Source organism: Niallia sp. Sow4_A1, from assembly GCF_052116745.1.
Taxonomy (GTDB): Bacteria; Bacillota; Bacilli; order Bacillales; family Cytobacillaceae; genus Niallia; species Niallia hominis.
The window spans coordinates 57672-115342 of sequence record NZ_JBQKKM010000006.1; the positions used below are offsets into that span (position 1 = coordinate 57672).

Sequence of the window (57671 nt, forward strand, 5' to 3'; positions counted from 1 at the left end):
TTTTTCCCGGTAAAACGATGCAGACCAGGTAGCCAGCTTCCATTAAAATCAAATATATCTACTAATTTAACAATCAGGCTATCACTTTTGCCAATCTCATTTAATATCTTTAAAAAGTCATCATCTGTTAATGAAACATCCTGTACTTCATTATAATGTTTTAAACGGAAACATCTTTGGCAAATTACCTCTTCTTTCTCCAGTGAAGAAGAAGGGGCATATCCTAATTCATTTTTATTATCCGTTTGAATGGCAACTCCACAGCCAATACAATGTATTCTTTCTGTCACTTATTAATCCTCCCAAGTCAATTTTCCGTTTCTACGAAACCAATTTAAAATTCTTCTTTCAATTTTCCGATTGATTCTTGTCATAAAACCATCTGTTTGTGCAACAGGAACTACTAAAATAGTATGAAACCCACTTCTATTTCCACCAAGAACATCTGTTAATAATTGGTCTCCGATTACTACTGTCTCTTCTTTTTTTACATTCATTTGCATTACTGCTCTTTTAAATGCTCGACCAAGTGGTTTGCGCGCAGCAAAAATAAAAGGAATATGCAATGGATCTGAAAATGACTTAACCCTCGTCTCCTTATTATTAGAAACAATTGTTACTTTAATATTATTTCTTTTCATTTCTGCAAACCATTCAATAATTTGCGGTGTTGCAAGCGGGCGATCCCATTCTACTAACGTATTATCTAAATCAGTGATAATCCCTTTAATTCCTTTTTCTTTTAAGCTTTCGGGTGAAATCTCAAATATATTTTTTACAAACTGATCAGGTAAAAATTGATTAAACACTTAAAATACACCTCTTGTCTCTTTTATATCTATGTTTTTACCAATATATATGCTTCTCTTTTTATGGTAACCATTTTTCACGGTAGAAGAAAGTAATATTATACCGTTTTTCTTCTTAAAGAAGATACAATATCTATTCTTTTTTTGATAATAATAAAATAATTTTCGACAAAAATCGCATTTTTCAACATATGTGGATAACATTATGCACATAATACCCATTGATTTACACGCCGTCTACATACTTCTCAACAAATTAATCACAGGTTATCCACTTATGATTGTGGATAACCGAACAGTTGTTCTCTATGTTTATTTTTGTTAAAGTAAGGATACAGAATAATATCCAGTAAACTTCCAAGGCTAACTTCCCGGAAATGACAAAATGTATCTTAAATGACTATTGTTGGACAAGCAATTATTACTATCAAAAAAAACTATGTCAAATTTATACGCACAGTATGTATGGTGCCCATTTTCAAAGCACTACTTTCATCTTAATAGAATAACAAAAAAAATTTTTTCGGCATCACAGGTAATACATATTTATATGTTACTAGAAAGAAGTACTTATTTTTGATTTGAATGGAGGTGTTTCTGGCATGCGTAAATTGTCAGATGAATTATTGATCGAGTCTTACCATAAAGCTAGGGAACTTAATTTAAGCCCTGAATTTATTCGTCTCATCGAAACTGAAATTCACCGACGTTCTTTAAACAACAAGATAAAAGTTTCCTCTTGATTATGTGACAAAGAATAATGATAAAACTATATATACACTTTAAAGCAGCCCTTTCAATTAGGCTGTTTTTTTATTTACGCTACATAAAAGTTACTATATCTATATAAAATACAAAATGGCAGCAGAAAACACCTTGCTTTGGTAAACAAAGAAAAAGCAAAGTGACTCATACTTAGCCATTAATTTTGAAAGATTAGTCTATACTTCTTTTCTCATTTCCCCAATAATCTCTCCTATTTTAACCGGATATGGCATAGAAGGAAAGTCTTTCTGTATAAAAGTATTTTTTTCAAATAGTAAAACAACTGTAGAACCGAAAGAAAAATAAGCCATTTCCTCTCCCTGTACTAAGTGCTCTTTATGATGACTTAATATAATCGAGTTAATAAACATCGCCCCAACTTTCACCATACAAATGCCATTTCCTTCTTCGGTCTTAATTTCAGTTATAGACCGATAATTCCGAGATAGAGTTGATTTCCCCCACTTTAAGCCATATTTATTAACAGGATACGATTTATTTCCAAGAGTCCAACGTTTTATCACTATACCTGTTGCAGGACAATGAATTCGATGATAATGACTTGGACTTAAATAAAAAATAAGATAAGTTCCTCCAACATATTTTTTAACTATTTTTTCGTCTCCAAGCATATCATAAACAGAATACGTTTTTCCTTTCACGATAATGGATTGATCGCTCTTTACTTTTCCGATATCTTCAATGACTGCATCAACAGGACTAATGATCTCTCCTGCAACGGCATCTATTTTTCGACTATTAGCTTTTAATTTTCTAATAAAGAATTCATGTAATGAACGGTATTCATTTAACTGTTTTTCCATTTCACCTATATTTATTTGATATACCTTTGCAAAGGAAGGAATCATATAACGGCTCCATTTAGAATAGGCAAATTTCTTAATTAAAGCGGAGCTCCATCTTCCATTCGTTAGTTCGATACAATGGCGATATACTCTTTCTTTCAACGAAGCAATCCTCCAATAAATAAAATTTTTCTTTACGAATATTCATATACTACATTAAAATTATATATGATTATATTAAAAATAGTTGTATGAAATTCATTTCATACTGGGAGTGAATATAAATGTTTTTACATGAAGTCTTAGAACAAACGATGAAGAAGATTAAAACACAATTAGCTAATGTATTAACTTTAACAAATATTTCTTTAGGTGCTTTGGCAATTATTTATAGTTTAAAGGGACATCTACAATTAAGTCTATTATTAATTTTTATTGCAGCATTAGCAGATCGCCTGGATGGAATGACAGCAAGAAAATTTAATATTGAATCAGAACTAGGCAAACAGCTTGATTCGATGAGTGATATTATTTCATTTGGAGTAGCGCCAGCACTATTAGTATATCAAGGAGTTCTATTTGAATTTGGAGCACCAGGATCATTTTTTACAGTCCTTTATATTGTGTGTGGAGCTTTTCGCTTAGCTAGATTTAATATAACAGAAAGTCATGGTTATTTTACAGGCTTACCAATAACAGCTGCTGGTTGTATCCTGACCTTTAGCTGTCTATGGCTCGCATATCTGCCACTTCATATTTATTTATTCCTCATGCTAATCCTTTCTGTATTAATGATTGGAAATTTTAGATGGAGAAAAATTTAACTACACTTACAACGCATTATTTTATTTAAAAAAAAACTAGGACCTCATAAAGTAGCTATAACCAAGCTAGATTTATGAGGTCTCTTTATTTTGAAAATGCTTATTCTGATTTGCTTAGATCAAATTCATTCATTTGTTAGCTCCAAAAATTCTTCTACATCATTTATACAAAGCTGAATAGCACTGTTCCAAAAATCTTCTTTTGTTAAATCAACTTGTAAATGTTTATAAGCCAGTTCTTCTACTGTCATACTTGCTGTATCCCTTAATAGTGAAATATACTTATCCTCATAACCTTTTCCTTCCTCTAATGCTTTTGCATAGATCCCAAGAGAAAATAGAAAACCAAATGTATAAGGAAAATTATAAAAAGGTACCCCTGTTATAAAGAAGTGTAATTTTGAAGCCCAGAAAGAAGGATGATATTCGGATAGAGCATCTCCATATGCTTCTTTTTGCGCAGCCAACATTAGTGTGTTTAGTTGCTCCTTAGAAACTTGTCCGTTTTGTCTTTCTTCATAATATTTTGTTTCGAATAGAAAACGAGCATGAATATTCATTAATAATGCAATAGAACGCTGTATTTTATCTTCAAGTAATACTAGCTTTTCTTCTTCCGTGGACGCAGCTTTCACAGCCGCATCTGAAACAATCATCTCTGCAAATGTAGAGGCTGTTTCTGCAACATTCATTGCATAATTCCTATTTAATGTATGCATATCTCTCATCGCAAAAGTATGAAAACCATGACCTAGCTCATGGGCTAAGGTTGAGACATTTGATGGAGTACCAGAATATGTCATAAAGATGCGTGATTGGGCACTTTCTGGAAAATAAGTATGGAATCCTCCAGGTCGTTTTCCTTTTCGATCTTCTGCTTCAATCCATCTATCTTCAAATGCCTTTTTTGCAAAAATAGCCATCTCTGTTCCGAATTGTTCAAAGTGCTTAATAATAAAGTCAGCACCCTCCTGATAAGACATTTTTGTTTCTACCTTACCTAGCGGTGCATCCAGATCATACCAACTCAGCTTTTCTAACCCTAACAGTTTTGCTTTTCTTTCCAAGAACTGCACAAAAGGCTGTTTCTTTTTAGAAATGGCACTCCACATTGCTTGCAGTGTTTTTTCTTGCATGCGATTCATGTCTAACGGTTCTTTTAGAAAGTTATTCCACCCTCTCATTCCATAAACATTTAATCGAAATCCAGCTAAATGGTTTAATGTTTTTGCGAGAACTTCTCCATGAGCATCCCATGCCTTTTCCCATTCTGAAAACACCCTTTTACGAACCGAACGATCTGGACTAGAAAATTTATTTGCAGCTTGTCCAATAGATAGTTTTTCCTCTTGAAAAGGAATCTGGATTTTTCCAACAATCGTATCATACATTTGGCCCCAACCATAATATCCATCAACACTTAGTTTATTTATAAGCGTTTCTTCTGCTTCAGATAATTTCTCATTAGCTGCAGTTCTTCTTTCTGACAGGACAAAATAAAGTTGTTCTAATTCATTTCCTTTGAATAAGGAATCCCATTCCATGTCACTATATAAGGATAATTTCCCGTCCAGAATAGTTAATACATTTTGAAAGGTTGCACTTAATTCGGTTACTCTCCCTCTTAATGCGCTCGCCTCTTTATCCTCCATATTTTGTGCCTCTAAACAACTTACGAAGGCACCTGCCTGTCTTACTTTTTTTACAACAATTTCAAATTGTTCCACAATTTGTTGCAAAGCATCGCCGTCCATCGCTTCTTTCAATGGCTCAAATTTATGTACATATGATGATAATTTAGCTATTTCATCCATTGATATCGCTAAGTGCTCTCTAAACTTGGGAGAATGGCTTCCTCCAGGAAATAATCCATCTAAATCCCATGTTTCTTGATAGGCTATTCTACTCATTATTCTATTAGCTCCTTTCTTAGTAACTACTATGCTATTATAGTTCGAATATCGGAATATTTCCATTCTTTCTTAAGAATCGTAAATAAAGTAAAATTTCCATCAATGGGAATTTCTTTCTTCCCCATTGATGGTTAATACGATGACTGTTTCCGAAGATTTTCGGGGCTCTTTCCATTTTCTCTTATCCTTCATGCTTATTAACGAAAGTAGCCACCAAATACCCAAACACCCCAAAAAAGAATGATAACAATAAACAGAATAATTAAGAATGCATACCAGACACCACTGGAACCTCCATATACGCCTCCGTATGCAGCATAAGGTGCTCCAAATCCATATCCAACTGGAGTTGGTCCTACTCCTCCAAGTGGAACAGCTGGTGGTATTTGATTCGGGTATCCATAACCAACCATTAATATTCCTCCTCTCTTCTATAAAATATTCTTTATTTGTACCCAATGTTTTAGGCAATTGTCCTATTTTCTAATGATTTTCCTCTATCACAAAAATTGCTTTATATATTCACTAATTCTCCTATACTAATTAGAAAGATAAGTCGAAAAACCTGCATCTTCTGCCTTTGCAGCCAATTGCTCGGCATTATTTCTACTGCTAAAGGCTCCAATTTGTACAATATAGAGGTTATTTCGAAATAGAACGGCTGTTTCAAATCCTTTTTCACTTGCTTGTGCTGCTAGGTTATCCGCATTTACTTTTTCTGAAAATGCACCAATTTGCACACGGTATATTGGCTTAGATTGCTTTTTTGTTAATGAAAATGCTTTTTCTAAACCAAGGACATGACCTCTAGCAATTTTCACAATAAAATTGCTTTCTTTTAGGCGGTTAGCATCTGACGTTGTATCGATAAAACCATTTTCTGTTAATAATGCAGGCATACGTGTTTCTCTTAACACATAGAAATTTGCACGCTTCCTTCCTCTATCAATAAAGCCTGTATCAGCAACTACTTGCTCATGAATTAATTCTTGATAAGTTGTTGTAGGTTCACCAATCCCTGGATATATATAGCTTTCAAAGCCTGTTCCACCACCAGCATTTATATGAATAGAAAGATAAAAATCAGCATTCCAGTTATTAGCCGCCTCTGTTCTTTCTGACAAGCTCACTGTAGCATCTCCCGTACGACTCATTCGAATAGCAATATCTTCATATTCGTTTTGAAGTATAAGATTGATTTCTTGTGCAACCATTAATGTGATATTTTTTTCTAGTAATCCATTTCCTACTGCACCAGAATCAGAGCCACCATGACCTGGATCGATAAAAATTTTTACCATACTTTTCACCACCTTTCTAATAGTATAGAAAGGTGGTGAAAAATCGCTTGTTTGAAAGCCTAAGTATTATGAAAAAGTAGATAGTTAGTAACATAATCAAGATGACTTCATCGAATGTATGATTAAAATAGTATAACTTCTTTTTCTGTATTCTCAATATATTTTACTTCATAAATATTTCCTTTTATATCGCAATAATAAATAGATTTACTGATATTATTATCCTCTTCACCAAAACTGATAAAAATAATATATTTCACTAATCCTTCCTGTAAACCTTCAGAATCTACCGTGTCAAATTTTGACATATATTGATAGTTTGAGACGGGATACAAATCAAATCTCCATACAGTATTATTGTACAATTCTCCTCTTATTTCTTGATAGTTCCTACCTAGAATGGAGTTGACGTCTGCTTTTGTTTGCATATTTCTAACCATATCTTTTATCTCAGAAATAGTTACAATCGTTTGATCTTGCTGATTACTTGCTATAAGTTCATTTTTTTCATGATTCGGTCCATTAGTAAGGATAGATAGCAATAGTGAGATAACTAGCAGCAGCCTCCTAAACACCAATCTTCAACCCCTTCCGTTAGCTCTAACCCTTTTGAAAGAAACATTTATATTTCATTTATATTACAATTATTATAAAATATTTACACGATTTGAAGATTATTTGTTTATTCTTCTTTTCAAGCTAGATGCTTAGCCTCCAGTCTTTCAATAATAGTAAGGCATGTACTTTTTACGATATGATATTTTATAGATAAAAATGATTAAATTTTCCAGTTCTAAAAAACTCCTTCGTTTCTTGTTCGCATACTTCTAAAGGACATGCATACAATGAAATGGAAGGAGGAGATTAATTGTGAAAAAAATCTCTTTTATATTGGTTATTGTACTTCTTGCTTTTATTGCATACATAGAAACCCCAACGGCCAGCATCAATAAAAATCAGGTTCTCTTTTATAGTCCAACAAATGAAGATCAAGAGGTTTCAAGTAATACAGATGAAATATTCGGTGCACCCGAACTGGAATACAAATTAGAAGAGACGAAAGAAGAGGATGGCTTTATTGTAGAGGTTTATCGTGAATATGAGATTTATAAAAATCGGCAGGGCGATATAGTAAAAACCGTAGCTACAGATAATACAGAGTTTATCCACTATGTGAAATATTAAGGATTAGAAAAAGCACCTAGTCATAGATTTATCCAATGACTTTAGATGCTTCTTCTAGCCTTCTATTTTCCTATTACTTTCTTTTTACAATTTCAAGCTAATGAAAAAAATTTACCCTCATAAGAATGCACCTTTTTATAACATCCTTATGTATAAACGCTAATCATTTTTGCGCTTTTTTTCCTTTTCTGCTCGGTAAAACTCATGAAACATTTTCATCAAAGCTCTTTTTTCAATCCGAGAAACATAGCTTCTTGAAATTCCTAGTTCTTTCGCAATTTCTCGTTGTGTTTTTTCCTTCTTTAAATCGAGTCCAAATCTTCCAATGATTACTTCTTTCTCTCTTTCATCTAACACATCAATATATTCTTTCACTTTTTCAAGCTCCATATTCAACTGAATAGTATTTACTACATCTTCTGATTCTGATTTCAAAACATCAATGAGGCTAATCTCGTTTCCTTCTTTATCCTGACCAATGGGGTCATGCAGGGATACATCCTTTTTTGTTTTTTTCAGTGCTCTTAAATGCATTAGGATTTCATTTTCTATACACCGAGCCGCATAAGTAGCCAATTTCGTCCCTTTTCCCTCTGAAAAGCTTTCTATCCCTTTTATAAGACCGATGGTTCCAATCGAAATTAGATCCTCTGAATCTTCACCTGTATTTTCAAATTTTTTCACAATATGGGCAACTAAGCGCAAGTTATGCTCTATTAACATATTTCTTGCATGGGAATCTCCTTCAGCCATCAACCTTAAATATTTTTTTTCATCACTCGCTGATAATGGTTGGGGAAATGCGTTATTTTTTACATAGGAAACAAGGAATACTAATTCTTTTAATAAAGCTCCAAGCGACAATAAGATTCCGGACATCTTTCCACCTCCACATTCAAGGACATTTGCCTATACTTCATTACTATGTAAATAGGGAGTAGGTCTTGCATGTCCACGTGACAATAAACTTAGGAAAATCTATTTTATTTTAGTTTATTTCTAAGCAATTATGGGTAATATCTGGAGCATCTCATCAAAGAAGACAAATACCTAAATCTTTATTTCCAAAACAAAAGGGACATTAGAATTATTTTCCAAATATTTTAAATTAATTACTAAATTCTCGCTTATTCCTTGTATAATATATATTGATAGCTTTTTCTATTACATGGGGGTGAGCCAAGATGGATACGAAATATTTAGATTTACTTACAGAAAAGTATGATTCAGAAGAGAAAGTGGTAACTGAAATAATAAACCTTGACGCCATACTGAACCTTCCGAAAGGGACAGAGCATTTTGTCAGTGACCTGCATGGTGAGTATCATGCCTTTCAACATGTTTTAAGAAATGGTTCAGGAAATGTGAAAGAAAAAATTCGTGATTTATTTAAAGAAGAGCTTTCCAAAGCCGAAATCGATGAATTTGCCACATTGGTTTATTATCCAGAAGAAAAACTAAAAAGAGTAGTTAATTCATTTATACATACATATGAACTGGATGCCTGGTATGCAGATACAATCGAAAGAATGATTCGATTAGTATCATATGCATCTTCCAAATATACAAATTCAAAAGTTCGAAAAGCATTACCACCACAATTTGTTTATATTATTGAAGAATTATTGTATGAAAAAAATGAATTGAATAATAAAACGGATTATTATTCAAGCATCATTAACAGAATCATTTCATTAGGACAAGCAAATAAATTAATTATTGGACTAGCTTATACCATACAAAGACTCGTTGTCGATCATTTACATGTAGTAGGCGATATATATGACCGGGGTCCCTATCCTGACAAAATAATGGAAACATTAATGGACTACCATTCAGTTGATATTCAATGGGGAAATCATGACGTATTATGGATCGGTGCATTTGCTGGATCAAAAGTATGTCTTGCTAATATTATTCGAATATGTGCGAGATACGATAATTTAGATATTATCGAGGATGCATATGGAATCAATTTGCGCCCTCTCTTAAACTTAGCAAATAAATATTATAAAGATAATAAAGCTTTCCGCCCAAAAATGAATGCAAAAAAAGAAGAGAATACAGAAGAAAATATATTACAAATTACCAAAATTCATCAAGCTATATCTATCATTCAATTTAAATTGGAAATGCCTATTATTAAAAGACGCCCTGATTTTCAAATGCATCATCGTCTTTTACTAGAAAAAATTGATTATGAAACGAACACAATTAATTTTAATGAAAAAATTTTCTCATTAGAAAATACTTGCTTTAATACAATCAATCCAGAAGATCCCTCTCTTCTTTTAAAAGAAGAAGAACAAGTCATAAATAAACTGCTTTTTTCGATACAGCATTCAGAAAAGCTCGCGAGACATATACACTTTTTAATGAACAAAGGAAGTCTTTATTTAAAATACAATAGTAATTTATTAATCCATGGCTGTATTCCTTTAAATGAGGACGGTTCAATGAAAACGATGCAAATAGATGGGAAAGAGTATAGAGGAAAAGAATTGTTTGATTTATTTGAATCCTATTTACGCTATAGCTTCAATCATCCAGAAATAACTGATGACTTTGCTACAGATTTAGTTTGGTATTTATGGACTGGCGAGAATTCCTCCTTATTTGGCAAAAAAGATATGACTACGTTTGAGCGATATTTTATAAATGAGAAAGAGACACATAAAGAAAAAAAGAATGCCTATTATTTTTTGCGAGAACAAGAAGATATTTGCCGCAATATATTGCAGGAGTTCGGATTAAATCCTGACCAGGGGCATATCATTAACGGACATACTCCTGTTGCTGAAATAAATGGGGAAAATCCAATTAAGGCAAATGGAAAAATGATTGTTATTGATGGCGGGTTCTCCAAAGCATATCAATCAAAAACAGGAATTGCGGGGTATACCTTATTATACAATTCTTACGGAATGCAATTAGTTGCACATAAACGGTTTACTTCCAAAGAGGATGTACTCGAAAATGGTACAGATGTATTATCTGTAAAAAGAGTTGTTGATAGGGAGCTTCAACGGAAAAAGGTATTAGAAACCAATGTTGGAGAAAAGTTATTGGAGCAAATGAACGATTTAAATCAGTTATTGGAATATCGCTATATAAAAAAATAAAAAGACACAAACAATCAGTGGATTTCCTTATTCACTGATTGTTTGTTGTTTTAACAGAAATTGTTGCACAGTTTGGCCTACTATGTTTTCTCTATAAGTTCCCTCGTTAGTCAGTATCTTTATCTGCCCATAAGATTGATTGTCGACACTGCAGGATAATTAAAAACATCTTTCTTCCACCTCTCGTTCTTATCTTAATTTTTATAAAAAGCGTACTGCAGACAATTGCTTTCTTCTATTCTCTTCCATTATTTCCTCAATAATTTGTTGATGTCGTATTTCTTCTTCTGTCATCTGTTTTTGATGAATAGTAATTGTAAAAAATAGCATATTTAACGTCATTTCCTTTCACTCCTTATACATTTTTAGTAATTGTTATGGGAAAAGTACCCAGAACGAATCTGTTTTGTTTTTGTTTCTTCATACATTTGCTCAATTTCCTGTAAATGAGCATGTTCTTCGTTTGTCATCTTTTTAAAGTGAATCGTTATTGTTATAAAGAATATACTTAAGGTCATTTCTTCACCTCCTAAGAGAGCACTTTTTATAACCCATTTCTTAAATAGCCTACTTCGTCGAGTTTTCTACGATTTTCCTCGATTCTTTTTTTCATTTCCATTTCTTGCATCCAATCAGCATCTGTATACTGCTTTTTCTTAATCGTAACCGTTAGAAAAATTAGATTTAATGTCATTTCCTTTACACCTCTCTTTAATCAATTATTACCATAAATGTAATTTTTTTCTCGTGAGCGCACAAAAAAACCGCAAATAGACCTATCTGCGGTTTAAAAATAGACATAATAAAACCGCAGGACACGACTACCCTGCGGTTGGATATTTTCTAGTTAGACTAAACTAAGATAAAATTTCCCATTCCGAAGTGGTTGAATTCGTGTATATTGCATATTCAATTACTAGTACACTGTTTAATTCTGGTAAAAATCTTTCCATTTTATTCAACCTCCTTAGAATTTTTTTATCTCACATTGGTAATTATATCCTCCAATGCCAGCTTTGTAAACCTTTTTTTAAAATTTAGACGGCTACCCACAGTTATTTAGTGATTTCTCCTATTTTTGTTTAATCTTTTCAAACAGACAAGGAGGCTGAGACATAAGCATTTCAACCAACAACAAACACGAACTATAACGTAATTAAATTACAAAAAAGTTCGTGTTTGTTTTTTTAGAAAAAGGTTTAAAAACGAAGTGAAATGGAGCGAAGGACGCTCGACTCCTGCGGGAAGTAGAGGAAAGGCTGAGACCCCGCAGCGCAGCGAGGAGGCTCAGCTTCCTCCCCGCGGAAAGCGAGCGTCTGTAGCGCAGTGGAACGACTGAGTTTTTACACTTAACTATATTAAAAAACATAGATAACCATCAGAAAGTAGCTTTATTTAAGAGCTAAATTAAAGATTGTTCGTCTTTAAAGACTAGTTATTTAGTTTTGTCCCAGCCCCTTTTTATTTTTAAATTATTGTAGTGCTTGCTTTAAATCCTCGATTAAATCTTCTACATCCTCTAGTCCAACAGAAATTCTTACAAGACCATCAGTTATCCCAAGCTCTGCTCTTCTTTCTGCTGGGATTGAAGCATGTGTCATCCTTGCCGGAACAGAGATTAAACTTTCTACAGCCCCTAAGCTTTCTGCTAGGGTGAAGAACTTGACTTTCTTTAAAAGCTTATCAGCGTTTTCTGCACTTCCAACATCAAAGCTAACCATGCCTCCAAAACCTAGTGCTTGCTTCTTGCTTATTTCATGATTTGGATGTGTGCTTAGACCTGGATAATATACCTTTGAAATGGCAGGATGTTCTTCTAAAAATGAGACAATTTGCTTTGTATTGCTTTCATGTTCCTCCATACGTATTCCAAGTGTTTTCATCCCTCTGATAAGAAGCCAAGAATCATTTGGTCCTAATACACCGCCTGTTGAATTTTGAACAAAATGAAGATCTTCTCCTAATTTTTCATCTTTAACGACTACCAATCCAGAGACGACATCACTATGTCCACCTAAATACTTTGTTGCACTATGAAGCACGATATCCGCCCCTAGTGTTAATGGTGTTTGCCAATATGGCGTAGAGAATGTATTATCTACAATCGTAAATAAGCCATTTTCTTTCGCAACATGAGAAGTTGCCTCGATGTCTGTTATTTTTAATAACGGATTGGTTGGGGTTTCGATATACAAAGCAACTGTATTTTCTTTTATTGCTTCTTTTATATTGATAATATCACTGGTATCAACAAAACTTGCCTCGATACCAAACTTATTTAATACCTTTGTCATTACTCGGAAAGTTCCACCATAAACATCGTCTGTTAATAATATATGGTCACCCTTTTTAAATAGCATCATGACCGCAGTAATAGCTGCCATACCGGAACTAAAAGCAAAACCTCTTGTTCCTTCTTCTAAATCCTTAATGAGTTCTTCTAATGCATGACGAGTTGGATTACCAGTTCTGGAATATTCAAATCCTTTATGGTTTCCAATACCGTCCTGTTTATAAGTACTCACTTGATAGATAGGAACATTTACTGCGCCAGTATGTGGATCACTTGGAACTCCACCATGTATTAATTTTGTTTTTCTTTTCATTTAAATTCCTCCCTCAAATATTTTTTTGCTTATATAACGATCACTAGAATCTGGAAAAACCACCACGATATTGCTACCACTTCTTGCTTTCTTCGCTACTTGAACAGCTGCATAAAGAGCTGCGCCTGAAGAACTACCGACAAGTAAACCTTCCTTTTCGGCAGCAAGCTTTACATAATGAAAAGCATCTGAATCTGAAACCGTATAGATTTGGTCAAAAAATTTTCGATCGATAAAATCTGGCAGAAATTCCATTCCAATTCCTTCTGTTTTATGGGGTCCACTTTGTCCACCGTTTAAAATAGAGCCTTCTGGTTCTACTATTACTGACTTAACAGCTGGATTTTGGTCTTTTAAATATCGAGCCGTTCCCATAAAGGTACCACCCGTTCCGGCTCCGGCGACAAATATATCGACTTGATGATTTAATTGCTCCCAAATTTCTGGCCCTAGCGTTTTATAATACGTATTTGGATTCACTTCATTTTCGAATTGTCCTGGGATATAAGAATTAGGAATTTCTTGATGCAATTCCTTTGCCTTTTCTATTGCACCACTCATTCCTAATGAGGTTGGTGTATGAATAATTTCTGCTCCCAATGCCTTCATAATTGCTTGTTTTTCCATACTAAATTTTTCTGGTACACAAACCATTACTTTTACTCCTGTATTTAAGGCTGCTAGTGCCAGCCCAATTCCTGTATTCCCTGCAGTAGGTTCAATAATCGTTCCACCTTTAGTTAGCTTTCCACTTTGTAATGCTTCTTGAATTAATTCATAGCCTAATCGATCTTTAATACTTCCACCAGGATTATAATATTCTAACTTCGCAAATAACCGAACACTTTTAGGTAATGGAAAATTTGTCAGTTCCACAATAGGTGTATGGCCAATTAATTGATGTACATTTTGATAAACATTCAAACTCTACACCCCCTATTTTATTCTTACCCTTTTTGTTGAAAATTTCGTGGTATCCATAAAATAATTACTTCTTATTATTCTTATTGGATTACTCGACTTTATAGAAAAAGAAAGGTGAAGGGTTTTTAACCCTCCGCCGCTTTTAGATTCTGCTAACGATTCCCATAACTAGATTTGCTGAATGTACAGCTGCCTTTTCTAAATACTGGTCAAAGGATAAGTGGGATTCTTTACCAGCAATATCAGATAAGGAACGAATAATAACAAATGGAATGTTATATTGATATGCTACTTGAGCAATAGCCGCTGCTTCCATTTCAACTGCTTGTAGTTGATCAAATTTTGATTTAATAAATGCTGCTTTTTCAGGTTGATTAATAAACGAATCACCTGTTGTAATCAAACCTGTTACTACAGCATGATTTCCAATTTCCTTGGCACTCTGTTCAGCTATATCAATTAACCTTTCATTTGCCTTAAAACTTGCAGGCATTTGTGGAACTTGCCCATATTCATAACCAAAAATTGTGGCATCAACATCATGATGGCGCACGTCGTTAGAAATAACTACATCTCCTACTTCTAATTCAGGATTTAGTCCCCCTGCTGATCCAGTATTAATAAGATAATCTGGTTTAAATGTCTGAAGGAGGATTGTTGTGCTCATTGCCGCATTTACTTTTCCTATACCTGATCGAAGTAGGATAACCTCTTTACCGTATAATTGCCCTTCAACAAATTGAAATCCAACGATTGTGTGTTCTTTCTTGTTTGTTATTCTTTCACGTAATAAAATTACTTCTTCTTCCATTGCCCCGATAATTGCGATTTTCAATTCATTTACCTCTTTCGTCTATTTTTTCCCCTTCCATAATCCAAACAAAATCATTCATCTTCTCGAAATGAGCAGAAAAGCCATTTTTCTCTAAGATTTCCGTTAGAAAAGGGATTGTTGTATAGTATTCTCTTTGTAAGTCTTCTGCTAAATGCTGCTGTCCCTTTTCGGTCGCTACCTTTATTGCTTCATCGTATGCTTCTTTCGTGACAAACATTGTATCAGCAAACACTATTTTACCACCTATAGGCAGGAAATTACTATACTGTTTAATCGCTTCCTCTTTTTCTTGATTGGTTAAGTGATGAAATGCATAAGTACTTACAAATGTATTTGGTATAAAATCTAACTTGAATTCGAGAAAATCTCCTTCTATTAGCTGTGCTCTTGCACCAATTTTCTCCTTTGCAATTTTTCGCATAGCAGCTGATGGTTCAATCGCTGTAACCTTAAATCCTTTTTTAATCAATTGAAGTGTTAGATTCCCAGTTCCCGGTCCAAATTCTACAACATGGCCAGTGGAACGCTTAGCAACATTGTTTAATATATGGTCATAATGACAAAATACTTCTTCATATTCGATATCATTAGTGAGGCTATCATCATAAGATTCAGCCCATTGTTCAAAGATTTCTAGGAACTCTTTTCCCATAACTTTGCACCCCTGTTGTTATAATATACAATTCCTATCAGTATACTATGCTTTAAAATATTTCTTGTTCTTAATTTATCATATCTTTCTTCCTGTTATCAACAAACTTAAAATAGTAAGTTAATTCCCTATTTTTTAATAACTCTCTTTTGCGTGTTTCATTATTTTATTATTCTTCCATCGTTTGCTTATGTTATGATATTTTTACTAGTAGTAGAAAGGGAGTTATACATGAATATTCAATTAGAATTAATCGAAGATAAAGTAGAATTTTTTGAAGGCGAGAGTTTGAAAACAATCGAGAAAAAAATAAATGAACAGATTGAAGTAAATAAATCCATTCTACTCTCAGTGCACTCAGTTTCTCATCAGGTTACTTTACTAGATAATGGGCGGCCTTATTATACAGCTGTTGTGCATTTCAAACTGAAAAAGAATTTTTAATACAAACCAAAAAAAGAACTGGAGAGTCTTTCCTCCAGTTTCACTCTTAACGAATATTTAAATCTTTTATTTCCTCTACTTTTGTCGGTTTCCAACCGCTTCCGTCAACCCATTCAATATACACTCTATATTTTTCAGATTGGTCTTTCGAAGAAACGGTCCCTATTGATTTTTGTGGATCTTTGTTGTTATTGCCAAGGAACCACACCGTCATATTATTACTATCTAATCCAGTCGCATAGGACAAGGCTTTTACTTGCTCCTTCCAATCCACACCTTCTGAATATGATGCAACATGCTCACCAGTTTGTGTTGTTCCTACTGGCTCCCAGGAAGAATTCTCTATTGTCTTGACTACATTGGAATCACTTCCCCCTTCTGTTACCATTTCTCCATTTTCCGATTCCGCTGCTTCTTCATCTACTTGTGTATCTTCCTCATTCGTTGCTTCGTCAGATTCAGTTGTTGAAGCTGTTTCGTCATTTGTTGCTTCCTGACCTGTATTCGTACCGCTCGATTGTTTTTTATCTGCATTATTTTCATCGTTCGTATGAAAAATAGAATAAGATACGAATCCGATTAATAAAATTACGGCGATAATTAACCCATTCAAAATAAGATTCGTTTTCTTTCTCTTGGATCTCTGTTGATATCTTGTGCTATTTTCATTATTTATTTCTTTACTCAAGGTGTTTCTCCTCCTATTGACTTCTTCCATTCTATCTATATAAGCACGGCTTCCCATTCAAATTCTTTTTCACTGTTCATATTTTAACATGTTAGTACGCTTTTAGAAAAGTAGGAACCCTATGTATTTTCCTTTATCGGTCCCTGAGCTTACTGCTTTTCATATATCCCCTTTACTACATCGGCAAAAAGTTGATTTACTCCCCCTTCATCTGAAAAGACATCTAAATTTACCGCTACTAAAGCATACTTAGGTTTATCAAATGGAAAGTAACCTGCAAACCATTTATTATGAAGCTGCTTACCATCCTGAAATACGCCTGTTTCCGCCGTTCCTGATTTACCCGCAACCGTGTAAGGAAGATCCTGAAACCATCTCCCGGTCCCTTTCTCTTTTCTAACAACTTCTCTTAATAGCTGTTGCAGTCTTGATGCAGTATAAGGAGATAAACTTTCCCCGTCTAGCTCTTGTTTATCAAAAGAGTAAAAGGTCGTTCCATTTTTGTATTGAATATCTGATACGATTTGTACACTTTCCTTCGTCCCTCCTCTAGCAATGGTAGCCATCATATTGGCAACAGCTAGTGGTGTAACTCGAACTTCATGTTGGCCGATACCTGTTAATGCAACAAAGTTTTTGTCCTGTTTTGCTTCCGCATTAAGAAACACTCTCCCCTTTTCTTCTCCACTAAACTGCTGAAAATCTGCTGAATGAAAAACACTTCCTTCCCAGCCAACTAAACTAGTTAAGGATAATTTCTCGGCATATTCTTCGATTAAGTTCTCATCTATGTCTTTTAATTCTTTTGCTAATGTTCCAAATGTATTGTTACAGCTAACAGCAAAACTTTCTGTAAAATTTAGCATCCCATGCTGATAATTTGGGTCTGGGTCACCGTTAATCTTTTTACTACAATTGAATTGCCTATTAGGGTCATCCAATTTGTTATCAATTGCGGCAGCTGCGATGACGGTTTTAAAAACAGATCCAACAATTTGCTGTTTCAGCATATAGTTATTTACTCCGTCTGTCTGATATGGATTTGTTTTATTTATCTTTGGTCTTGACACCATGGCTGCAACAGAATTATCCTCGAGATCCAACAGAACAAGTCCACCCTTCTTTATGCCTTGTTCATCCACTAATCTTTCAGCCATCTCTTGTAATTCCGTATCAATCGTAGTTCGAACATTGACAGGGTAAAAAGGATTCGCTGGTTCTACATATTTAACATTTAAGCCAAATAGCGGTCCTCCTTTTGCATCTACATGGTAAACAAGCTTTGATTCCCCATCTGGCAACAGAAATTCATCAAAACTTCTTTCCAATCCGGTTAAGCCAATTAATGTATTACTTGATAGTTCTCTATCTGGATAACGCTTTTGAAGTTCTTCGTAGTTTTGTCCAGTAATACCAAGCAATTGTTCAGCCATATTGTTATTGATATGAAATTTTTTCTCCGCAGCAAATACACCTGGTATTTTTAGCTTATTGATAGCAGACATTTGACTGCTTGTTAATTCTAAAGGTTCCTTACCTCCAAATACTACTGGATCTTCGGCATCTACTATACTTTTCTTTACATTGTATTCACTTGTCCCAATAATATCCGCTACTTTTTTGCTATCCCAATCCATTTTATTTAAAAATGGAAATAATATTAAAACCGCTTTTGTCTGATGTGTTAGAGCATCCCCATTTTTATCAAGAAAGGTTCCCCGACCATTGTCTAATTCCATTTCCTGAGATCTTTGCTTTACACTTGCTTCCACCAAATTAATATTATGCTTAGTAAAATGGGTTGTCTCTACTAACTGAACTTGTATTAACCGACCAAGCAAAACACAAAGGGCAAATAAAAAAACAATGCCAATGCCAACTATTCTTTTTCTCCACATAAAAAACACCTCATCAAGAGTGTTGACGAGGTGTCTCCTTTATAAACAAGTCATGATAACTTTTTATATTGTTACCAACTTATTTAAATCATACTTATTTAATTGTAACGATTTGTACATTCATTTCTCCACCTGGAGTTTGTACAATTACCTTGTCTCCAACTTTTTTTCCGAATAAGCTTTTGGCAATTGGAGAATCGTTAGAAATTTTCCCTTCAAACGGATCTGCCTCCGCACTACCAACGATGGTATATGTTTCTTCCTCTCCATCTGGAAGCTCGATAAAGGTTACAGAGCTTCCAAGAGAAACTGTGTCACGATCAAGTTCGTCTTCAGAGATTATCTTTGCATTACGAATCATATTTTCAATTGTCGTAATACGACCTTCGACAAATGCTTGCTCTTCTTTCGCTGAATCATACTCTGAGTTCTCAGATAAATCTCCGAAACTACGTGCAATTTTAATACGTTCTACTACTTCTTTACGTTTTACCGTTTTTAATTGCTCTAATTCCTGTTCTAATTTTTCTTTACCTGCTAATGTCATTGGAAATTCTTTTTCAATTGCCAAAATCTTCACTCCTTCAAGTATGGGATTAATAGAAAAAATAACATATATGCTCTTCTAAAAGCCCCTAATAAATTATGTATTAAAGATACTAGCACGACAACTTTGGATAGACGCGCTTTTTTTCTAATAGAATGAGTTTAATACGGATTGAGGAAAAAAGAAAGCATTTTCTACCAGATTAACCGTTCTGTTTAAACATTTTTTTACTGATTAGTGGTTTTTGTTGAAAATTGATTCCCTTTAATGAAGTTCACTTTGTTTCCTCCATTGCCTTCTAACACTCTATTCCTCTTCTTCCTGTTATCTTAACTTATTGGTACTTACATAATCATTATTGGGAAAAATGAAGCTGGGATCAAACTAAATAGTAAATCTATAAAGTCGGACTCTCTAAATGTTTTTGTCCCAGCCTAAATTTATCTAAGTACTTTTTAATGAATACTATCTATTGTTTCATAAAAGCGATTTTTGTTCAAGAATTGTTTGAATTTTTGTAACCATCAAGTCAATTGCTACATGATTATGGCCGCCTTCTGGAATGATAACATCTGCATATCTTTTCGTTGGTTCTATAAATTGATTATGCATCGGGCGAACTACATTTACATATTGTTCAATCACGGAGTCAATGGATCTTCCTCTTTCTTTGATATCTCTCATCAATCTTCTGATAATACGCAAATCAGCGTCTGTATCCACAAACAGCTTCATATCCATTAAATTTCTTAGACCTTCATCTTCTAAAATTAAAATACCTTCAACAATAATTACATCCTTTGGCTCAACTAGTATCGTTTCCTCTGAACGGGTATGCATGGCATAATTATATACAGGCTTTTCCACTGACTCATAATTTAATAATTTTTGAATGTGGCTTATTAATAACTCCGTATCAAATGCGAGAGGATGATCATAATTTGTTTTCAATCTCTCCTCAAAAGGTAAATGAGATTGATCTTTATAATAATAATCTTGTTCGAGCATCAAAATGGAATGTCCTTTAAAATGGTCAAATATAGCTTTTGTCACACTTGTTTTTCCAGAACCGGAGCCACCTGCGACACCTATTACTACTGGTTTCGGCTGCATGCTAATTAAAGCTCCTTTCGCATCATATTATTTGGATAAACAGGGTGATCCACCTTGAATTTAACAATCTGTAACGGATGTCTTGCTGCATCGATTTCGTTGCCATCTGCATCCCAAATTTTTTCAACAACCATTGTAAAATTATCGATTTCTGGACCGAAAAATTCGACTTCCTGCCCCTGTTTAAAGAAGTTTCTTTGTTGTAATGTTACCATTTTTGTATCTTCTTGATAATCCAGCACTAAACCAGCAAAGTCAAATGTAGTCTTTTTGCTATGATTTCCAAACATTTGCTCTTTATACCCTGGCTGTCCCTCAAAGAAAGCAGGTGCTGTCTCTCGATTTGCACATTTATCCAGTTCTTTTAGCCACTCCTCTTGAATGATAAAGTTGTCTGGATCAGCACAATAAGCATCAATAACTTTACGATATACACTAACAACTGTTGCTATATAATGAATAGATTTCATTCTACCTTCAATTTTCAAACTATCAATACCTAGTTCAATCATACGAGGAATCGATTCAACTAGTTTTAAGTCTTTCGGGCTCATTGCAAAAGGGGCATCCCCATCCGTAAATAAAGCCTGTTCTTCTTCTCCCTCTAGCTTGTATAAATCATAGTCCCAACGACAGGATTGACAGCAACCACCACGATTTGAATCTCTAGCAGTCATATGATTACTTAATGTACAACGGCCTGAATAAGCGATGCACATCGCACCATGGATAAAGGTTTCAATTTCAATATCTACTTTTTCTTTCATTTCTTTTATTTCATCAGCACTTGTTTCACGAGCAAGCACAACACGTTCTAATCCTTCTTCCTTCCAATATTGAACAGCCTTCCAATTTGAAAGAGATTGCTGTGTACTTAAATGGACCTCAATTTCCGGTGCTACTCGTCGACAAGTTTCAATGATTAAAGGATCGGCAACTATTATTCCGTGAACACCTGCTGCCTGTAAACCTAATAAGTAATCTTCCAATCCATCGATATTTTCGTTATGTGCAAAAATATTAGTTGTTACATATACTTTCGCCTGATATTTCTTCGCAAACTCCACTCCTTCTTTCATTTCTTCAAAAGTGAAGTTTCCAGCATTCGAACGAAGTCCATACTCTTGCCCACCAATAAATACAGCATCTGCCCCGTAAGCAACAGCGATCTTTAATTTTTCTAGATTACCAGCTGGTGCTAATAGTTCCGGTTTCTTTATAATTACTCTTTTTCCATCTCTTATTTCAGAAATAGGATCTTTAACTATAGTCATTTCCCTTCTCCTCCATTTTTTAGTAAACCGTTTCTTTAAAGAAAAATCCTGTATCTAATGGTCTATTAGGTGGTTGAATTTTTTCTATTTCAGCAAGTAAATTATCTTTTTCTTCGTCATATTGACCTGGATTATTTAAGTACATGGATATTGCTTTATGATAAAAACCAGTAACTGCAATAATATATGCTGAATCTTTTAGAAGACCATCAATTTTAAAAGAGTCAACGCCAGCTTCTATAAGGTCTTGAAGCTCATCAATAATACAAATATCATTTGGACTCATAATATGCGTACCATTTTCGTCCTGAAAAATAGGGTATTTATTTGCTCTTTCTTTATCATGAAGAAATAAATTCTTATCCGTTTTGCTCGCTTCCAATTCCACTTCTTTCCCTTGATATTGGAAATAGTGTTCTAGCAAAGTACGTTTTGATTGAAACATTGTTGCCATTCCATGAACCTGAATTTCTATTTCTACTTCTGCGTTCTCTTTTGTTTCAATAATAGCATCCATGCTAATTTCTCTCGCCAGAACTGCTCTTTTCGCTCCTTTTCGCCCCCAGTAATTACACGTATACCAGTTCGTTCCTGTCGTTTCTGTACTCCAGTGTAATTTCAAGCTTGGAGCTACTTCTCTAGCAATCATTAAAACAGCTGGATCTCCATAGATAACAGCATCTGCTTTCACATCATTTAAAAAACGAAGATATTCTGTTACATCCTCTATTTTATCATTATGAAAAATAGCATTTACAGCTACATAAACCTTTTTTCCTCTTTGGTGAGCTATTTCAATCGTCTTTTTTGTTGCCTCACGATCAAATTCACCAGCTAATCTCAAACCAAATTTTTGCTCACCAATCACAAATGCATCTGCTCCATTATCAATAAGTGGCTCAATATCATTTATGCTGGTTGGCGTTACTAGTAATTCCGGTTTTTTCATGATTATCCCCTCTTTTTACTAATTGCAATACCGTCTCCGACAGGCAAAATCGCTGTGTGGTATTCCTGATTTTCCATTAGCCATTGATTGTAATTTCTTATTTTACGTACTAATTGGCGAAGGTTTCTACTCTCTATCTCCCTTTCTGCAACTAAGCCATGAAATAGTATATTATCTGTATATACGATTCCGTCAGCTGATAAAAATTGGCTATATAGATTAAAAAACTTTTGATACTGTCCTTTTGCTGCATCAATGAAAATGGCATCAAACGGTCCATAATGTTCTACAGCGGAATCGAGTTCAAGGGCATCACCTTGCAATAAGATTATTTGTGATTCCTTTTTAAGCTTTTTTACATTTTCTTTCGCTACTAAATACCGGTGTTCGTCTCTTTCAATCGTTAATATTTGAGAAAACGGGAGTACCTCTGCCATTCTTAATGCGGAATAGCCAATTGCTGTACCAACCTCCAAGATTTTTTTAGGCTGTTGAATACGCAATAATTGTAATAATGCTTCTATTCCTACTAACTCCATGATTGGAACTTCATTTTGTCGAGCATACTCTTCTATTTCTCGCAATTGCTCATTTCTTTCTGGAATTAATTGTTCAATGTAATCCAGGATTTGTTTATTTTGCAAGGATGAGTCCCTCCTATTTTCCTTAAAGCCCTATCCTTTTTTGTCTTCTACCTAAAAATAGTTAGCTTCTGAATAAGAACCTAACAACTCATTAAATGTGTATGAAATTCGGGTAATTGACTAATATATACTCAAAAACACTTGTACTATTTTATCATAAAATATTGTTGAATGCTAATAAATCTTCGGTTATCAAAGGTAAACACCGTATAATTTTGACGAATTTTCGAACAATCTAGGATGGAAATCAAAATAGATTAAACTAGACAAAAAGACTGCAGCAATTTTTTTGCCTGCAGTCTCTTTTTTAATTATTCTCTGTAATATATTTAGCTTTCAATTCATTATGCTCATTAAGCGATTTAGAGAAGTATACTTTCCCATCTTTCGAAGCTAGAAAATATAAATAATCGGTTTCTTCCGGATGTAATGCAGCTTCCATGGAAATCGTTCCAGCATTCGCAATTGGGCCAGGCGGTAAGCCTACATTTTGATAGGTATTATATGGAGAATCTACCTCTAGGTCTTCATAAAGCACTCTATCCTTATGTTCACCTAATGCATAGAGGACAGTAGGATCTGTTTGCAGAGGCATGCCTTCTTCAATCCGGTTATAGAAGACACTTGCAATTTTTTTTCGATCCACATTTTTTGTAGCCTCTTCTTCTATTAAAGAGGACATTGTCAAGAATTGATGAACAGTTAAATCATCTCTTGCAATCTCCGTTTCATATGCATTTACGACACTTTCTGTTTTATCAAGCATGACAGAGATGATTGATTCTAGTGTTGGTTTTTCTTCATAATAAGAATATGTGGCGGGGAATAAATATCCCTCAAGTGGATACTTAATATTTTTCGCCCAAATTTCTGTTGTCAGAATATCAGGATACTGTGCCATTAACCCCTTGATAAATGTCTCATCATTTAATTGCTTCCAAATTTCTTCTTCTTTTTGATTTGTTTTCTCTGCAATAATAGCAGCTATTTCCTTGAGCTGTTTGCCTTCAGGTATTGTCATAGTAAAAACTGGCTCCTGCATAATCTTGCCTGTTTTTAAGCTTTCAATGATTTCCTGAATCGTCATGGAAGGATTCATGTGATACTCCCCTGCCATAAAATTCGACTCATTTTTAAATTTTACATAATATTTAAACACCTTCGCATTTTTTACGAGTCCATTATCTTCCAGCAATTGAGAAATAGTGCTTACACCAGAACCAATTGGAATATCAATAATAATTTCTTTATCACTGTCAGAACTAACAGGCTGAAGTGCTGATTTTATATAGAAATAACCAGAAGTCCCTACAACTGCTACAATTATAATCAATATAAGGGCAACGATCGCCACTATTCTTCTTACTAATTTCGCTTCTTGTTGTCTCTGATTTAAATTAGCTAAAAATAACTCTTTCTTACTCTTTGAAGCATTCTTTTCGTCTTTATTTTTAGTCAACCTTTTCCCTCCTTGACACACACCAATCAAACTTTTTTACATATCTCGACCTATTATACTATATTTTGCAAAGAAATTTGTAGCTTTTATCAAAATTTACCTGTCGATGGGAGGCTAACATAGCTGGATAGTAACTTAACATCAGATATTTTCCGATACTATGGCGTTTATTATGCTGATTTGAAATCGAAGGATTGCTCTATTTATTTACATAGACTGATAGTCAAAAATGTAACAATTTATTTAGAACAAAGCAAAAAAAGAGCCCTAAATGGACTCTTTTTAACCGTAAATTATTCTTCTTCTTGTTCTGCAAGGAATGTGTTAAGCATTTCTTCAACAAGATCCCATTCTTCTTCAGTTTCAATTGGAGAAAGCTCACCGTCTCCTGTTTCCTCGTTCGGAATGAAAGAAGATGCGTGGATATCGATTTCTTCATCGTCATCTCCTTCGCCCATAGGATAGTATAATACATATGATTTTCCGAATTCATCCGATTCAAATGTAAACAGAATCTCACATAATTGTTCATTACCTTGCTCGTCTACAACTGTAATTGTATTAGTTTCACCGTGTTCCATTATTTCCACCTCATTATTTTTGGCTGTCTAAATACCCTTGCAAGATCAAGGATGCAGCCATTTTATCAATAACTTTTTTGCGTTTTTTCCTACTAACATCTGCTTCTAAAAGGATTCTCTCAGCAGCCATTGTTGTTAGTCGTTCATCCCAAAAAATAACTGGCAATTCAAATCGCTCTTCTAAAAGCTTACCGTACAATTGGCTAGCTTCACCACGAAAGCCTATACTACCATTCATATTTTTGGGAAGTCCAACCACTATTTTACCTACATCATACTCAACAATCAAGGATCCAATGCGTTCTAGACCAAATCGTTCTTTTTCTTCATCGATTTGAATCGTTTCAATTCCTTGTGCTGTCCATCCTAAAGCATCACTAACAGCTACTCCAACTGTTTTTGAGCCAACATCCAAGCCCATTACTCGCATATGTTTATTCCTCTCGTTGCTGTTTTAAATAAAACTTCACAAGTTCCTCAATGATTTCATCACGCTCTAATTTTCTGATGATATTCCGCGCATCCATATGGCGGGGAATATAAGCAGGATCCCCGGAAAGCAGATAACCAACTATTTGATTAATCGGATTATACCCTTTTTCTTGAAGTGCTTCATATACTTGATAAAGTACTTCTTTTACATCATGTTCATATGGTTCTTCTGGAAAGTTGAATCTCATTGTTTTATCGAATGAGCTCATTTTGAAACACCCCATTTCCTTTTCGAACAATTTCTGTTAAGAGTTATCTACATTTTACACTACTTGTCCCTAATATCAAACGGATTTCACATAATCTTCTACAAAATCTAGGGCATCCTTTAATTTAGATGGATCCTTCCCGCCTGCTTGAGCCATATCTGGACGACCGCCACCGCCGCCGCCGCAAATAGAAGCCACTTCTTTAACAATCTTCCCTGCATGATAGCCTTTATCCATTAAATCTTTCGTAACACCAGCGATGATATTTACTTTTCCTTCATTAGCACTTCCAAGAACTAATACAACAGAGCCAATTTTTTGTTTTAATTCATCTGCCATTGTACGTAAATTATTCATATCAACATTTGGTATTGATGCTGCTAACACCGGCACCCCATTTACCATTTTTACTTTTTCTACAAGATTTCCTGCTTCTATATTACTTAGTTTTGCAGCAAGCGATTCATTTTCACGTTGTAACTGCTTTACTTCAGTAAGAAGACTTTCAATTCGTGTAGCAACATCCTTTGGACTTGTTTTTAATTTATTTGCAGCATCTTTTAATAAATGAATTTGATCTGTTAATTGTTGATATGCTGCTTGTCCAGTTACTGCTTCTATACGTCTAGTTCCTGCACCGATTCCTGCTTCTGATACAATTTTAAATAAACCGATTGCTGAAGTATTGTCTACATGACAGCCACCACATAGTTCTAAGCTATATGAGCCCACTTGAACAACACGGACGATTTTACCATATTTTTCACCAAATAGAGCCATCGCACCCATCGCTTTTGCTTCATCAATATTTTTATAATCAATTTGTACCGCGATGCTTTCCCAAATTTTTTCGTTAACGATTTTTTCTATTTCATCTAATTCCTCAGCTGTAATTTGTCCAAAATGAGAGAAATCAAAACGTAAACGATCTGGTTGTACAAGGGAACCTGCTTGATTGACATGTGTTCCTAAAACATCCTTTAGTGCCTGATGCAATAAATGAGTAGCTGTATGGTTTTTAACAATTTTGGAACGATTTTGGCGATCTACCGTAGCCTTTAATTCATCTTTAACCATAATGGCTCCTGATTCAATCGTTCCTCTATGCAAGTTTTGACCATTAGGTGCTTTTTGAACATCTTCTACCCGTATGGTTACATGTGTTGATTTCACAATTCCCTTGTCAGCAATTTGACCGCCGCTCTCAGCATAGAATGGAGTCTTATCTAAAATAAATTGAATTTCGTCACCAGCTTCTGCTGACTCCACTTCTTCTCCATCCTTTAATAAGGCAACTATTTTTGCTTCTGTTTCCCACTGTTCGTAGCCAACAAATTGACTTTCTACCTTGATATTCCCTAAAACACCACTTTGAACTTGCATACTGTCTACTTCTTGACGAGCTTTTCTTGCGCGATCACGCTGACTTTCCATTTCCCTTTCAAAACCTTCATGATCAATGCCAAGACCTTGTTCTTCCGCATATTCCTCTGTTAGTTCAACTGGGAAACCATAGGTATCATATAAGCGGAAAATATCTTCTCCTGCTATTACGCCCTTTTCCTTTGCTTTCTCCATTACTTCAGAAAGGATTGCAAGACCTTCATTTAATGTTTCATGGAAACGTTCTTCTTCACTTTTCATTACTTTTTGAATGAACGGTGTTTTTTCCTTTACAGTTGGATAATAATCAACCATGATTTCTGCAACCACTTGAACTAATTCAAACATAAATGGACGATTAATGTTAATTTTCTTTGCATAACGTACTGCTCTACGCAATAATCTTCTTAAAACATAGCCTCTTCCTTCATTTGATGGAAGTGCTCCGTCTCCAATCGCAAAAGCAACCGTACGTATATGGTCTGCGATTACTTTAAATGCTTCATCACTTGAAGCATTCTCTCCATACTTAGCGTTTGCCAATTGTTCTGTAGCTTGTATAATTGGCATAAATAAATCTGTATCGAAGTTTGTAGGAACATTTTGAACAACAGATGCCATACGCTCCAAGCCCATTCCAGTATCTATATTCTTCTTTGGAAGTGGAGTATAAGTGCCATCTGGATTATGGTTAAATTCAGAGAACACAAGATTCCAAACCTCTAGATAACGGTCATTCTCTCCACCTGGGTATAATTCTGGATCATTAATATCGTCGCCATATTCAGGACCACGATCATAGAAAATTTCTGTATTAGGGCCACTTGGACCTTCTCCAATATCCCAGAAATTCCCTTCTAAACGAATAATTCGGTTTTCTGGTACACCAATCTTATCTCTCCATAAGAGATATGCTTCTTCATCTTCGGGATGAATGGTTACAGATAATTTTTCTTTGTCAAAGCCAATCCACTTCTCATCAGTCAAAAACTCCCAAGCCCATTCAATCGCTTCTTCTTTAAAATAATCACCAATCGAAAAATTACCTAGCATTTCAAAGAATGTATGATGACGAGCTGTTTTCCCTACGTTTTCAATATCATTTGTTCGGATAGACTTTTGTGCATTTGTTATTCTTGGATTTTCTGGAATTACCCGACCATCAAAATATTTTTTCAATGTAGCAACTCCACTATTAATCCATAATAAAGATGGATCTTCATGGGGAACTAAAGACGCGCTTGGTTCAATTGCATGTCCTTTGCTTTGGAAAAATTCCAAAAATTTACTTCTGATTTCTGCACCAGTTAAATTCTTCATCACATTTCCTCCTATTTCTCTGTATGTATTTTTTTGCAAATATAGAGTTTAACCTTTTTTCGGCATAAAAAAAACTTCCATCCCTGGACAGGGACGAAAGTATTGCTCGCGGTACCACCCTGATTATGGATAAAAGTATACGAAGATACTATAAATATATTATCCATCTCTCAATTGTCCTTAACGCGGAACACGGCAGGGATTAGCTGCATTCAAGAACTAGCTTTCAATTATCCTTCACTGAGAACTCCTTTCAGCCAAAGGGAATTCCTCTCTTTACAAGTGGTCTATAATCTACTTTTTTCTTTCATCATTTTATCCATATATGCTTCATTCGAATTATACTGATTATTAGGCAGTATTGTCAATATCGGTCTATTTATATACGTTTTATTTCCGCCTCTTTTTTCCCAAAGTGTTTTCTCATATGGATAATTGCTACTTTAGCTATAGATAATAGCGGAACAGCAACAATCATGCCAATCAATCCTCCTATTTCCTCCCCTAAAAGAAGAGCAAACATAATAAATAGTGGATGCATATGGGTGCTTTTTCCCACAATGTAAGGGGATAAAATATTTCCTTCAAGAAACTGCAGAATAATAATGATGATGACCACAATAATCAGCATTTTAACCGAAACAGTACTTGCTACAATTAAAGCAGGTATCGCACCAATAATAGGTCCAAAATACGGAATAACATTTGTCACTCCTACAATGATTCCTAGTACTAGTGCAAACTTCATATGAAAAAACCAAAATAGTACCATGGAAATGACACCAATAATTGTACAAACTAATAATTGTCCTCTTATATAGCTACCTAATGATTCGTTGACATCCTCCAAAAAGACATGAGCACTATTGCGCCATTTTTTGGGGATTAATCCATTAAAAGCTTTTCTTACCGCATCAATATCTTTAAGCATGTAAAAAGAGATAAATGGAATAAGCATAATGACAATCGAATAATTGATCATTGCCATCGCCCCATTAATTACCTTATTCACAAGGGATTCCATCTTTGTTTCAAATATGCTGATTCCTCGGTCAACTCTTTCCTGAATATTAAATGGCCAAGATTCCATTTTATCTTGAATCGAGTCAATGAGATCTTTATATTGTTCTGCAAGCTTGGGAGCACTTTCTGTCAGTTCTTCCAGCTGCTGTATAAGAATGGGGATTCCTTTATACAAGGCATATCCAATTCCACCGAAAAAAAGCATATAGATAAGTGCAACAGATAATCCTCTATGTAAACCTTTTTTATGAAGTATCTCTACAATAGGATGCAATAAATAGGTAATAAATGCTCCAATGATAAAAGGAGTAATTACTTTTGTGATAAGACTTAAAATGGGTAACCATAATGGTGATAATTTTATGAACACAAATAACACAATAAAAAGCAATAATGTAAATCCTAATCGGTAATACCATTTTATTCTTATGTCCATTTCCTTGCCTCCCTCCTAAACTATTGTGAGAGATAGAAGGAATTTTTATACACTTTCTAATCCATATCCTTCCGTTCAATAAAAAAGACTGTAGATTTTCGAACAACTCTACAGTCTTCCTCCTATACATTAGAACATTTTCATTACTTTTTTTTGCATTCTTTTTACTTGCTTCTGACTTAGCATATTATTTTTTTGCATATAGCTTATCGCTGCTACTCCAGCGCCAATAGCTAGAGCTGTGTTTATCGCTTTACCCATTTTACTATGCACCCCTTTTAATAGAAGAGAGCGCCAATCCTAAATTTGAGAAGAACCTAGCTTAATCGACGCTCTTCTTCTTCAAATAGATCGTCTAAAGAACTTAAACTACCATCTTCTTCAACTTGATGTGTATGAATAATCCCTTTTGTTAGCGATAATTCAATAAAGCAATTCCAGCAGTAGTATTGATTGATTCCAATTTTTCCAATATCTTTGCTCTGGCAATTTGGACATTTGAGCATAGGAAAACACCTCATTATATTCGTTTCATGAAATTCCGAAACACAGGAATTTCCAGGTAAGCATTCCCATTATGCTCAAAACAGCATCCATTTATACCAGAATTTCTTAGGAGTTGGCGATTATTTCATGGAAATTTAGAATCGTTCTGGAATATTCGAAGAAGAATAACATTACTATTTTTCGCTTACGAGTTAAAAACATGTAGGGCAAACTTTGGCAAAAAAAAATCCCCTAAAGAGGGAATTTCATTTTACCGCATTATACTTCCATAAAGTCATATGGAGTTATATTATCCATGCCGATCATTGGGTCAATCTCATTGATTTTGCCTTCGTACAATAAATCAAAAGAATTCTCTGTGGACAGCTCTGCCTTTTCATCTGGTTTGTAGACATCTGCAAACATTTCTTTGATTTTTTCTTTTAAGGTCGTTTGACGATTTAATTCGTCATTTCTGCTGACGCCTAGTTCCATCGCTTCTATTTCACCGCAAAGAATTAAGAATTGTTTACTTCTTGTGATGCCCGTATAAATGAGATTTCGTCTTAACATCCGATAATAGCTTTTAACTATTGGCATAATGACGATTGGAAACTCGCTTCCTTGTGATTTATGGACAGAACAACAGTAAGCAAGCGTTATTTGATTCAAATCCTGTCTCGTATACGTCGCTTCTATGCCATCAAAAGAGACAATAACCATATCTTGTTTTTCTGTATTTTCCTTCGCATAAAAAATCGATACAATTTCCCCCATATCACCATTAAAAACATTGCTTTCTGGTTGATTGACAAGCTGAAGTACTTTATCACCAATTCGGTATGTAACCTCTCCAAATTTCAGCTCTTTCCTGGTGCCATCAGGATTAGGATTTAATATCTCCTGTAATATGGCATTCAATCGATCGATCCCCGCTGGTCCTCTATACATCGGAGCCAATACTTGTATATCCATAGGGGCAAACCCTTTATTTTTGGCATTTAGAACAATTTTTTCAATCGCTTGCGGAATCTGATTGGAAGAGCATTTTATAAAGGAGCGATCTCCCTGTGGTGTAAGTAAATTGGCTGGCAGCTGTCCTTTTTTCATTTCATGAGCCAGTTCGATAATCGAAGAGCCTTCTGCTTGGCGATAGATATCTTTCAATTTAACAGTTGGGATGCAAGCTGAATCAAGTAAATCCTTTAGTACTTGTCCAGGCCCTACGGATGGAAGCTGGTCTTCATCCCCTACTATTATCACTTGAATATGTTCTGGTAAAGCTTTAAATAATTGATGAGCTAACCATATATCAACCATCGACGTTTCATCCACAATGAGAATCTTTCCCTCAAGAGGATGGTCCTCATCTCGCTCAAATGTACCTGTACCATTCCACCCTAATAAGCGATGAATGGTAACTGCCGGTAAACCTGTAGACTCTGCCATCCGCTTTGCTGCTCTACCGGTAGGTGCAGCAAGAATAAAAGGATAAGGCTCATCATTTTTATAATCTTTCGGATCCAAAGAACAGCCATGCAATTCTCCATACAATTCAACAATTCCTTTTATTACTGTCGTTTTTCCTGTACCAGGACCCCCTGTTAATATAAGCATCGGAGACATCAACGCCGTTTGAATTGCTTCTCGTTGGGATGGGGCATACTGGACACCAATACGATCCTCCAAATTTCCTAATGCTAGAAGAAATTCCGACTCTGGAAATTGGTCTTTGTACTCCGACTGTTCCATTACTCGCTTAATATTTCTTACAAGTCCTTTTTCTGAGAAAAATAAGGAAGGCAAATATATTTTCTTATTTTCGACTATAATTTTCCCTTCTTCTTCCAACTGGATAATTTGATCTGCTATTTGCGAAAATTCAATCTCCTCTTTTTGATTTTCTTCCAGTAGTGTTTTCACTTTTTCTAGCAAATGTTCAGCATGAAGGTAAACATGTCCCTCTTGATTACTGCTTAACTCTAAAATATATAAACACCCTGCTTTTAATCGGTCAGGGTGATTTCCTATAATCCCTATTTGTGCCCCTAAATCATCCGCTTTACCAAATCCTATCCCTTCTATATCTTCCACCAATTTATAAGGATTGGTCTGCACAGTTTCTATTGTATTTTCTTTATATACTTGATAAATTTTCATTGATAATTGTGGACCAAATCCAAATTGATTGAGCGAAACCATTGCTTGTTCTAAGCCCTGGTTTTTCATTAGCGTATCATATAATACCTTTGCCTTATCTGGAGCAAGTTTAGGCACCGTATCCAAAATGGACGGCTGATTCATAATTTTAGAAATTGCTTCTTCTCCCAATGTTTCTACAATATTTTCAGCAGTTTTTTCCCCAATCCCCTTAAACAGATTGCTGGATAAATATGCGATGATTCCTTGCTTTGTCTGTGGCATCTCTTTTCGAAAGGAAGTTGCTTGCAGCTGTAGCCCAAATCTTGGATGCTCTTTAAAATCACCATAGAATGTATAAGTTTCTTCCTCATTCATCTTTGGCAAATAGCCTGTAATAACTGCTTCTTTATCATCGTAATCATGATTGGTTTCGTCTACTCTTATTCTTATAACAGAATAGAGATTTTGTTCATTATGAAAAATAGTAACAAGGTGACGTCCCTTTATGTACTTTTTTTCTTTTTCAAAAAGATCCAAAGAATTTTGCTCGTTCAACTGTCATCCCCCTTTCACTTTTTACTTTGAAAATTATTTTCCTTCTATTATTTGCTTCCCATAGCCAGCAAGAAGATGATCTGGCTGAATTTCTAGAGCCTTATCAAACATTTCTTTTGCTTTCTCTGACTCTTCTTTAAAACCATATGCAACCCCTAAATTATAGTATGCATCAGCGTGAGTAGCATCTAATGAAATACATGCTTGAAATTGCGTGATTGCCTCATCGATATATTCACTTTGTGCTAGGCAAAGACCTAATTGGAAATAAGCCTCAGCATCTTGATTATTTAATTCAACTGCACGTTGAAAATAAGGAATAGCAAGCTTCCCCTTTTCTAAACCAACATATGTTAATCCTAGCATAAAGAAATTATCACTTGTTTCTAATCCCTTTGCTAGTGCTTGTTCAAACATTGTTTTAGCAGATTCCAAATCTTCTTTCTCATAGTAAACTGCGCCTGCACTATAATAAGCTGCAGCAGTAGTATCATCTATTTCAATCGCCTTTTGATAAAAGGACAATGCTCTTGTGTCATCTCCTAAAGCTGATAAGACATTTCCAAAATTCACATAAGAAACAGCATTTTGGGGATTTTTCTCTATTTCGTCCATAAAAAACTTTGCTGCTTCCTCCCATTTTCCCTCTTGCATATATTGTATTCCTAATTGACTATTATCCATCTTAAACACTCCATTTCTTATTGGTAGTATAGCATATTTTTAAATAAAATTCGGTTAAACAACAGCCAAAAGAAACTAGCAAATATCCTTAAAGCAGTGGATATTGCTAGCTTCCTTTGACTTTTCTAAAATAACTGCCGACTAACTATTATTAGCCGACACCTATTATTACCCAACATATGTTAATCTTTCACTATCTCGGAACACTTTATCAATCGTTCCGCCACCTAAGCATTCTTCTCCTTGATAGAATACGACTGCTTGTCCTGGAGTTACAGCACGAATTGGTTCATGGAAAATAACTTTCACTGTTTTTTCATCGATAACCTCAACCGTCACTTTATTGTCTGGCTGACGGTAACGGAATTTAGCTGTACATTCAAAAGATGTACCAATTCTATCGTTCGATACCCAGCTAACATTCGTTGCAATAATGCTGTCAGAATAAAGTAATTCATGATGGAATCCTTGTCCAACATATAGGACATTTCGTTGTAAATCCTTGCCGATTACAAACCAAGGATCTCCACTTCCACCAATGCCTAAACCATGTCTTTGCCCAATTGTATAATACATAAGTCCATCATGGCGGCCAACTATTTCTCCATCCATTGTTTCCATATTCCCTTTTTGAGCAGGAAGATATCCACTTAAGAATTCTTTAAAATTACGTTCTCCGATAAAACAAATACCTGTACTGTCTTTTTTCGTAGCAGTTGCAAGATTTGCTTTAGCAGCAAGTTCGCGAACCTTTGATTTTTCCATTCCACCAATAGGAAACATTACTTTGCTTAATTGTTCTTCTGTTAATTGATTTAAAAAGTACGTTTGGTCTTTATTATCATCTTTCCCTCTAAGCATGCGCACTTGTCCATCTTCTCTAACAACTTGTGCGTAATGTCCTGTTGCTAAATAATCTGCCCCAAGACTCATCGCATGCTCTAAGAAAGCTTTAAACTTAATTTCTTTATTACACATAACATCAGGGTTAGGCGTTCTACCTGCTTTATACTCTTCTAGGAAATAAGTAAATACTTTATCCCAGTATTGTTTTTCAAAGTTTACTGCATAATAAGGAATTCCTAGTTGATTGCAGACGCGGATAACATCTTCGTAATCTTCTGTAGCTGTACAGACACCAAATTCATCTGTATCATCCCAGTTTTTCATGAAAATTCCGATTACATCATATCCTTGTTCTTTTAAAAGAAGTGCTGCAACAGACGAGTCAACTCCACCGGACATCCCTACTACAACACGTGTATCTTTTGGTGCTTTTTCCATTTCTATTTCCCCTTCAGCCCTTCCCTTTTCATGGAAGGGAAGGTTATTATTTTGTCAGACGGTTAATGATTTTAACTAACTCATGACCGACCTTTTTTATTTGTTGTTCTGTATTATTTAAACCAAAGCTAAATCGAATCGAATTTTTTGTTCTTTCCGATTCTTTTCCAAACATACTCACTAAAACATGGGATGGTTCAATTGATCCAGCCGTACATGCTGAACCACTAGAGGCAGCAACACCAGCTAAGTCTAGATTAACTAACATCGCTTCAACATTTGTACCAGGAAAGCTTAAGTTTAAAACATGTGGTAGGGTATTATCAACTAATCCGTTTTGCTCAAACGAAATATTATTTTCCTTTAAGATTTCAATCAGCATTTCCTTATATTTTTTATATTGCTCTCTCTTCTGTACTCTATCCTGTTCAGCAATTTCTACCGCAAGCTGAAATCCAGCTACAGAAGGTACATTTTCTGTCCCAGCTCTTCTTTTTTTCTCTTGCTCTCCACCAAATAGTTGGGGATTAAGCTTTATACCGTTTCTTACATATAAAAACCCTATTCCTTTAGGTCCGTTAATCTTATGAGAAGATACAGATAAAAGATCGATATGCTGTTCTTTCACATCAATTTCTTCTAAACTATAGGCTTGTACAGCATCTGTATGCAATACAGCTGGATGATCTTTTAACATTAAACCAATTTCCTTAATTGGCTGAATGGAGCCTACTTCATTATTGCCATACATAATAGTAACAAGAATGGTATCTTCTCTTAATACCTTTTGAAATTCATTTAAATCAATTACTCCATTTTCGTTTACAGGAAGATAAGTAATTTCATAGCCTTTTTTCTCTAATTCCTGGCAGGCATGCAATACAGCGTGATGCTCGATTTCTGTCGTAATAATATGTTTCCCTGTAGCTTCTTTGCTCTCTGCAATTCCAAAGATTGCGTAATTATCAGCCTCTGTGCCACCACTTGTGAAAATAATTTCATTTTCATGTGCACCAATGCTAGAAGCAATTACTGCTCTTGCATTATCTAAAATATTTCGCGCCTGTCTTCCATAAGAGTGAATACTAGAGGGATTTCCAAATTGGTCTTTCATGATTTCATACATTCTGTCAATTACTTTTGGATGCATGGGCGAAGTCGCCGCATGATCCACATAAATATGTTCCAAGTTATTCACCTTCATTTAGTTAGTTATCTTTTGTAATCACTATTTACACATATTTTGTTGTTTTTACAGGTTCATGTAAAAACCAGTCCGTGCCATACGTTTCAAATACTATCGAAATAAAATAATTTCAAAAAATTTTTATATATAAAACATATAACCATCCGTACTGCCATCTTCTTTGTGATTAGCGAGGTCTTCAATTGTTGTTGAATCCAGCACATCCTTTACCGCATCTCTGATTTTCATCCATAATGCTTTTTTGGCTGGTTCCTCATCTTCAATTCCTTCTACTGGGCTAATAGGTCCTTCTAATATGCGGATAATATCTCCAGCTGTTATTTTATTTGGATCATCTCCTAAAACATAGCCGCCATAAGCTCCCCGAATACTGCGTACATATCCTGCGTTACGCAATGGTGCAACTAATTGCTCCAAATAATGTTCCGAAAGATTATTTGCTTGTGCAATGGACTTTAAAGAAATCGGTCCTTCTCCATGTTTCTTTGCTAATTCCATCATAATCGTTAATCCATATCTTCCTTTAGTCGATATCTTCATTATTTTGCCTCCCGCTCCATTTTCGGTTGTTTAATGTTTTTCCCTGTTCTCACGTTTCGATTCAATATATAGGCCGTCCATTTTGTACACTGTGGAATACTCCACCCGGCAATTCTCCCTATTAAGATAGCATAAATAATGGTTCCCCATGAAACCGGTCCACCTAAGATCCATCCTATTATTAAAACCATGGCTTCCATAAATAATCTAGTCTTCGCAATGCTTCCACCAAATTTTTCAGACAAGACAATCATTAAACTATCTCTTGGGCCTGCCCCAAGTTTTGCAGAGATATAGATTCCCATTCCATATCCCATTATGATTAATCCTATTAAAAACATGATCCATCTGTTAAATAGTGCCGATGGAGTAATCATAATAGGAAGAAGCAAAAAGAAATCAATAAATATTCCTACTAGCACCATATTTAATAGTGCTCCAAATGGCGGGAACTTTTTAGAAAGAATGGCTGCAATTAATAATATAAAAAATCCGACTATAATTGCCCAGCTACCAATAGTTAAGCCAAATTGAATATGCAATCCAATATTTAAAATGTCCCAAGGGGCTGATCCTAAATTTGCTGTAATAACTAAAACAATACCTAATGACATAATCAAAAGCCCTAAAATAAAAATGATTAGTCTTTCAACTGGTTTATCCTGGCTTATTAAAGATTTCATTTGCTGCCCCTTTTACTTTTCCTATATTATGTGTTTCTATCTGTCTAATTACCATTAAGCATTATAGCATATTTACTAATGAATTGTTGAGAAGAAAACCTAGTCTCCGTTCAATATCCAGTATAATTATTTTATTTCCTATCTATTCAATAGGGTATCATATTTTTTCCGTTTCTATCTAATCAGCGGATTATTGTATTTCTATTTAACCTGCTTTACTATTATTTTTAGTTATGGCATCTACTCATCCATGGAAAAAGAAAGAATTTCTTCTCTGAAAAAGAAGAAATTCTTAACGGTTATTGTTTTTCTTCCATTATCCTAATTGCTGATAAAACCATAATTTTTATTCCATGAAGCAAGCTATTTAACTGAAAATGCATGTCTGGATGATGGAGACCTGGCTCTAAATCAGTTCCTAAGCCAATCATTGTTGTTTGAAGATGGCTATTTGCTTTCGAATAATAATGAAAATCTTCCCCACCAGGTGTCACCGGTGGTTTAACTAACCCTTTCTCGCCAAGGATCTCTTTAATGCTCTTAGCTACTATCCCTTCCATCCATTTATTAGGGTTTGCTGCAGGCATTTCTGATAATAATTCTAATTCCACCTTTGCACCATTTACTTCTCCAGCTAATCTTATTTGGCTTTCTAGTTTAGCAATAAGTTCTTCCATTGCCTCATTTGTTTGTGCTCGAACATCTAGTCCAAACTCCGCATAATCTGGAATAATATTAAAATTCTTTCCTCCCGCTTGAGCAAATGTTAATTTTGCCGATGCCGGAATAACCGGATTTAACGGGATGGAACGAATAGCTAAATTAATTGCTGTTAGGCTATCAATCACATTTATTCCTAAATGAGGTCTTGCTGCATGTGCCTGCATTCCATAAATTTTCCCTATAATGCTTGCTGCTGCTCCATGATAAATAGCTGGAGAGCATTCGCCAAATCTCATTTCCTGAATTGGTCGTACATGTAGCCCTAATAAATAATCCACATCTTCTAAAAGTCCTTTATTGATAAAAGAAATCGCGCCACCACCAGTCTCTTCTGCTGGCTGAAAAAAGCATTTAATGCTAGCTGTTGATTCTACGCCTAATGCCTTTAAACACTTTAATGTAAAAATTAAAATAGTCGTGTGTGCATCATGACCACAGGAATGATTTGCTTTCCATTCTCCGTTCACTTGCTGCCATAAAGCATCCATATCTGCGCGAAGACCTATGACAGGTCCGTTTCCATCCCCAAAAGAACCTACTATTCCTGTCTGATCATCAAATATTTCATAAGGAATCGATAGCTTCTCTAATTCACCCTTTATAAATTTTGTGGTTTCTATTTCTTCCCAACTTATTTCAGCATTTTCATGAAGATAGTGATACATTCCCAATATATTCTCTCTTTGTTGGTCTACCCAATGGTCTATTTCTTCCCGCATTTTCACCCTCCTATTGTTATTCCACTACACAATTATTATTGATTCCTTAATTATGAAAGTTTTTTTGTTAAACAGAGCTAACAATATAATAGTTCACTAACTTATTTGTTGTTTGAAATGATTTCACCTTATACCCCTTTTTAAACAGAAGCATAAATGCATCTCTTAGTATGAAACGCCACTTTTCTGCTATCATAAAGTTTCTTTCTTTTATCATATGTATATTGTTTGGAACAGGAATCTTATAATAATCAACTTGTTCAGAAATTGTTTCTAACGAGGAGGGGCTAGGTATATCTTCAACCATCTTCCATGAAACACAAGATTGAATTTGCTCTTCTAGTGGAACATAATCAACAGAACTTTTTTTAAGATCCCATTCTAATACAAATCTGTCAGAAGGTAAGCCACCATTTAATTCATCATTCATTATTCCGTAATGATTAGGATAATAGGTTTTTACTATCCCGCCAAGTTTTGCAATATTAAGATAGGCATTCCTTGATTCTAATGGATCAAAAGTCCATATGATTTTTTTGTATCCCTGTCTTAATGCTAGTTCTTTTTGCTTTACTTTCATCTTATAGCCTAATCCACCATCTCGAATTTGTTGCTTAACAGCCATCATATGTGACACTAGATAGGCTTCATTTTGATAAAATCCAGGAAACCCATAACAAAAGCCAACTAATTCTTCCTTCAAAAACACTCCAATGATGATTCCGCCGTTATGAAGAGAAGCGACTAAAAATGGATAAGGCGTTGTATTCTTTTTGTTCCAAATGTCATCTTGAAATTCTACGACCTTTTGTATGTCTTTTTTATCGGTGACCTCTCTTATTATATAGGGATGCATCCATCATTTCCCTCCCAATCTCTCATACGGTTTTACTTTCATAAACTTTCGTAGTTAACAAGTATTTATTAATGACTTCCTTATTCAACTTAAAACCAATACCATCACCAGTCGGAACATCAATCTCTCCTGGCCTAGACAAAGTAACCTCTGGAAAAATAATATCTTCTTTCCAATATCGATTAGATGCAGATGTGTCTCCAGCGATTGTGAAAGAAGGTAGGGTTGTAATGGCAATATTGTGGGCTCTTCCAATTCCACCTTCCAGCATCCCTCCACACCAAACTGGAATGCTATGTTTTTCACATAAATCATGTATTTTTTTGGCTTCTGTCAGTCCCCCAACGCGACCAATTTTAATGTTAATAATTCTACAGCTTCCTAGTTCAATCGCTTTGCGTGCATCTTCTACCGAATGAATACTTTCATCTAAACATATAGGGGTTGCAAGCTCACTCTGTAATATCGAATGATCAATAATATCATCATAGGCTAACGGCTGTTCAATCATCATTAATTTAAGTGGATCCATTTCTTTCAGTCGCTCAATATCTGCTAGCGTATATGCAGAGTTAGCATCAGCCATTAAAGGAATATCGTAGCCAAATGTTTCCCGAATTTTAGTCAATGGCTCTAAGTCATATCCTGGCTTAATTTTTACTTTGATCTTTTTATAGCCTTCCGATAGGAATCGATCCACTTTTGATAGGAGCTTGTCTGTCGTCTCTTCGATACCTATACTTACTCCTACAGCAATGGATGAGCTTACTCCACCCAGTGCTTTTGAAAGAGAAATCCCCTTTTTCTTACTATATAAATCCCACACAGCTCCTTCTAATGCTGCTTTTGCCATATTATTTCGTCTAATAGGCGCAAATCTTTTAGTAACATCATCTGGATGATTAATTTCCTCATTTAACAATAGTGGAATTAGAAATGCATCTAGCATATAGGATACAGTTCCTGTTGTTTCTTCACTATAGGTTGGATCTGGCAAAGCAACAGACTCCCCATACCCAATGTGCTCGCCACTAAATATTTTTATAATGAGAAAGTCCTTCTCTAAGAGTTTCCCAAAGCTTGTCTCAAAGGGACTCACCAATGGCATTTTTACATGTTGAACTTCTATTTTATCGATTTTCACCTTTTCACGTCCTTCTCTTCTATTCTCTTTCTTCTATTTTAATAGTTATTTGAATTTTGTGTACACTTTTTCATTCGATTTTCGAAATTTTTTCTAGTAAAAAGGACGTTAACATTTCAGACAAGTCAAAAAAGGATAGAAAATCTTATCTATCCTTTTTAAAACCAGCTAATTTTTCATAAATTGCGCCAAGTTTCTTCTCTTCTCCTGCTTCTGTTGGATGATAATACTGTGTTCCTTTGAGCTTCTCTGGTAAATATTCTTGATCGACCCAACCACCAAATGTTCCAATGGGATGGTCATGTGGGTAAATATAGCCAACATGTCCTAGCTTTTTGCTTCCTTCATAATGTCCATCTCTTAAATGCATGGGAATATCTCCAACTCTGCCACTGCGGACATCTGCTATTGCTGCATCTAATGCTTTATAGGCAGCATTGGATTTAGAAGATAAACACATCTCAACCACTGCTACAGATAGAGGAATTCGCGCTTCTGGAAGCCCTAATCTTTCACTCGCTGTTACAGCCGCTAATACATTATTCCCGACAGATGTTTTCGCAAGGCCAATATCTTCAAAGGCAATTACGAGTAATCTTCTATTTACTGCCACCAAATCTCCTGTTTCAAGTAAATGGGCCAGATAGTAAAGGGCTGCGTCGACATCACTACCACGGATGCTTTTTTGAAGACTAGATAAAAGGTTATAGAAATGCGAACCTTTTTTATCGCCAAAAACGCCAACCTTTTCTATCATTTGGTCAATTGTTTCATCCTTGATAGTAAAAATGCCGTCCTCTTTATCTGATGAATAGACAATAGACTCTAGAAGAGTTAATGATTTTCTTGCATCCCCATTTGTACCTTTTGATATTCGCTTAATTTGCTCCTCCCTAATTTGAATGGAAAGATTTCCTAGACCTCTTTCCTCTTTTAAAGCTCGATGCAATAATTCTTCTATATCGCTATCTGTTAATCTTTTTAACTGTTTAATTTGACCACATCTGCTTCTGATCGCAGGGTTCACATCATGAAAGGGATTTTCTGTTGTTGCACCTATTAGAACAATATCCCCTCTTTCTACATGGGGTAATAAATAATCCTGCTGGGCTTTATTAAAACGATGAATTTCATCTAAAAAAAGAATGACTTTACCTGTTAATCTTGCTTCATCCACTACAGCTTCTACATCCTTTTTTCCTGATGTAGTCGCATTTAGGGCAATAAAGGGAAGCTTTGTTGTACCAGCAATGGCAAAAGCAATCGAGGTTTTGCCAATTCCAGGTTCACCATATAGAAGCATAGATGGAACATGTCCATTTTTAATCATTTTATATAAACTTGTTGTTTTACCAATAATTTCTTTTTGACCAACTACTTCATCAAGATTAGTAGGGCGCATTCGATATGCAAGTGGTTCCCCGTTCATTTATACACCTTCTTGTTTAACTTCTTTCATTTATTATATCGTAAAAGAAGAATAGAAGAAAAAAGAATGAAAGTCAAAAGAACCTTCATTCAAAAAATTATGCTGCCACATCTCTCTTCTTAAATACCCAAAAGGCTAAACCAATGAACACAATAAAGTAAACGGATAGCATAGTAATGGAGAAAGTCAACGTCATGCCGCTTACCAATGGTGTTCCTTCAAAATACTGTGTCAAATCTGTATTAGCAAATAATAAAAATTTAGCCCAATCAAACCAATTGGCTAACAATACGGTTACTGTACTCCCCATAAACATTAAGAAAATGGAAATACCGATTGCAAGAGAACTGTTCCGGAAAACTGACGATATCATAAACGCCATCGTAGTAAGCATAAGGAGACTAATTGAATTTAGCCCATAAAAACTAATTAAATGAAGGAGCATGCTTTGTTCCTTCACTATCCCATTATTGTAATGTAAATACGGATATGCATCATCTGGAAGACCAAATAAAATAGCTCCTAGAATAAACGAAAAGGCAAACACGACAAGTATGGATAACAAACCGAATAGCAATACCGTTAAATATTTGGATAGTAATATCTTCGATCTGTTCAAAGGTCGGATAAGCAGAAGCTTTACTGTCCCCCAATTAAACTCATTTGCGACTATTCCAGCAGCTATAATAATCATAAATAAACCGGCGATACTAATTAACTGGATACAATCAGAAACAAAATCCCATGCAGAATACTCTACATTTGTACTATAATCATGCTTTATTCGATACTCATTTATCGTCATTTCCTTTGTATAATATTCTCTCATTTCGGTTGGAAGATGTTCATCCTCAAGCATTTCTTGGTAGCGTTTATTTTCCAATTCAAGACCATGCTTCCAGTTTTCATTATCTGGAACAGAAAATCCGCTAGATTGATATTTATTAAATGCTCCAAATAGTAGAACAGCAAGTAATAAGATACCAATCATCACTAGTGTTGCTGGACGTTTCCAAATTTTCATCCATTCATTCCTTATTAACTGAATCAAAATTATTCTCCCTCCTTTTGATTAGTCAATTCCAAGAATCGATCCTCTAATGTTTTTGAAACTTCTCTTATTCCAAAAATATCAATATTGTGTATGACAAGGGTTTTAATTATTTCTGGTATTTTTTCCTTCGATACAGTAATTAGAATTCCTTGTCCCCTTTTAATACATAGCACATCAGATGAAATTTCTTGTAAGTGATTTATCGCTTCATCAATAGGATTTAGCTCTATTTCAAACACTTGCTCAACGGCAACAAAGTCCTTGACTAATTGTACATCAACTAGTCGCCCATCTTGAATTATGCCAATTCGGTCACACATCATTTCCATTTCAGATAATAAGTGGCTTGAAACAATTACTGCCATATTTCTTTCTCTTGCTAGCATTCTTAAATGATCCCTAATTTCTCGTATCCCGGCTGGGTCTAAACCATTTGTTGGTTCATCTAAAATCAATACCTTCGGATCATGCAAGAGGCTTTGAGCAAGACCTAATCGTTGTCTCATTCCGAGTGAATATGTACGCACTTTGTCATGGATTCGATCTGTTAATCCAACTAATTCAACAGTTTCCATTATTTTCTCTTTAGATATCCCCTTCATCATTCTTGCATAATGTATGAGATTCTCATACCCACTTAAAAATTTATACATCTCTGGATTCTCTACAATTGCTCCTACATGCTTTATTGCTTCCTCAAATTGATCACGGACACTCTCGTTACAAATATAAATATCTCCATCACTCATATTTATTAATCCAACAATCATACGTATTGTTGTCGTTTTACCTGCACCATTTGGACCAAGAAAGCCAAATACTTCTCCCGCTTCTACCTGGAAACTTAAAGAATCAATTATTTTTCTACCCTTTATTACTTTAGAAACATTTTTTAGTTCTACAACGGAAGACAATATCACTACCTACCTTTCGTTATTTTATATTTTCTTCATCACTCAACTATCTATTTTTTATTAGCCTTATTAAAGAAAACTTGGAATCTAACTCATTGTATTAGTTTACTATTTGGATCACACTGATACAATAGGCTATGTTCATTGCTAATGGACAGTTTCTCTATTAAAACAAAAAGGATGACCTCTATTGTTTATGAGATCATCCTTTTTTAATTTTAACTATTATTTAAAGAATGGCCAAAATAAAAGTTTATTTTTCATCCTTAACACGTGTAATTTTTATATCCGTTAATAGCTCTTTAACAACATGACTTGCCATAATTAAACCAGCTACAGAAGGGACAAACGCATTTGATGAAGGTGGCATTTTTGCCTTACGAATCGGCGCATTATCTTTCCCTACCACTTTACGTACATCTTCGCGAATGACAATAGGACTTTCATCTGAGAAAACAACATTAATCCCTTTTCTAATCCCTTCTTTGCGAAGTCTTGTACGAATAACTTTTGCAATTGGATCTGTATGTGTTTTACTGATATCTGCAATTTGGAAACGAGTTGGATCCATTTTATTTGCAGCTCCCATACTTGAAATAATTGGGATATTTCTTTGTAAACATTCTTTCATTAAATGTATTTTATAAGAGATTGTATCGGAAGCATCCATTACAAAATCCAAGCCATATGCAAAAATTTCTTCATACGTTTCTTCTGTATAGAACATTTTCAACGCAATTACTTCACAGTCTGGGTTAATATCTGCGATACGTTCTTTCATAATATCTACTTTAGGACGACCAACAGTGGATAATAATGCAATTACCTGTCTGTTGACATTCGTAATATCTACATCATCTTTATCAATTAAGATTAATCTTCCTACGCCTGAACGAGCTAACGCTTCTGCAGCAAATGAACCTACACCCCCGATTCCTAGAACAGCTACAGTGCTGTTTTTCATCGTCTCTAGCCCTTCTTTCCCAATTGCTAACTCATTTCTCGAAAATTGGTGTAACATTCGTTTTCAACTCCATTTAATTTTTCCTAAGCAATTATGTTTACATATTCCCTTATCAGGAACTTTCATTCAGAAAGAATAAATTATTACTTATGAAATATATCATAAATTTTTATCAGCTACCACTACCCTTTCCTTGTTCCCGATAAGAATTAAATTTTATTACTCTCCTTTTATGATAGCTGTTAATAATGAGCGTTTTCTTAAAACAGCAATGGAACAAAATATATCATTCAGTCTGCGGTTAATTACCACAACCGTCTTTTTCAACATTCATAAAAAACCCAAACAATTATATGAAGCATTATCTTCGCATAATTGTTTGGGTTTATATTTGGAATACTTTTGTCTCAGTATCTTTCTTCCGATTATTTATCTAGTTTTAACTGTAAATGTAAATCAGTTAATTGATTTTCACTTACTTCACTTGGAGCATTTGTCATAAGACAGCTCGCACTCGCTGTTTTAGGGAATGCAATTGTATCACGAAGATTGGTGCGACCAGATAACAACATAATTAAGCGATCTAATCCGATTGCAATTCCGCCATGTGGTGGTGTGCCATATTCAAAAGCTTCTAACAAGAAACCGAATTGTGCATACGCCTCTTCCTTCGTAAATCCTAATAAGCTAAACATTTTCTCTTGAATGTCTTTTTCAAATATACGCAAGGAGCCTCCCCCAAGCTCATAGCCATTCAGCACAATATCATATGCTTGTGCTTTCACCGCTTTAGGATTCGTCTCCAGCAATTCTAAATCAGTTCTTTGGGGCATTGTAAATGGATGATGTGCTGCATAAAAACGGCCTTCTTCTTCGTCATATTCAAATAATGGCCAATCTGTAACCCAAAGGAAGTTAAACTTGCTCTGATCAATTAAATCTAGCTCTTTCGCTAATTTTAAACGTAACGCTCCTAATGCATCGGCAACAACGTTCTTTTTATCAGCAACGAATAATAATAGGTCACCAGCTTCTATTGATAAAGCTTGCTCTAATCCTTTTTGCTCTGTTTCGGAAATAAACTTAGAGATAGGTCCTTTTAATCCATCTTCTTCTACTTTTAACCAAGCAAGACCTTTTGCTCCATATACTTTTACAAACTCTGTTAATGCATCAATATCTTTACGAGAATACTTACTGCCAGCATTTTTTACATTAATTGCCTTTACTTGGCCACCTGTTTCAACTGCTGAAGCAAAAACCTTAAAGCTTGAGTCTTTTACAATTTCAGAAAGATCTACTAATTCCATTTCGAAACGAGTATCTGGTTTGTCTGATCCATATCTACTCATTGCTTCATCATATGGCATTCTTGGCATTGGTAAAGGAACGTCTATTCCTTTTACTTCTTTCATGATTTTTGCCATCATTTTTTCCATCATGCTCATGATGTCCTCTTGACTCATAAAGCTTGTTTCGATATCAAGCTGTGTAAATTCCGGTTGTCGATCTGCACGAAGGTCTTCATCGCGGAAACAACGAGCGATTTGATAGTATCTCTCTACGCCACCAACCATTAATAATTGCTTGAAAATTTGCGGTGACTGAGGTAGTGCGTAAAATTCACCTGGATGCACACGGCTTGGTACCAAATAATCCCTTGCCCCTTCAGGCGTGCTTTTCGTTAAAATTGGTGTTTCGATATCTAGGAATCCTTCACTATCAAGATAATCTCTCATCACTTTTGTTACTTGATGACGCATTTTCAATGTTTCAAACATAACAGGTCTTCTAACATCTAAATAACGATATTTTAAGCGTACATCTTCTGCAACATCTGTTTGATCAGAAATAACAAAAGGAGGAGTTTTCGCTTCATTTATGATTTTAATTTCATCTGCAATTATTTCGATTTTTCCTGTTTGAATGTTTTCATTGACTGTACCTTCTTGACGTGCAACTACTTTACCTTTTATATCAAGAACAAATTCATTTCTTACCTTATCAGCGATTTCGATTGCAGCTTTATTAATTTCTGGATTAAACACTACCTGTACTATACCAGTACGATCACGTAAATCAATAAATATTAGTCCGCCAAGGTCTCGTCTCTTTTGTACCCAACCCTTTAAAACAATACTTTCACCAATCGATTTTTCTGTTACTTCTCCACAAAAATATGTTCTTCCAAACATGAAGTATCCTCCCTATTGTCAACAATTGTATATGCCCTTTTTAATATTCCTACTGAGTCATTCATATGTTTTATTTTTAACTGTTTTCCATTGAAAACAGCCCTAAGATATGCTTAAAATGCTTCAAAATCCTTTAATGCATTTACAAGCTCCGTTAAATCTATTTCCTTTTGTTTTCCTGTTTCTAACTGCTTTAAGTTAATTTTGTTGTTTTGTAGTTCATTTTCTCCTAAAACAGCTACATATTTAGCATGGAGACGATCAGCAGCTTTAAATTGAGCTTTTACTTTCCTGTCAAGATAATCTCTTTCAGCAGAGAAGCCAGCTTGTCTAAGCTCATTTACTAATCCTACCGTATAATCCATTGCTTCTTCACCTAATGAAACTAAATAGCAATCCACTTTCTTTTCAATAGGTAATTTAATTTTTTCAGCTTCAAGGGCTGCAAGTAGTCTTTCTAAGCTCATTGCAAAGCCAATACCAGGAGCTTCTGGACCGCCTAGCTCTTGTGTTAAGCCATTGTATCTGCCGCCACCACATAACGTAGTAATCGCCCCGAATCCTTCTGCTTCACTCATTATTTCAAAAGCAGTATGGTTGTAATAGTCTAGACCTCTTACAAGGTTTGAATCTACTACAAAAGGAATATTTAAAGCTGCTAAATATTTTTGCACTTTTTCAAAATATGCCTTTGATTCTTCATTTAAATAATCTAATATCGAAGGAGCAGATTGCATTAACGGATGGGTATGATCTTTTTTGCAATCTAAGATTCTCATTGGGTTTTTTTCTAATCTTGTTTGACAATCATGACAGAATTCCTCAATGCTCGGTTTAAAGTGGGCCATTAATGCTTCACGATGAGCTTGTCTGCTTTCTTTATCACCTAAGCTGTTAACAACAACTTTTAGCTTCGATAACCCCATTGTTTGATAAACGGAAAAAGCAAGTGCTATAACTTCTGCGTCAATTGCAGGATCTTTACTTCCAATTGCCTCCACACCAAATTGAACAAATTGACGAAAGCGTCCAGCTTGTGGTCTTTCATAACGGAACATTTGTCCTAAATAAAAAAGCTTAATTGGCTGGGAAGCATATCCATGCATTTTATTCTCAACAAATGAACGAACAACCGCTGCTGTTCCTTCAGGTCTTAATGTTAGGCTTCTTTTTCCTCGATCCTCAAACGTATACATTTCCTTTGTAACAATATCTGTTGTGTCCCCAACGCTTCGTAAAAATAACTCTGTATGTTCAAATATAGGAGTACGGATTTCACTGTATTGATATCGATCACAAAGCTGTTTAATTTTTTCTTCAACATATTGCCACTTTTCTACAGTACCTGGCAAAATATCTTGGGTTCCTCTTGGAATATTAATATGCATTTTATGTATCCTCCCTGCTATTAAAAAGCGCCTATGTCTGCGCTGTATTCGTATAATTTCAAATAAAAAAATCTCGTCCCTTGCATCCATCTGAATACAAGGGACGAGATTTTTCCCGTGGTACCACCCTAATTGAAGATTTTCTTAAATCTTCCACTTTGCAGTTAACGCCTGCTCACGTTTCTACCTACTTTATGAAGCAAAATATTTTCAGAAGAAAGCCTCCCAGAGTGTTCTTTCTCTATGGCATCATGTAGAAATGCTTGCAGCCTAATGGACATTTCCTCTCTGTTCATGTGTTTCATAGATACTTTTCTCGATCAATGGCTTTACTAGATTATTTATTATTATCTCATTAATAATAAATAGGAACGATTATATTGTCAATAGGGTACAAACATGATTTTCCTACAGTTTATAATTTCCCTAATTGTTTCTTTAGTTTTTTTACTTCACCTAATGAAAGACCAAATTCAGATGCAAGTTCAACTGCATTAGAAGAATTTCCTTCTCTTTTTATGAAATCGTGAAAATCTACACCTAGTAATTTGGAATCAATTTCACTAACTGATAAACTTTTTTCGCCAAATCTCATGCATTTCACCCTTTTTTCTGTTATTTTTTTATAGTATTACCATGAGTAGCTAAAAAATATCATCAAAAATAAGTTTCTTGTCTAAATTTGATTAGAAAAAAGAAGAATATCTTAAAGGAATCTATATTCTAAATGAAGAATCCTATTTAAGTGCAAATTTATTCTAGTCATCATTAGACGATTTATGGAAGGAGTGCAGCTTGTTTGAAGAATATGAAATGGATGCTATTCCTTTTAGTCAGCATCTTCTTCATTCCTACACATCAACTTGTATCAGCAGAAAATCAATTAACCGTTCAAGCGAATACGGTGGTAAATGTTAGAGAAAATCCCGGGCTTGATCAAACCGTAATTGGAAAAATGGAGATAGGAAAAGCGTATCCCTTATTAAAAGAAGAAAAGGATTGGATAGAAATTCAATATACTTCTAGTTCTACTGGATGGGTTGCTGCTTATTTAGTAACAAAAAATGGTCAGAACACTGATAATGGAACAATAGAAACGGAACAGTCCACTTCTATTTCAACGAAAGCGACCATCACAGAAAATGGTCTCCGCTTACGAAAAGGACCTGGTACGAATTACCAAGTCATTACAACTTTAGGAAAAGGGATTGAGGTTACTGTTCTTTCCACTAGTGGAGATTGGTATCAAATCAAAACAAGTTTAGGATCTGGCTGGGTACATAATGATTATCTTCAATTTGGAAAGTCCGAAAGCCAATCAAGTACAATTGAGGAGACGGAAGATTCTAATCTGCAATCAGCGACTGTTATAGAGGATCAAGTTAATCTTCGCAGTAATCCATCTACAAACGCTGATATCATTGGCAAAATCAGTATAGACACTGTAATTACCATTATAGAAGAAGAAACGGAATGGGCAAAAATTCAATACTCTGGTAATATTGGCTGGGTACATAAAGACCTGTTAGAAAGTGGTGATATCGAAAGCAGAAAAGGACAAAAAACAGATAAAACGATTAAGCTTCTTTATGACAGAACAAATATTAGAAGTGATGCAACCGTAAATTCAAAGGTTTTACTTATTGCAGATAGCGGTGCAACCTTTCAAACCGTAGAAGTACTGGATGATTGGTATAAAATTAAGCTTTCAAACGGTGAATTCGGATATATTGCAGAATGGATTGTAGAAGACATCGCAACAGAAAGCGAAGATGCTAATGAAGGAAATTCTACTGATTTAAAAGGAAAGACCATTGTTTTAGACCCTGGTCATGGAGGAAAAGATAGCGGCACAATTGGGGTAATAGGTACATTAGAAAAGGATTTAAATCTTCGTACAGCTAAATTGCTTGCCAATAAACTAGAAGCTTCTGGCGCAAACGTAATCCTTACCAGAAAAGATGATATATTTATATCACTGCAAAGCAGGGTCGATATTAGTCATTTCTATCATGCCGATGCTTTTATCAGCCTTCATTATGATAGTATTAATGATAGCTCTGTTAATGGTGTCACTAGCTATTACTATACATCTAATCAGAAAAAACTTGCTACTAGCTTACATAAAAGTATTATTGATGCAACAAATCGAAAGGACAGAGGTGTTAGAAAAAATGAGTATGTTGTTCTAAAGCAAAATAGACAAGCAGCATCTCTATTAGAATTAGGCTATTTAAGTAATCCTGCTGAGGAACAAACTATGCTTTCTAGCAAATATCAAGAAACCATTTCTACGGCTATTTATCATGGTTTGGAGAATTATTTTAGTTATTAAGTTATGAAAAGGAAAAAACTTAACATAAGCAAAAAAGAACTTTCAAAGGGACAAATTCTTTGAAAGTTCTTTTTTATTTTCTTTTTTAGTAGTAGGATTATTTACTATCCAATATCAGTGTTACAGGTCCGTCATTGACTAGATGTACATCCATCATGGCACCAAATATGCCTGTTTCGACGGTTAGGCCGTGATTACGTAAAAGCATATTAAATTGGTCATATAGCTCTTTTGCCTGATCTGGTTTTGCTGCATTCATAAAATTGGGCCTTCTCCCTTTACGAGTATCTCCATAAAGGGTAAACTGAGAAATCGAAAGAATCGAGCCTTGTCTATCCAAAATACTTTCATTCATCTTCTCGTTTTCATCCTCAAATACGCGAAGATGGGCAATTTTATCTGCAAGATATTTCGCATCCTCTAGCACATCGCTATGTGTTATGCCAACTAGAAGAACAAAGCCTTTCTCTATAGATCCAACTACTTTTCCATCTACTTCTACCATTGCTTCTTTTGACCTTTGCAATACGACACGCATATCATTACTCCTTAGTTCATTATTCTTCGAACAGAATAGACATCTGGAATTTGTTTGATACGATCCACTACTTTATGAAGATGATTAACATTTAAAATCATTATGCTCATATTAATCGTAGCGACTTTGTTACGGTCAGATTTGCCAGATACTGCCGATATATTAGTTTTTGATTCATTTACTGCCTGTAGAACTTCGTTTAATAAACCTCTTCGATCATAGCCGCTTATTTCAATTTCGACATTATATTCTTTTCGATTATTTAAATTCGTTTCCCATTCAACTGGGATTAATCGAGCTTTTGCATCCTCTGTATCAATATTCGTACAATCCGCTCGATGGACTGAAACTCCTCGTCCTTTTGTAATGAATCCAACTATTTCATCACCAGGAACTGGGTTACAGCAGCGAGATAGACGGATTAATAAATTATCAATTCCAGTAACTCGAACACCTGAAGCGCTTTTTTTATTATTAGGGAATGACTTCAATTCCGCAACAGCATTTGTAATGGTAGATATTTGTTCTGCATCTCTCTTTTTACGCCATTTTTCTGTTAATCTATTTGCTACTTGGAGTGCAGTTATTCCATTATAGCCAACAGCTGCATACATATCATCTTCCGTCATAAAATTAAATTTCTCAATAACAATCTTTACATTTTCTGGTGTAAGAATTTCCTTAATATCAAACTCCATATTACGGATTTCTTTTTCAACTTGTTCCTTGCCTTTTTCAATATTCTCTTCGCGCCGTTGTTTTTTGAAAAATTGTCTAATTTTATTCTTTGCTTGGGAAGTCTGGGCTATTTTTAACCAATCCTGACTTGGTCCATAAGAATGTTTACTTGTATGAATTTCAATTATATCGCCTGTTTTCAACTTATAATCGAGGGTTACCATCTTTCCGTTCACTTTAGCACCAATGGTTTTATTCCCTATCTCTGAATGGATTCGGTATGCAAAGTCAATAGGTACAGAACCAGAAGGTAACTCAAATACATCTCCTTTTGGTGTAAAGACAAATACCATATCAGAAAATAAATCAATTTTCAGACTTTCCATAAACTCTTCCGCATTGACGATATCATCTTGGAATTCTAGTATTTCTCTAAACCAAGTTAATTTTTCTTCAAGAGAAGATCCTTCATTTACCGACTTTCCTTCTTTATATGCCCAATGTGCAGCAATCCCATATTCTGCAATTCGATGCATATCTTGTGTACGAATTTGTACTTCTAATGGGTCACCTTTTGGGCCGATTACAGTTGTGTGTAAGGACTGGTACATATTAGCCTTAGGCATTGCAATATAGTCTTTAAAACGACCTGGCATTGGCTTCCATCTTGTATGAATAATGCCTAAAATCGCATAGCAGTCTTTAATACTATTGACAACAATTCGAACTGCTAATAAATCATAAATTTCATTAAATTGTTTATTCTGAATAACCATTTTGCGATAAATGCTATATATATGCTTTGGTCTACCTGAAATATCAGCCAGAATATTTACTTCCTTCGTTCCTTCACGAATTTCAGTGATTACCTCATCTAAGTATTGTTCTCTTTCCGCTCTTTTTTTCTTCATCAAGTTTACAATACGATAATATTGCTGTGGATTCATATAACGTAATGCTGTATCCTCTAGTTCCCATTTAATAGTAGAAATTCCTAGACGATGTGCAAGTGGGGCAAAAATTTCCAAGGTTTCATTTGAGATGCGGCGCTGTTTTTCAGCCGGTAAATGCTTCAGAGTTCTCATATTATGAAGTCTATCTGCAAGTTTAATTAAGATGACACGAATATCTTGCGCCATAGCTACGAACATTTTACGATGATTTTCTGCTTGCTGTTCTTCATGAGATTTATATTTAATTTTCCCGAGTTTCGTTACACCGTCAACGAGCATGGCCACTTCACTGTTAAATGCTTTAGTTATATCTTCTAAAGTAATTTCAGTATCTTCAACAACGTCATGGAGAAAACCTGCTGCAACTGTTGCTGGATCCATTTCTAAATCAGCCAAAATGCCTGCTACTTGGATTGGATGAATGATATATGGTTCCCCAGATTTTCTATATTGTTCACGATGAGCATCTCTTGCATATTCATAAGCCTTTTCAATAAAAGCTACGTGCTCCTCGTTTAAATATCCTCTAGTCTTATCGATGACTTGTTCGGCGGTTAATACTTGATCATTCGCCATGTAATCACCTTTCATATCACAATTATATTATTATATTTAAACATTCTTTCTATTTCACTATTTTTAAGCTAAGCACATTAAAAAGAATAAAATTTATTTTAGAATGATTATTACTATTATCGAAAAAAAAAGGAAGATTGTAAAGGGATTGGAAGTAAATTTTATACAGAAACATAGAAAAATGTCGAATGAAGGCGATTTCTATAAAAAACTAGTGAATTTTCTTCCTTTTTTCCGTTTTAAATTAATTTCTTTTTATAATATATTTGTTGCAATAAGTGCACCGTCTAAAATTCATGTTTGATTGCTTTGGTCTAGCTCAAGCCTAACTTAGCTTCTGGGAAGCCAAACCCTTATCTTAGTCCCAATAATATGTCTACATATAGTCGGCTGGTCCCTTATGCTTAAAAATATCCACAAGAAAAAACTTAGGAAACTGCCTTAGTTTATGAAAAAGAGCGCTCTTAATTAGCGCTCCCTCAAAATATTTAAGCTACAACAATCCTTCTATGGGTTAATATTCCATTAATGTTAAAACATCGTATCCATCTAAATTTTTACGTCCTTCAAGATAAGATAATTCAATTAAAAATGCAATACCAGCTACAATGCCACCTAGCTCTTCTACTAATTTAATTGTTGCTTCAATTGTTCCACCTGTTGCTAATAAATCGTCTGTAATTAGGACACGCTGACCTGGTTTAATAGCATCCTTATGGATTGTTAATACGTCTTTACCGTACTCTAATCCATATTCTACTTTAATTGTTTCTCTTGGCAATTTTCCTTCTTTTCGCACTGGTGCAAAACCCACTCCAAGGGAATATGCAACTGGACAGCCAATGATAAACCCTCTAGCCTCTGGTCCTACAACTATATCAATTTCTTTTTCTTTCGCATACGCTACAATTTGATCTGTTGCATATCTATATGCTTCGCCATTATCCATTAATGTTGTAATATCCTTGAATCTGATCCCTTCTTTTGGCCAATCTTCAACGATCGTAACAAATTGTTTTAAATCCATTCTTTTACTTCCTCCTCATTATTAACGGATTTTATTAGAATAAGATCAAACCAATTTTTTAGTTGCTCATAAGATGAATAAATTAATTCATTTTCTAGCTCAAATTGCGCTTGCTTTTGTTGAAATGAGATCGACTCTGATAAATCTCTTTTCGGTACATTCTTATTCAATGAAATAAATCCATCCTTCATTGTAACAAAATTTAGTTCAAAAAACACCTTTGACATAAAATCTACCGTTTCTTTGCTCCAACCTTTCCTTCTAGCAAGCTCGCCACCAAATTTATCAAGGTGAAACATTCCCTGTTTTGCCAAAAATGCATAGAACCATTTGAAATGGTCACGAGTTGGCATTGTACTAAAAAAATCACTTTGTTGTTTATAAAAAACGGCATAGATTCTTTCAGGTTGATTGTTAGCAAGCAATGTTTTTAACATATCCAAATTTGGAGGATAATCTGCAAGGACGATAGACTTATCCACCGAAACAAGTAAGGCAGCATCCTCTATCGTTTCAATTACCTGGTAGGAGACTCGCTGTTCCATCCCTTTTAGAACAGAATCTTGATGGAAAAAGATCCAGAGAGCATCCATAGGAACTGTTTCATATAAATGATCCATTTTCCTTAAACTTCTATAGTCAAACAACTGCCAGTGAGAAACCTCCATATCTTGTATAAAGATTTGTGGTTTTTTACGATTATTCCATTCATTTATTGAAAGCTCACCAAGAACAGATACCTTCGCACTTGGTGAAATATGATCACATAGCTCTCCAATTCCAAATCCTATTCCATCTAAATCAAATTCGTCTTGCTTTAAGATAACCTTTAAATGGTTTTGATTGGAGCCTATTTTCCTCATATTCTCTATTTCTAGGTCACGAAAAGTCATTTTCGGCTTGGGATTATCTACTCCAAACGGAGCAAGCATTTGCATATCTTCGATTGATTTGATGGAAATCTCTTTTAGAGAAAAGCTTCCATCCACCTTTGTTAGTGGAACGAGATTGTCTTTCGTTAGTTGTTCAAAGGCTAATTTATTTAAGTTACTTCTAAGCACTTCTACATCATCTATTTTTAATGACATTCCTGCTGCCATAGGATGTCCACCAAAATGAGGAAGGATATCTCTGCATGTGGATAAATTATGATACAAATCAAAGCCTTCTATACTCCTAGCAGAACCTTTAGCAATTCCCTTTTCATAATCAAAGCTTAATACAATCGTTGGACGGTAAAATCTCTCCACTAATCTGGAAGCAACGATTCCGACCACACCAGGATTCCAGCCATCTTTTCCAACAATAAGAACATTATTTTCTGTTAAAGGATAATATTGTTCAACTTGAGCGATAGCTTCCTCTGTTATTTGATTAACAATTGCTTGTCTCTCTTTATTTGTTTCTTCCATTTCTAGTGCAAGTTCTTTGGCTAAGCCGGGATCTTCTGTTAGCAATAGCTCTACAGCAGGATCTGCACTACCAAGTCTACCAATTGCATTTATTCGTGGCGCTAGCATAAACCCGATTGTTTCTTCATTAATGGAATTTTTCTCCACATTCATTTGACGATATAAAGCATTTAAGCCAATATTATCTGTTTCTTGTAAGGCTTTTATCCCTTTTTTGGCAAGGAGACGATTCTCACCAGTCAAAGAAACAAGATCGGCAATTGTTCCTATTGCAGCAAATGGCAATAAAGGAAGGGGAGCATGGCCAAGTAGTGCATGGGATAACTTGAAGGAAACACCAACCCCTGCTAAATCACGAAAAGGATACTTGCTACCCTCTATTTTCGGATGTATGATTGCAAGAGCCTCTGGCAAAATCGGACCTGGCTCATGGTGATCTGTAATGATTAGATCTATCTCTAATTCTTTTGCCACTTCTGCTTCATGAACAGCAGCAATACCTGTATCAACCGTGATAATTAATTGCACTCCAATGCTTTTTGCATAACGAAAAGCACCTTCGTTTGGTCCATAGCCTTCTGTAAATCGGTTTGGAATATAAAATTCTACATTAGCACCAAGACTCTCTAATGTTTTCATCATGACTGTTGTACTGGTTACCCCATATAGTGATAGGTAAAATTTTGATACAATCTCCACTTTTTCCCCCACTTCACACCGTACGTGAGAGTTTCCCCTCATACGGCGTTCCATCGAGAATGTTCAAAGCTATTTTAATCTACATAACTTAACAGAATTCACTTTTTCACAAAATTAGTTATATAAGTCCGTTTATATCGTTATTTCATCAAGTTCCATTTTCTTACGTAAGGTGTTCAATTTATTTAAACTTTGTTTATTAGGTATAAGTTGAATGTATCTAGAGATTGTTTCTTCATCAACAGCATGTAATAAAATGTGAATTTCCCTATCTATTAAACAGA

At 34.9% G+C, this 57671-nt stretch carries 57 protein-coding genes and 2 other annotated features (2 of these 59 cut by a window edge); of the genes, 6 read left to right on the forward strand and 51 right to left on the reverse strand.

From position 1 onward, the window contains the following. On the reverse strand, positions 1 to 290 hold the beginning of the coding sequence (gene yqeH, locus ACTQ5K_RS05120; protein ID WP_251627495.1) for a ribosome biogenesis GTPase YqeH. It extends 814 nt beyond the left edge of the window; the window shows 290 of its 1104 coding nt (coding positions 1-290); the start codon lies at positions 288 to 290; its stop codon lies off the left edge, out of view. Positions 291 to 293: 3 nt separating this feature from the next. After that, entirely contained in the window at positions 294 to 809 is a 516-nt protein-coding gene (locus ACTQ5K_RS05125) for a YqeG family HAD IIIA-type phosphatase (protein ID WP_235247945.1), read from the reverse strand. 602 nt (positions 810 to 1411) lie between these two features. Between ACTQ5K_RS05125 and ACTQ5K_RS05130 the strand changes: the two genes are divergently transcribed. Continuing rightward, positions 1412 to 1552 (forward strand): sporulation histidine kinase inhibitor Sda, encoded by a 141-nt coding sequence (locus ACTQ5K_RS05130; RefSeq protein ID WP_048719030.1) that lies wholly within the window; start codon positions 1412 to 1414, stop codon positions 1550 to 1552. 198 nt (positions 1553 to 1750) lie between these two features. Here the strand turns inward: ACTQ5K_RS05130 and ACTQ5K_RS05135 are convergent, their stop codons facing one another. Continuing rightward, on the reverse strand, positions 1751 to 2542 hold the full coding sequence (locus ACTQ5K_RS05135; RefSeq protein ID WP_251627494.1) for a phosphatidylserine decarboxylase: 792 nt from the start codon (positions 2540 to 2542) through the stop codon (positions 1751 to 1753). 122 nt (positions 2543 to 2664) lie between these two features. Between ACTQ5K_RS05135 and pssA the strand changes: the two genes are divergently transcribed. Further along, positions 2665 to 3204: a CDP-diacylglycerol--serine O-phosphatidyltransferase gene (pssA, locus tag ACTQ5K_RS05140; RefSeq protein WP_235247943.1), complete on the forward strand. Its 540-nt coding sequence runs from the start codon at positions 2665 to 2667 to the stop codon at positions 3202 to 3204. 125 nt (positions 3205 to 3329) lie between these two features. On the opposite strand, the gene ACTQ5K_RS05145 is transcribed toward pssA, so the two are convergent. The 4 genes from ACTQ5K_RS05145 to ACTQ5K_RS05160 form a co-directional block, all read right to left on the reverse strand. Next, positions 3330 to 5114, reverse strand: coding sequence for a M3 family oligoendopeptidase (locus tag ACTQ5K_RS05145; protein WP_031536565.1), 1785 nt, complete (start codon positions 5112 to 5114; stop codon positions 3330 to 3332). A gap of 200 nt (positions 5115 to 5314) precedes the next feature. Beyond that, on the reverse strand, positions 5315 to 5530 hold the full coding sequence (locus tag ACTQ5K_RS05150) for a hypothetical protein (RefSeq protein ID WP_031538904.1): 216 nt from the start codon (positions 5528 to 5530) through the stop codon (positions 5315 to 5317). 126 nt (positions 5531 to 5656) lie between these two features. Then, positions 5657 to 6418 carry an N-acetylmuramoyl-L-alanine amidase gene (locus ACTQ5K_RS05155; RefSeq protein ID WP_235247933.1) on the reverse strand — a complete coding sequence of 254 codons (762 nt, stop codon included), beginning with the start codon at positions 6416 to 6418 and terminating at the stop codon, positions 5657 to 5659. 122 nt (positions 6419 to 6540) lie between these two features. Continuing rightward, entirely contained in the window at positions 6541 to 6993 is a 453-nt protein-coding gene (locus ACTQ5K_RS05160; RefSeq protein ID WP_251627493.1) for a hypothetical protein, read from the reverse strand. 295 nt (positions 6994 to 7288) lie between these two features. Between ACTQ5K_RS05160 and ACTQ5K_RS05165 the strand changes: the two genes are divergently transcribed. Further along, positions 7289 to 7603 (forward strand): hypothetical protein, encoded by a 315-nt coding sequence (locus tag ACTQ5K_RS05165; protein ID WP_031538901.1) that lies wholly within the window; start codon positions 7289 to 7291, stop codon positions 7601 to 7603. A gap of 159 nt (positions 7604 to 7762) precedes the next feature. On the opposite strand, the gene sigK is transcribed toward ACTQ5K_RS05165, so the two are convergent. Continuing rightward, a complete protein-coding gene (gene sigK / locus ACTQ5K_RS05170; RefSeq protein ID WP_031538899.1) occupies positions 7763 to 8482 on the reverse strand; it encodes an RNA polymerase sporulation sigma factor SigK in 720 nt (239 codons plus the stop codon). Between the two features lie 305 nt (positions 8483 to 8787). Here sigK and ACTQ5K_RS05175 point away from each other — a divergent pair, with 305 nt between their 5' ends. Beyond that, positions 8788 to 10725, forward strand: coding sequence for a fructose-bisphosphatase class III (locus ACTQ5K_RS05175; RefSeq protein WP_031538897.1), 1938 nt, complete (start codon positions 8788 to 8790; stop codon positions 10723 to 10725). 201 nt (positions 10726 to 10926) lie between these two features. Here ACTQ5K_RS05175 and ACTQ5K_RS05180 read toward each other — a convergent pair whose 3' ends face one another. The 7 genes from ACTQ5K_RS05180 to ACTQ5K_RS05210 form a co-directional block, all read right to left on the reverse strand. Next, complete coding sequence (locus ACTQ5K_RS05180; protein WP_081836693.1) at positions 10927 to 11067, reverse strand: YrzI family small protein; 141 nt, start codon at positions 11065 to 11067, stop codon at positions 10927 to 10929. Between the two features lie 23 nt (positions 11068 to 11090). After that, positions 11091 to 11243 carry a YrzI family small protein gene (locus ACTQ5K_RS05185; RefSeq protein ID WP_235247931.1) on the reverse strand — a complete coding sequence of 51 codons (153 nt, stop codon included), beginning with the start codon at positions 11241 to 11243 and terminating at the stop codon, positions 11091 to 11093. A gap of 26 nt (positions 11244 to 11269) precedes the next feature. Then, a complete protein-coding gene (locus ACTQ5K_RS05190) occupies positions 11270 to 11419 on the reverse strand; it encodes a YrzI family small protein (RefSeq protein ID WP_251627491.1) in 150 nt (49 codons plus the stop codon). A gap of 778 nt (positions 11420 to 12197) precedes the next feature. Further along, positions 12198 to 13331 carry a bifunctional cystathionine gamma-lyase/homocysteine desulfhydrase gene (locus ACTQ5K_RS05195; protein ID WP_251627490.1) on the reverse strand — a complete coding sequence of 378 codons (1134 nt, stop codon included), beginning with the start codon at positions 13329 to 13331 and terminating at the stop codon, positions 12198 to 12200. After that, the gene (cysK, locus tag ACTQ5K_RS05200) at positions 13332 to 14255 is read right to left on the reverse strand and encodes a cysteine synthase A (protein ID WP_441993769.1); all 924 of its coding nucleotides are present in this window, start codon (positions 14253 to 14255) and stop codon (positions 13332 to 13334) included. It abuts the gene before it with no gap. A 142-nt stretch (positions 14256 to 14397) separates the two neighbouring features. Continuing rightward, positions 14398 to 15090, reverse strand: a complete 693-nt coding sequence (gene mtnN / locus ACTQ5K_RS05205) for a 5'-methylthioadenosine/S-adenosylhomocysteine nucleosidase (RefSeq protein ID WP_235247917.1) — start codon at positions 15088 to 15090, stop codon at positions 14398 to 14400. A 1-nt stretch (position 15091) separates the two neighbouring features. Next, a complete protein-coding gene (locus ACTQ5K_RS05210; RefSeq protein WP_235247900.1) occupies positions 15092 to 15742 on the reverse strand; it encodes a class I SAM-dependent methyltransferase in 651 nt (216 codons plus the stop codon). 231 nt (positions 15743 to 15973) lie between these two features. Between ACTQ5K_RS05210 and ACTQ5K_RS05215 the strand changes: the two genes are divergently transcribed. After that, complete coding sequence (locus ACTQ5K_RS05215) at positions 15974 to 16186, forward strand: YrzA family protein (protein WP_031538889.1); 213 nt, start codon at positions 15974 to 15976, stop codon at positions 16184 to 16186. Positions 16187 to 16232: 46 nt separating this feature from the next. Here ACTQ5K_RS05215 and ACTQ5K_RS05220 read toward each other — a convergent pair whose 3' ends face one another. The 31 genes from ACTQ5K_RS05220 to ACTQ5K_RS05370 form a co-directional block, all read right to left on the reverse strand. Beyond that, entirely contained in the window at positions 16233 to 16874 is a 642-nt protein-coding gene (locus tag ACTQ5K_RS05220) for a DUF1510 family protein (protein WP_251627486.1), read from the reverse strand. 149 nt (positions 16875 to 17023) lie between these two features. Beyond that, positions 17024 to 18772 (reverse strand): peptidoglycan D,D-transpeptidase FtsI family protein, encoded by a 1749-nt coding sequence (locus ACTQ5K_RS05225; RefSeq protein ID WP_251627484.1) that lies wholly within the window; start codon positions 18770 to 18772, stop codon positions 17024 to 17026. A 94-nt stretch (positions 18773 to 18866) separates the two neighbouring features. After that, positions 18867 to 19343, reverse strand: coding sequence for a transcription elongation factor GreA (gene greA / locus ACTQ5K_RS05230; protein ID WP_031538886.1), 477 nt, complete (start codon positions 19341 to 19343; stop codon positions 18867 to 18869). 453 nt (positions 19344 to 19796) lie between these two features. Then, positions 19797 to 20432 (reverse strand): uridine kinase, encoded by a 636-nt coding sequence (udk, locus tag ACTQ5K_RS05235; protein ID WP_031538884.1) that lies wholly within the window; start codon positions 20430 to 20432, stop codon positions 19797 to 19799. A gap of 5 nt (positions 20433 to 20437) precedes the next feature. Further along, positions 20438 to 21706 (reverse strand): peptidase U32 family protein, encoded by a 1269-nt coding sequence (locus ACTQ5K_RS05240; protein WP_031538882.1) that lies wholly within the window; start codon positions 21704 to 21706, stop codon positions 20438 to 20440. A 19-nt stretch (positions 21707 to 21725) separates the two neighbouring features. Beyond that, the gene (locus ACTQ5K_RS05245) at positions 21726 to 22655 is read right to left on the reverse strand and encodes a peptidase U32 family protein (RefSeq protein WP_031538881.1); all 930 of its coding nucleotides are present in this window, start codon (positions 22653 to 22655) and stop codon (positions 21726 to 21728) included. A gap of 2 nt (positions 22656 to 22657) precedes the next feature. Further along, complete coding sequence (locus tag ACTQ5K_RS05250; RefSeq protein WP_031538880.1) at positions 22658 to 23299, reverse strand: O-methyltransferase; 642 nt, start codon at positions 23297 to 23299, stop codon at positions 22658 to 22660. A 307-nt stretch (positions 23300 to 23606) separates the two neighbouring features. Continuing rightward, positions 23607 to 24758: an endolytic transglycosylase MltG gene (gene mltG / locus ACTQ5K_RS05255; RefSeq protein ID WP_235247719.1), complete on the reverse strand. Its 1152-nt coding sequence runs from the start codon at positions 24756 to 24758 to the stop codon at positions 23607 to 23609. 293 nt (positions 24759 to 25051) lie between these two features. Continuing rightward, positions 25052 to 25339 carry a DUF1292 domain-containing protein gene (locus ACTQ5K_RS05260; protein ID WP_031538878.1) on the reverse strand — a complete coding sequence of 96 codons (288 nt, stop codon included), beginning with the start codon at positions 25337 to 25339 and terminating at the stop codon, positions 25052 to 25054. A gap of 13 nt (positions 25340 to 25352) precedes the next feature. Next, positions 25353 to 25769: a Holliday junction resolvase RuvX gene (gene ruvX / locus ACTQ5K_RS05265; RefSeq protein ID WP_031538877.1), complete on the reverse strand. Its 417-nt coding sequence runs from the start codon at positions 25767 to 25769 to the stop codon at positions 25353 to 25355. Positions 25770 to 25773: 4 nt separating this feature from the next. Beyond that, positions 25774 to 26040, reverse strand: a complete 267-nt coding sequence (locus ACTQ5K_RS05270; RefSeq protein WP_031538876.1) for an IreB family regulatory phosphoprotein — start codon at positions 26038 to 26040, stop codon at positions 25774 to 25776. Between the two features lie 75 nt (positions 26041 to 26115). Continuing rightward, positions 26116 to 28743: an alanine--tRNA ligase gene (gene alaS, locus ACTQ5K_RS05275; protein WP_441130440.1), complete on the reverse strand. Its 2628-nt coding sequence runs from the start codon at positions 28741 to 28743 to the stop codon at positions 26116 to 26118. An 86-nt stretch (positions 28744 to 28829) separates the two neighbouring features. Then, positions 28830 to 29063, reverse strand: a binding site (T-box leader). 59 nt (positions 29064 to 29122) lie between these two features. Then, positions 29123 to 30202: an AI-2E family transporter gene (locus tag ACTQ5K_RS05280; RefSeq protein WP_031538870.1), complete on the reverse strand. Its 1080-nt coding sequence runs from the start codon at positions 30200 to 30202 to the stop codon at positions 29123 to 29125. A gap of 129 nt (positions 30203 to 30331) precedes the next feature. Further along, positions 30332 to 30463 (reverse strand): YrzQ family protein, encoded by a 132-nt coding sequence (locus ACTQ5K_RS05285; protein ID WP_081836690.1) that lies wholly within the window; start codon positions 30461 to 30463, stop codon positions 30332 to 30334. Positions 30464 to 30519: 56 nt separating this feature from the next. Continuing rightward, a complete protein-coding gene (locus ACTQ5K_RS05290; RefSeq protein ID WP_016202904.1) occupies positions 30520 to 30708 on the reverse strand; it encodes a hypothetical protein in 189 nt (62 codons plus the stop codon). Positions 30709 to 30967: 259 nt separating this feature from the next. After that, positions 30968 to 33385 carry an SF1B family DNA helicase RecD2 gene (gene recD2, locus ACTQ5K_RS05295; protein WP_251627480.1) on the reverse strand — a complete coding sequence of 806 codons (2418 nt, stop codon included), beginning with the start codon at positions 33383 to 33385 and terminating at the stop codon, positions 30968 to 30970. 33 nt (positions 33386 to 33418) lie between these two features. After that, positions 33419 to 34069, reverse strand: coding sequence for a tetratricopeptide repeat protein (locus ACTQ5K_RS05300; RefSeq protein WP_031538867.1), 651 nt, complete (start codon positions 34067 to 34069; stop codon positions 33419 to 33421). A 168-nt stretch (positions 34070 to 34237) separates the two neighbouring features. Next, the gene (mnmA, locus tag ACTQ5K_RS05305; protein WP_031540594.1) at positions 34238 to 35353 is read right to left on the reverse strand and encodes a tRNA 2-thiouridine(34) synthase MnmA; all 1116 of its coding nucleotides are present in this window, start codon (positions 35351 to 35353) and stop codon (positions 34238 to 34240) included. 46 nt (positions 35354 to 35399) lie between these two features. Then, on the reverse strand, positions 35400 to 36542 hold the full coding sequence (locus ACTQ5K_RS05310; protein ID WP_031540595.1) for a cysteine desulfurase family protein: 1143 nt from the start codon (positions 36540 to 36542) through the stop codon (positions 35400 to 35402). A gap of 138 nt (positions 36543 to 36680) precedes the next feature. After that, complete coding sequence (gene cymR / locus ACTQ5K_RS05315) at positions 36681 to 37100, reverse strand: cysteine metabolism transcriptional regulator CymR (protein WP_031540596.1); 420 nt, start codon at positions 37098 to 37100, stop codon at positions 36681 to 36683. Further along, positions 37100 to 37783, reverse strand: coding sequence for a YczE/YyaS/YitT family protein (locus tag ACTQ5K_RS05320; protein ID WP_441993770.1), 684 nt, complete (start codon positions 37781 to 37783; stop codon positions 37100 to 37102). The genes cymR and ACTQ5K_RS05320 overlap by 1 nt, the downstream gene beginning before the upstream one ends. Positions 37784 to 38082: 299 nt before the next feature. Continuing rightward, positions 38083 to 39225 carry a M20 peptidase aminoacylase family protein gene (locus tag ACTQ5K_RS05325; RefSeq protein WP_349204609.1) on the reverse strand — a complete coding sequence of 381 codons (1143 nt, stop codon included), beginning with the start codon at positions 39223 to 39225 and terminating at the stop codon, positions 38083 to 38085. A gap of 67 nt (positions 39226 to 39292) precedes the next feature. Further along, positions 39293 to 40081 (reverse strand): GNAT family N-acetyltransferase, encoded by a 789-nt coding sequence (locus ACTQ5K_RS05330; protein ID WP_035416896.1) that lies wholly within the window; start codon positions 40079 to 40081, stop codon positions 39293 to 39295. A gap of 22 nt (positions 40082 to 40103) precedes the next feature. Further along, entirely contained in the window at positions 40104 to 41225 is a 1122-nt protein-coding gene (gene menC / locus ACTQ5K_RS05335) for an o-succinylbenzoate synthase (protein WP_441993771.1), read from the reverse strand. A 145-nt stretch (positions 41226 to 41370) separates the two neighbouring features. Further along, complete coding sequence (locus ACTQ5K_RS05340) at positions 41371 to 42654, reverse strand: replication-associated recombination protein A (protein WP_441993772.1); 1284 nt, start codon at positions 42652 to 42654, stop codon at positions 41371 to 41373. 97 nt (positions 42655 to 42751) lie between these two features. Further along, a complete protein-coding gene (locus tag ACTQ5K_RS05345) occupies positions 42752 to 43705 on the reverse strand; it encodes an ABC transporter permease (RefSeq protein ID WP_441993773.1) in 954 nt (317 codons plus the stop codon). A gap of 2 nt (positions 43706 to 43707) precedes the next feature. After that, on the reverse strand, positions 43708 to 44622 hold the full coding sequence (locus tag ACTQ5K_RS05350) for an ABC transporter ATP-binding protein (RefSeq protein ID WP_031540603.1): 915 nt from the start codon (positions 44620 to 44622) through the stop codon (positions 43708 to 43710). Between the two features lie 253 nt (positions 44623 to 44875). Further along, positions 44876 to 45643 (reverse strand): tRNA threonylcarbamoyladenosine dehydratase, encoded by a 768-nt coding sequence (locus ACTQ5K_RS05355; RefSeq protein ID WP_441130432.1) that lies wholly within the window; start codon positions 45641 to 45643, stop codon positions 44876 to 44878. Positions 45644 to 46011: 368 nt separating this feature from the next. Beyond that, positions 46012 to 47781 carry an aspartate--tRNA ligase gene (aspS, locus tag ACTQ5K_RS05360; protein ID WP_031540605.1) on the reverse strand — a complete coding sequence of 590 codons (1770 nt, stop codon included), beginning with the start codon at positions 47779 to 47781 and terminating at the stop codon, positions 46012 to 46014. A 113-nt stretch (positions 47782 to 47894) separates the two neighbouring features. Then, the gene (gene hisS / locus ACTQ5K_RS05365) at positions 47895 to 49169 is read right to left on the reverse strand and encodes a histidine--tRNA ligase (RefSeq protein WP_031540606.1); all 1275 of its coding nucleotides are present in this window, start codon (positions 49167 to 49169) and stop codon (positions 47895 to 47897) included. Positions 49170 to 49265: 96 nt separating this feature from the next. Then, positions 49266 to 49502, reverse strand: a binding site (T-box leader). Positions 49503 to 49584: 82 nt separating this feature from the next. Next, positions 49585 to 49764: a hypothetical protein gene (locus tag ACTQ5K_RS05370; protein ID WP_031540607.1), complete on the reverse strand. Its 180-nt coding sequence runs from the start codon at positions 49762 to 49764 to the stop codon at positions 49585 to 49587. Between the two features lie 213 nt (positions 49765 to 49977). Here ACTQ5K_RS05370 and ACTQ5K_RS05375 point away from each other — a divergent pair, with 213 nt between their 5' ends. Next, positions 49978 to 51504 carry an N-acetylmuramoyl-L-alanine amidase gene (locus tag ACTQ5K_RS05375; protein WP_349204618.1) on the forward strand — a complete coding sequence of 509 codons (1527 nt, stop codon included), beginning with the start codon at positions 49978 to 49980 and terminating at the stop codon, positions 51502 to 51504. 97 nt (positions 51505 to 51601) lie between these two features. Here ACTQ5K_RS05375 and dtd read toward each other — a convergent pair whose 3' ends face one another. The 5 genes from dtd to ltrA all read right to left on the reverse strand — a co-directional run. Then, on the reverse strand, positions 51602 to 52042 hold the full coding sequence (gene dtd, locus ACTQ5K_RS05380) for a D-aminoacyl-tRNA deacylase (protein WP_031540609.1): 441 nt from the start codon (positions 52040 to 52042) through the stop codon (positions 51602 to 51604). An 11-nt stretch (positions 52043 to 52053) separates the two neighbouring features. Continuing rightward, the gene (locus ACTQ5K_RS05385) at positions 52054 to 54249 is read right to left on the reverse strand and encodes a RelA/SpoT family protein (RefSeq protein WP_235247726.1); all 2196 of its coding nucleotides are present in this window, start codon (positions 54247 to 54249) and stop codon (positions 52054 to 52056) included. Positions 54250 to 54763: 514 nt separating this feature from the next. Then, on the reverse strand, positions 54764 to 55276 hold the full coding sequence (locus ACTQ5K_RS05390; RefSeq protein ID WP_031540612.1) for an adenine phosphoribosyltransferase: 513 nt from the start codon (positions 55274 to 55276) through the stop codon (positions 54764 to 54766). Beyond that, entirely contained in the window at positions 55267 to 57387 is a 2121-nt protein-coding gene (recJ, locus tag ACTQ5K_RS05395) for a single-stranded-DNA-specific exonuclease RecJ (protein WP_441993774.1), read from the reverse strand. Before recJ ends, ACTQ5K_RS05390 begins: the two co-directional genes overlap by 10 nt. A 132-nt stretch (positions 57388 to 57519) precedes the next feature. After that, positions 57520 to 57671 carry the final stretch of a group II intron reverse transcriptase/maturase gene (gene ltrA / locus ACTQ5K_RS05400; RefSeq protein WP_435406665.1) on the reverse strand. Its footprint extends 1732 nt past the window's final position, so only the last 152 of its 1884 coding nucleotides appear in the window; its start codon lies off the right edge, out of view — the gene reads right to left on this strand; its stop codon occupies positions 57520 to 57522.

Excerpts from the sequence above, each read along its gene's own strand:
- ACTQ5K_RS05155 (WP_235247933.1), bottom strand. The coding sequence starts at position 6,418 with ATGGTAAAAATTTTTATCGATCCAGGTCATGGTGGCTCTGATTCTGGT.
- ACTQ5K_RS05240 (WP_031538882.1), bottom strand. The coding sequence starts at position 21,706 with ATGACTATAGTTAAAGATCCTATTTCTGAAATAAGAGATGGAAAAAGA.
- cymR (WP_031540596.1), bottom strand. The coding sequence starts at position 37,100 with ATGAAGATATCGACTAAAGGAAGATATGGATTAACGATTATGATGGAA.
- ACTQ5K_RS05225 (WP_251627484.1), bottom strand. The coding sequence starts at position 18,772 with ATGTGGAGAAAAAGAATAGTTGGCATTGGCATTGTTTTTTTATTTGCC.
- ACTQ5K_RS05245 (WP_031538881.1), bottom strand. The coding sequence starts at position 22,655 with ATGAAAAAACCGGAATTACTAGTAACGCCAACCAGCATAAATGATATT.
- ACTQ5K_RS05285 (WP_081836690.1), bottom strand. The coding sequence starts at position 30,463 with ATGGGTAAAGCGATAAACACAGCTCTAGCTATTGGCGCTGGAGTAGCA.
- ACTQ5K_RS05325 (WP_349204609.1), bottom strand. The coding sequence starts at position 39,225 with ATGCGGGAAGAAATAGACCATTGGGTAGACCAACAAAGAGAGAATATA.
- ACTQ5K_RS05210 (WP_235247900.1), bottom strand. The coding sequence starts at position 15,742 with ATGGGAAAAGAGTTCCTAGAAATCTTTGAACAATGGGCTGAATCTTAT.
- aspS (WP_031540605.1), bottom strand. The coding sequence starts at position 47,781 with ATGTTTGGAAGAACATATTTTTGTGGAGAAGTAACAGAAAAATCGATT.
- hisS (WP_031540606.1), bottom strand. The coding sequence starts at position 49,169 with ATGCATATTAATATTCCAAGAGGAACCCAAGATATTTTGCCAGGTACT.
- mnmA (WP_031540594.1), bottom strand. The coding sequence starts at position 35,353 with ATGGAAAAAGCACCAAAAGATACACGTGTTGTAGTAGGGATGTCCGGT.
- pssA (WP_235247943.1), top strand. The coding sequence starts at position 2,665 with ATGTTTTTACATGAAGTCTTAGAACAAACGATGAAGAAGATTAAAACA.
- ACTQ5K_RS05385 (WP_235247726.1), bottom strand. The coding sequence starts at position 54,249 with ATGGCGAATGATCAAGTATTAACCGCCGAACAAGTCATCGATAAGACT.
- ruvX (WP_031538877.1), bottom strand. The coding sequence starts at position 25,769 with ATGCGAGTAATGGGCTTGGATGTTGGCTCAAAAACAGTTGGAGTAGCT.
- ACTQ5K_RS05280 (WP_031538870.1), bottom strand. The coding sequence starts at position 30,202 with ATGGACATAAGAATAAAATGGTATTACCGATTAGGATTTACATTATTG.
- alaS (WP_441130440.1), bottom strand. The coding sequence starts at position 28,743 with ATGAAGAATTTAACTGGTGCAGAAATCAGAAGTAAATTTTTGGAATTT.
- ACTQ5K_RS05375 (WP_349204618.1), top strand. The coding sequence starts at position 49,978 with ATGAAATGGATGCTATTCCTTTTAGTCAGCATCTTCTTCATTCCTACA.
- ACTQ5K_RS05145 (WP_031536565.1), bottom strand. The coding sequence starts at position 5,114 with ATGAGTAGAATAGCCTATCAAGAAACATGGGATTTAGATGGATTATTT.
- ACTQ5K_RS05150 (WP_031538904.1), bottom strand. The coding sequence starts at position 5,530 with ATGGTTGGTTATGGATACCCGAATCAAATACCACCAGCTGTTCCACTT.
- ACTQ5K_RS05190 (WP_251627491.1), bottom strand. The coding sequence starts at position 11,419 with ATGACATTAAATCTAATTTTTCTAACGGTTACGATTAAGAAAAAGCAG.
- ACTQ5K_RS05215 (WP_031538889.1), top strand. The coding sequence starts at position 15,974 with ATGAATATTCAATTAGAATTAATCGAAGATAAAGTAGAATTTTTTGAA.
- ACTQ5K_RS05330 (WP_035416896.1), bottom strand. The coding sequence starts at position 40,081 with ATGCATCCCTATATAATAAGAGAGGTCACCGATAAAAAAGACATACAA.
- ACTQ5K_RS05175 (WP_031538897.1), top strand. The coding sequence starts at position 8,788 with ATGGATACGAAATATTTAGATTTACTTACAGAAAAGTATGATTCAGAA.
- ACTQ5K_RS05270 (WP_031538876.1), bottom strand. The coding sequence starts at position 26,040 with ATGAGCTCATTCGATAAAACAATGAGATTCAACTTTCCAGAAGAACCA.
- ACTQ5K_RS05355 (WP_441130432.1), bottom strand. The coding sequence starts at position 45,643 with ATGTTACACCAATTTTCGAGAAATGAGTTAGCAATTGGGAAAGAAGGG.
- dtd (WP_031540609.1), bottom strand. The coding sequence starts at position 52,042 with ATGCGTGTCGTATTGCAAAGGTCAAAAGAAGCAATGGTAGAAGTAGAT.
- ACTQ5K_RS05130 (WP_048719030.1), top strand. The coding sequence starts at position 1,412 with ATGCGTAAATTGTCAGATGAATTATTGATCGAGTCTTACCATAAAGCT.
- ACTQ5K_RS05320 (WP_441993770.1), bottom strand. The coding sequence starts at position 37,783 with ATGAAATCTTTAATAAGCCAGGATAAACCAGTTGAAAGACTAATCATT.
- sigK (WP_031538899.1), bottom strand. The coding sequence starts at position 8,482 with ATGTCCGGAATCTTATTGTCGCTTGGAGCTTTATTAAAAGAATTAGTA.
- ACTQ5K_RS05390 (WP_031540612.1), bottom strand. The coding sequence starts at position 55,276 with ATGGATTTAAAACAATTTGTTACGATCGTTGAAGATTGGCCAAAAGAA.
- ACTQ5K_RS05370 (WP_031540607.1), bottom strand. The coding sequence starts at position 49,764 with ATGAGATTTGGCGAAAAAAGTTTATCAGTTAGTGAAATTGATTCCAAA.
- ACTQ5K_RS05185 (WP_235247931.1), bottom strand. The coding sequence starts at position 11,243 with ATGACCTTAAGTATATTCTTTATAACAATAACGATTCACTTTAAAAAG.
- ACTQ5K_RS05260 (WP_031538878.1), bottom strand. The coding sequence starts at position 25,339 with ATGGAACACGGTGAAACTAATACAATTACAGTTGTAGACGAGCAAGGT.
- ACTQ5K_RS05180 (WP_081836693.1), bottom strand. The coding sequence starts at position 11,067 with ATGACGTTAAATATGCTATTTTTTACAATTACTATTCATCAAAAACAG.
- udk (WP_031538884.1), bottom strand. The coding sequence starts at position 20,432 with ATGCAGCCGAAACCAGTAGTAATAGGTGTCGCAGGTGGCTCCGGTTCT.
- ACTQ5K_RS05300 (WP_031538867.1), bottom strand. The coding sequence starts at position 34,069 with ATGGATAATAGTCAATTAGGAATACAATATATGCAAGAGGGAAAATGG.
- ACTQ5K_RS05340 (WP_441993772.1), bottom strand. The coding sequence starts at position 42,654 with ATGAACGGGGAACCACTTGCATATCGAATGCGCCCTACTAATCTTGAT.
- ACTQ5K_RS05290 (WP_016202904.1), bottom strand. The coding sequence starts at position 30,708 with ATGCTCAAATGTCCAAATTGCCAGAGCAAAGATATTGGAAAAATTGGA.
- ACTQ5K_RS05195 (WP_251627490.1), bottom strand. The coding sequence starts at position 13,331 with ATGAAAAGAAAAACAAAATTAATACATGGTGGAGTTCCAAGTGATCCA.